The organism is Aeromonas sp. 601027 (genome assembly GCF_049174455.1).
Classification (GTDB): domain Bacteria; phylum Pseudomonadota; class Gammaproteobacteria; order Enterobacterales; family Aeromonadaceae; genus Aeromonas; species Aeromonas veronii_A.
This window is the reverse complement of the sequence record NZ_JAAKTN010000019.1, coordinates 1-56,601: the sequence shown is the minus strand read 5'-3', so window position 1 is coordinate 56,601 and position 56,601 is coordinate 1. Positions and strand designations below refer to the sequence as shown.

The window sequence follows — 56,601 nt, the reverse complement described above, 5'->3', positions numbered from 1 at the left end:
TCACCGCGTAGCCGAATGAGTGCGCAATGGCTGGTTCGCCACGCCTTCTCGTCCCTAAAAAAGCGCACTGGCGCACATCCCCACAGGGCCGGACTGGGCGAAGGCGGGGCCCTTGTGGTTTAATCTTGCCACTTTAGCGGTAGTGGGTGACGGGCCTGCTACCTTGCGTGGGCAAGATGCAGGTGAGCAAGATGCAGATAGCAGCAGAGAGCAAGTTTATCGGACTAGGGGTCGCGGGCAATTTCGCCGGTCATCTGGAGCAGGCGGGCGAAGCATCGGACTTCGTAGCGGTAGTCGTGCGCGACACCACGGCGCCCAAGGCGCTGTTTCCCTTCTTTGTGCCTGGCCATCCGGGTCAGCTCGGGGTATTCCCGTTGAGCGACAAGGCGATCTTCCTGCCGGAAGCGGCGGTCAGCGGTGACGAGAAGGTGCAGATCGAGCCGGAAGTAGCCCTCTGGTGCGAGCTGGAGTATGCCGGCAAGCAGGTGGTGGCGATCCATCCCCGCGCCTTTGGTGCCTATAACGACTGTTCCATCCGCCGTCCCAACGCCAAGAAGATCAGCGAGAAGAAGAACTGGGGCGAAGAGAGCAAGGGGTTGGCGGCCAAGCTGCTGCCGCTTTCCGGTTTTGCCGCCGGTTGCGAGCTCGATGACTCTCGTATCGCCTGCTATCTGGAGCGCGATGGCGAGCTGCACGCCTACGGGGTAGACAGCGCCGCCATCGACTACAGCTACTTCCACGGCAAACTGCTCGACTGGGCCATCGACAAGTTCAACCATCAGCAGGATGAAGGGCCGGCGGAGCACATTCAGGGGCTGCTGGCACAGGCGGGACATCCTCCCCATGCGCTCATCAGTATCGGTGCCACTCGCTATACCCCGTTTGGCGAGACCCACTTCCTCAAACCGGGCGACACTTCCTGCGTGGTGGTCTATCCGGGCAGCCGTTATAGCGAAGCGGATATTCGCGAAGCGATCCGTAGCCGCCACTTTGGCGCTGATATGTCGGTGCTGCTGCAGACGGTGCAGGCGCGCTAATCAGGTTGGCTCGCGGGGAGGCCACAGCCATCCTGCTGGCTGCAACAAAGAGTCATTGATGAAGATTGATACTGCAACGCGGGCCGATTATCCGGCCCTGATCGAGCTGTGGGAGGCCTCGGTGCGGGCGACCCACCACTTTCTGCAGGAGGCCGAGATCCTCGCGCTTAAACCGCTTATTCTGGAGCACTACCTCGATGCGGTGACACTGCACTATGCCCGTACAGAAGAGGGGAACGTTGCGGGTTTTAGCGGAGTGCACGAGGGCAAGCTGGAGATGCTGTTTGTGGCTCCCGAGGCGCGCGGTAGTGGCGTGGGGCGTTTGCTGGTGGCGCATGCCATCGAACAGGGCGGCGCGACGCTGGTTGACGTCAACGAGCAGAATGAGCAGGCGGTGGGCTTCTACCACAAGATGGGGTTCGCCGTGACGGGCCGCTCGCCGCTGGATGGCCAGGGTAAACCCTATCCCTTGCTCCATATGGCGTTGTTGCCGCGATAGTCACTCAAGTGTGATAACAAACGGGGGATGGCCTGCGCCATCCCCCGTTTTTGATCCTGCCGTTACTTGCTGGCGACCTTGCTGACCACCTTGATTAGCTGGTAGCGCAAGGAAGGGGCATCCGCTGGCACGTTGGTGAGCTGCTCCTTGCTGACAGTGAGCTGGTAGCGATAGCCAAGCTCGAACTGGAAACCTTCAATATTCTGGTAGAACAGCGTCCAGGGCTGCTGCTCATCACTGCGAACTTGCATGCACTGCATCGGGCCAACCCCGACGCAATCGACCAACTGGCTGTTGATATAGAGGGTCTCCCCCTGTGACGAGGCGGGGGTGCTCTGGCAGGCGGTCAGCAGCAAGGCTGCACTGATAAACAGTGGTTTCATAATGGACTCCTTAACGCGAAAGGGGGCATTAGAGCGGCAAACAAAAAGGCGGTCAATGACCGCCTTTGTAACAAACCATATCAGCGCAGTGGTTAGCGCTGCTCGAGTGGAGTGAACTCGCGCAGCGGGTGGCCCACGTAGAGCTGGCGCGGGCGGCCGATCTTGCTATCCGGATCGGAGTGGAACTCGTTCCAGTGGGCAATCCAGCCGATGGTACGGGAGATGGCGAAGATCACGGTGAACATGTTCATCGGGATACCGATCGCCTTCATGATGATACCGGAGTAGAAGTCCACGTTCGGGTAGAGTTTCTTCTCGATGAAGTAGGGGTCGGAGAGCGCGATGCGCTCCAGCTCCATGGCCACGTCCAGCAGCGGATCCTTGATCTGCAGCTCGGTCAGTACTTCGTGGCAGGTTTCGCGCATCACGGTGGCACGAGGGTCATGGTTCTTGTAGACACGGTGACCGAAGCCCATCAGACGGAACGGATCGTTCTTGTCCTTGGCCTTGGCGATGTACTCGGGGATGCGATCCACCGAGCCTACTTCCTCCAGCATGCGCAGGCAGGCTTCGTTGGCACCACCATGGGCCGGACCCCACAGGGAGGCGATACCTGCGGCGATACAGGCAAACGGGTTGGCACCGGAGGAGCCAGCCAGACGGACGGTTGAGGTAGAGGCATTCTGCTCGTGATCCGCATGGAGGGTAAAGATGCGGTCCATGGCGCGTTCGACCACCGGATTGACCTTGTACTCCTCGGTCGGTACCGCAAACATCATATGCAGGAAGTTGCCTGCATAGGAGAGGGCGTTGCGCGGATGCATGAACGGCTGGCCGATGGAGTACTTGTAACACATGGCCGCCAGGGTCGGCATCTTGGAGATGAGGCGGAAGGCGCAGATCTCGCGGTGCTGTTCGTTGTTGATGTCCAGGGCGTCGTGATAGAAGGCAGAGAGTGCGCCCACCACACCACACATGATGGCCATGGGGTGGGAATCACGACGGAAGCCGCGGAAGAAGAAGGCAATCTGCTCGTGCACCATGGTATGGCGGGTCACGGTACGCTGGAAATCGGCAAACTGTGCCTTGGTGGGCGCCTCGCCGTAGAGCAGGATATAGCAGACTTCGAGGTAGTTGGACTCTTTGGCCAACTGGGCGATGGGGTAGCCACGGTGCAGCAAGACACCCTGATCCCCGTCAATGTAGGTGATGGCAGATTTGCAAGAACCGGTCGCCATAAAGCCCGGGTCAAAGGTGAAATACCCTTGCCCACCCAGCTTTCTAACATCGACAACATCCGGTCCAACGGTTCCAGAGAGGATCGGCAGTTCAACCGGATCTTTCCCGGGCAGGTGTAGGGTGGCTATCTTATCAGCCATAGCACGTCTCCTTTGCTCTTTATAATTTGGTTCCAGTCCTACTCTATTACGACTTTTATGACGCTGGCAAAGGTTGTTACCCATACCGAGGTGGCTGGAGCGCCCTATTTGAAACAGAGTTCCCTATCAATGTCAATTTTGCTGGGGCGGCATTAAAGGCATTAACGGAATGTTAAATTAAATATGCGATCAAGTTTGCGGTTTTGTGTTTTCTTTGTAGCTGTTTGATTGTCTTCGGTTAAGGCCGTCGATATACTGCGCCACGTGGGTCATGGCTGCTGGTGTTTGAAACGCTTTGGCAAAGCCTGATGTGAAACCAAAAATTCGCGTTTTGGCTTTTTCAGAGTGTTTTGGTAACAAATAGCCAACAATCACCATCCCGTGCCCTCAAGTGTGAGTTAAAACAATAACTAACGTGCTCAATAGAGCTGAGTGGGCAAGCGTGAAAAACAAACAGAGACCGGTCAACCTCGACCTACAAACGATCAGCTTTCCTGTCACTGCCATCGCCTCCATCCTGCACCGTGTTTCAGGGGTTATTACCTTTGTTGCACTGGGCATCTTGCTGTGGATGCTTGGCACTTCACTCGCCTCTCCCGAAGGATTTGAGACCGTGGTGTCCATCATGGACAACTTCCTGGTCAAATTCGTATTGTGGGGGATCCTGACTGCGCTGGCTTACCACATTGTGGGCGGTTTGCGTCATCTGGTCATGGACATGGGCTATTGGGAAGAGCTGGAATCCGGTAATCAGAGTGCCCGTGTGGCCTTCGTGATCACCGCGATCCTGGCTGTATTGGCGGGAGTGCTTGTATGGTAACCAATTCTGCAACTTTCGGGCGCAGCGGCGTTCACGATTACATCCTGATCCGCGCCACCGCCCTCATCATGACCTGCTATGTCCTCTATCTGGTGAGTTTTGTCGCGTTCAACGACATCACCTACGAGGTGTGGACAGGTTTCTTCGCCAATACCTTCACCAAGGTATTCACCCTGTTGGCCCTGCTCTGCGTACTGATCCATGCCTGGATCGGTCTGTGGCAGGTGTTGACCGACTATATCAAGCCGGTAGGGCTGCGCGGGGCGCTGCAATTTGCCCTGGTCGTGGTGCTGTTTGTCTATCTGATGACGGGTTTCGTCGTGCTGTGGGGTGTGTAAGGTGACTATTCCAACTCGTGAATTTGATGCTGTGGTGATTGGTGCCGGTGGTGCCGGTATGCGCGCCGCGCTGCAGATTGCCCAGTCCGGCAAGAGCTGCGCTCTGTTGTCCAAGGTTTTTCCAACCCGTTCTCACACTGTTTCCGCTCAGGGCGGGATCACGGTTGCGCTGGGCAATGCCCACGACGACAACTGGCAGTGGCACATGTATGACACGGTAAAAGGTTCCGATTACATCGGTGATCAGGAAGCCATTGAATACATGTGCAAAACCGGCCCCGAAGCCATCTATGAGCTGGAGAACATGGGCTTGCCCTTCTCCCGTTTCGATAACGGGTCTGTCTACCAGCGTCCGTTTGGTGGTCAGTCCAAGAATTTCGGTGGCGAGCAGGCTGCTCGTACCGCAGCGGCCGCCGACCGTACCGGTCACGCCCTGCTGCACACCCTCTATCAGCAGAACGTCAAGAACAAGACCACCGTCTTCTCCGAGTGGTATGCGCTGGATCTGGTGAAAAACCAGGATGGCCATGTGGTGGGTTGTACTGCCATCGATATGGAGAGCGGTGAAGTGGTCTACTTCAAGGCCAAGGCCACCGTGCTGGCCACTGGCGGCGCCGGTCGTATCTACCAGTCCACCACCAACGCCCACATTAACACAGGTGACGGTGTCGGTATGGCGCTGCGTGCCGGCGTCGGCGTGCAGGATATGGAAATGTGGCAGTTCCACCCGACCGGCATCGCCGGGGCAGGGGTGCTGGTAACCGAAGGCTGCCGTGGTGAAGGCGGCTATCTGCTCAATAAAGATGGCGAGCGCTTCATGGAGCGTTACGCCCCGAACGCCAAGGACTTGGCCGGCCGCGACGTGGTGGCCCGCTCCATCATGATCGAGATCCGTGAAGGCCGTGGCTGCGACGGTCCCTGGGGCCCGCACATCAAGCTCAAGCTGGATCACCTCGGCAAAGAGGTGCTGGAATCCCGTCTGCCGGGGATCTGCGAGCTCTCTCGCACCTTCGCCCACGTGGATCCGGTCAAAGAGCCGATCCCGATCATCCCGACCTGCCACTACATGATGGGTGGCGTGCCGACCAACGTGAATGGCCAGTGCCTGACCCAGGACAAGAACGGCAACGATGTGCCGGTGGTCGGTCTGTTTGCGGTGGGCGAGATTGCCTGCGTCTCGGTGCACGGCGCCAACCGTCTGGGTGGCAACTCCCTGCTGGATCTGGTGGTGTTCGGCCGCGCGGCCGGCATGCATCTGGTCAACACTCTGGGCGAGATGGAACATGGTCGCGATGCCTCTGAGTCGGATCTGGATGCCGCACTGGCCCGCTTCAACCGCTGGGAAAATTGCCGTGACGGGGAAGACCCGGTGCAGATCCGCAAAGACCTGCAGCGCTGCATGCAGAACAACTTCTCCGTGTTCCGCGAAGGGGCTGCGATGGCAGAGGGGCTGGCCGAGCTCAAGGTTATCCGCGAGCGCCTCAAGTCAGCCCGTCTGGATGACACCTCCAAAGAGTTCAACACCCAGCGCATCGAGTGCCTGGAGCTGGACAACCTGATGGAGACGGCGTTTGCCACGGCGGTTGCCGCCAACTTCCGTACCGAGAGTCGCGGTGCTCACTGCCGCTTCGACTTCCCGGATCGCGACGATGAGAACTGGCTGTGCCACAGCCTCTATCATCCGGACACCGAGTCCATGACCCGTCGTGCTGTCAACATGTCACCCAAGACCCGTGAGGCGTTCCCGCCCAAGGTTCGGACTTACTGATTGCGGAGCCAGCCCTATGAACGTCACATTCTCTGTCTACAGATACAATCCGGATGTTGATAACGTCCCCCATATGAAGGATTATCATCTTGATATTCCTGAAGGTTCCGACATGATGGTGCTCGATGCACTGATCCAGTTGAAAGAGCTGGATCCCACGCTTGCCTTCCGCCGCTCCTGCCGCGAAGGGGTCTGTGGATCAGACGGTCTCAACATGAATGGCAAGAACGGTCTTGCCTGTATCACCCCGCTCTCCGACCTGCTGAAGAAGGGCAATAACGTCGTTATCCGCCCCTTGCCCGGCCTGCCGGTGATCCGTGATCTGGTGATCGACATGACCCAGTTCTACGCCCAGTGGGAGAAGGTCAAACCCTTCCTCATCAATGATGACAAGTTGCCGCCGGTGCGTGAGCACCTGCAATCCCCCGAAGAGCGCGCCAAGCTTGACGGCCTGTACGAGTGCATTCTCTGTGCCTGCTGCTCCACTTCGTGCCCCTCCTTCTGGTGGAATCCCGACAAGTTCATCGGTCCGGCCGGGCTGCTCGCCGCCTACCGCTGGCTGGCTGACAGCCGCGACACCGCGACCACCGAACGACTGGGGAATCTGGACGACGCATTCAGCGTGTTCCGCTGTCATGGCATCATGAACTGCGTGAACGTCTGTCCGAAAGGCTTGAACCCGACCAAGGCGATTGGTCAGATCAAGTCGATGTTGCTCAATCGGGCTGTTTAGTATCAGGGCCGGCCACGTGCTGGCCCGACCTCTGGATAGCCATCCCACCCGTGGCAGGATGGCTATTTGACCCCTACAAGCTGCGCAGCAGTAACAAGAAGTACAAGGGATAGAAATGCATAACGGCGTGATGAAGGCCTGGTTGGAGTCATCTCACCTGGCTGGTGCGAATGCAAGCTATATCGAGGATTTGTACGAATCCTTCCTGGAAAATCCTGACTCCGTGTCCGACGAGTGGCGCAGCCTGTTTAGCGAGCTGCCCCAGGTCAATGGCCATGCGGTTGAACAACCCCACTCCCAGGTCCGCGATTATTTCCGTCGTCTGGCCAAGGATCCCTCTCGCTACAGTGCCCCCGTCTCCGATCCGCAAGTGGATGCCAAGCAGGTGCGGGTATTGCAGCTGATCAACGCCTTCCGTTTCCGTGGTCACCAGAATGCCAATCTGGACCCGCTGGGCCTGTGGCAGCGTGAAACCGTTGCCGAACTGGATCCTGCGTTTCACAACCTGCAGGGCGCAGACATGGAGGCCACCTTCAATGTGGGCTCCTACGCCATCGGTCGCGAGACCATGGTGCTCTCCGACCTCTACGCCTCGCTGAAGAAGACCTATTGCGGCTCCATCGGCGCCGACTACATGCACCTCACCTCCACGGAAGAGAAGCGCTGGCTGCAACAGCGTCTCGAATCCATTGAAGGGAAGGGGAGTTACACCCTCGAAGAGAAGACCCGTTTCCTCGAGAGCCTGACCGCCGCCGAAGGGCTGGAGAAATATCTGGGTGCCAAGTTCCCGGGAGCCAAGCGCTTCTCGCTGGAAGGTGGCGACGCCATGATCCCCATGCTCAAGGAGCTGATCCGTCGCGCAGGTGAGCAGGGCTGCAAAGAGGCCGTTATCGGTATGGCCCACCGCGGTCGCCTCAACGTGCTGATCAACGTGCTGGGCAAGCGCGCTCAGGATCTGTTCGACGAGTTTGCCGGCAAGCATGGCGAATCCTGGGGTACCGGTGATGTGAAGTACCACATGGGCTTCTCCTCCGACTTCGCCACCCCGGGTGGCAACGTCCACCTGGCGCTGGCGTTCAACCCCTCTCACCTCGAAATCGTCAACCCTGTGGTCATCGGCTCGGTCCGTGCCCGCATGGATCGTCGCGGTGACAAAGATGGCTCCAGCGTGTTGCCCATCACCATTCACGGTGACTCGGCCATGGCCGGTCAGGGCGTGGTGGCCGAGACCTTCAACATGTCCCAGACCCGTGCCTATGGTGTCGGCGGGACGGTGCGCATCGTCATCAACAACCAGGTTGGTTTCACCACCTCCTATATCCGTGACCTGCGCTCCACCGAATATTGCACCGACATCGCCAAGGCGGTGCAGGCGCCGGTGCTGCACGTCAACGGGGATGATCCGGAAGCCGTGGTGCTGGTGACCCAGATTGCACTGGATTACCGCAATACCTTCAAACGCGACGTGGTGATCGAGCTGGTCTGCTACCGTCGTCACGGTCACAACGAAGCGGACGAGCCGAGCGCCACCCAGCCGCTGATGTACCAGAAGATCAAGCAGCACCCGACCCCGCGCAAGATCTACGCCGATCAGCTGGTGGCCGAGGGGAGCCTCGCCCAGGAGCGGGCGACCGAACTGGTCAACGAGTATCGCGAAGCGCTGGATCGCGGCGAGCGGGTGAGCAAGGAGTGGCGGCCGATGGAGCTGCACTCCGTCGACTGGACGCCGTATCTGGGCCACGACTGGAACATGGCCTATGAGAGTGCCGTGCCGATGGATCACCTCAAGAGCCTCGGTGAGCGGGTGAGCCAGTACCCGGCAACCCACGTGCTGCAGCGTCAGGTTGAGAAGATTTACGAAGACCGCCGTCTGATGGCAGCGGGCGAGAAGCTGGTGGATTGGGGCTTTGCCGAGACCCTGGCCTACGCCACTCTGGTGGACAAGGGTTCCCGCATCCGCTTTACCGGTGAAGACTCCGGCCGTGGCACCTTCTTCCACCGCCACGCCGTGCTGCACAACCAGACCGATGCCAGCACCTACACCCCGCTGTGCAACCTGCACGACGAGCAGGGCCCGTTCGAGGTGTATGACTCTGTGCTGACCGAGAACGCGGTACTGGCCTTTGAATATGGTTACGCCAGCGCCGAGCCGGCCGGCCTCACCATCTGGGAAGCCCAGTTCGGTGACTTCGCCAACTGCGCTCAGGTGGTGGTCGACCAGTTCCTCTCCTCCGGCGAGCAGAAGTGGGGCCGGATGTGCGGCCTGACCATGCTGCTGCCGCACGGTTACGAGGGGCAGGGGCCGGAGCACTCCTCCGCCCGTCTGGAGCGTTATCTGCAGATGTGCGCCCAACACAACATGCAGGTGTGCGTGCCCTCTACCCCGGCTCAGGTATTCCACATGCTGCGCCGTCAGGTCGTGCGCCCGATGCGCCGTCCGCTTATCGTGATGACGCCCAAATCCCTGCTGCGCCATCCGCTGGCGGTAAGCAAGCTCGAAGATCTGGCGGAAGGCACCTTCCAGAACGCCATTGGCGAGATCGACGCGCTGGATCCGAAAGCGGTCAAGCGGGTGGTCTTCTGTTCCGGCAAGGTCTATTACGACCTGCTCGAAGCCCGTCGCAAGGCGGAGCAGAAGGATGTGGCGATCGTGCGGATCGAACAGCTCTATCCCTTCCCGGAAGAGGAAGTGCGCGCCATTCTGGCCGATTACAGCCACGTCACCGATTTTGTCTGGTGTCAGGAAGAGCCGCAAAACCAGGGCGCCTGGTACTGCACCCGTCACAACTACGATGAGGTGCTGCCGACCGGAGCCACCCTGCGTTATGCCGGTCGTCCGGCGTCCGCCTCGCCGGCGGTTGGTTACATGTCCGTCCACGCCAAGCAGCAGAAAGCCTTGGTGGAAGATGCCCTTACTCTGGCCTAAGCCCTGAACAAGAAGTAACAAGGAACTGATTAGATGACTATCGAGATCAAGGTACCGGACCTGCCGGAATCAGTGGCGGATGCCACCATTGCCACCTGGCACAAGAAGCCGGGTGATCTGGTTGCCCGTGATGAAGTGCTGGTCGACATCGAAACCGACAAGGTGGTGCTGGAAGTGCCGGCACCGCAAGCTGGCGTGCTGGGCGACATCCTGCAGGCAGAGGGGGCGACCGTCCTCTCCCGCCAGCTGATTGCCACCATCAAGGCGGCTGCCGTAGCTGGTGAAGAGACCAAGGAGAAGCCGGCCGAAGCGGTGGCCGATGATGGCGCCGATGGCCTGAGTCCCTCGGTGCGTCGTCTGATTGGCGAGCACGACATCGACGTGGCCAAGCTGACCGGCACCGGCAAGGGCGGTCGCATCACCAAGGATGATGTGGAAGTCTACATCAAGGCCCTGAGCAAGCCTGCAGCCGCCGCTCCCGTTGCTGCGGCTCCGGTCGCTCCGGTTGCCGCACTGGCCGGTCGCAGCGAGAAGCGGGTACCGATGACCCGTCTGCGTAAGCGCATCGCCGAGCGTCTGCTGGAAGCGAAAAACACCACCGCCATGCTGACCACCTTCAACGAGGTCAACATGAAGCCCATCATGGATCTGCGCAAGCAGTACGGCGAGATCTTCGAGAAGAAGCACGGCATCAAGCTCGGCTTTATGTCCTTCTACGTGAAGGCGGTGGTGGAGTCCCTCAAGCGCTATCCGGAAGTGAACGCGGCGCTCGATGGTGATGACGTGGTTTATCACAACTACTTCGACGTCAGCATCGCCGTCTCTACCCCCCGTGGTCTGGTGACGCCGGTGCTGCGCGACTGCGACAACATGAGCCTGGCGGACATTGAGAAGGCCATCAAGGATCTGGCGGGCAAGGGCCGTGACGGCAAGCTGACCGTGGATGAACTGACTGGCGGCAACTTCACCATCACCAACGGTGGCGTGTTCGGCTCCCTGATGTCCACCCCGATCATCAACCCGCCCCAGAGCGCCATTCTGGGCATGCACAAGATCCAGGATCGCCCGATGGCCGTTGACGGCAAGGTCGAGATCCTGCCGATGATGTATCTGGCGCTCTCCTACGATCACCGTCTCATCGACGGACGCGAATCGGTAGGCTTCCTGGTCTCCGTCAAGGAGCTGCTGGAAGACCCGACCCGTCTGTTGCTGGACGTCTAAGCCTGTGGCACCCGGGCAAGGGGTTTGCGCCCCGAGCCGGATGTGCTGCTGGACGTTTGAGTAATACCCGAGCGATTGAAAGATAACGAGGGGCCGCCCAGGCCCCCTTCACAGGGGATTGAGAAACACCAGCCCCGGACGGAAATACCTACAACACGGATAGAGCATCTATGAATCTGCATGAATATCAGGCAAAACAGCTGTTTGCCGAGTATGGCCTGCCGGTCTCCGAAGGTTATGCCTGTGCTACCCCACAAGAAGCGGCCGAAGCGGCCGACAAGATTGGCGGCAATACCTGGGTCGTCAAATGCCAGGTACACGCCGGTGGCCGCGGTAAAGCGGGCGGCGTGAAAGTGGCCAAGAGCAAGGACGAGATCCGTGCTTTTGCCCAGAACTGGCTTGGCAAAAATCTGGTGACCTACCAGACCGATGCCAACGGCCAGCCGGTCACCAAGATCCTGGTGGAATCTTGCACCGACATCGCCAAAGAGCTCTACCTGGGCGCCGTGGTTGACCGTGGTTCGCGCCGCGTGGTCTTCATGGCCTCGACTGAAGGTGGCGTGGATATCGAGAAGATTGCCCACGAAACCCCCCATCTGATCCACAAGGCGGCCATCGATCCGCTGGTGGGTCCGCAGGCTTATCAGGCCCGCGAACTGGCCTTCAAACTGGGTCTGGTCGGCGATCAGATCAAACAGTTCACCAAGATCTTCATGGGTCTGGGCCAGATGTTCCTGGATTGCGATTTCGCGCTGCTGGAGATCAACCCGCTGGTGATCACCGCGCAGGGCAACCTGCACTGCCTGGATGGCAAGATCAACATCGACGCCAACGCACTGTATCGTCAGCCCAAGCTGCGCGAGATGCACGACCCGTCACAAGATGACCCCCGCGAAGCGCACGCCGCCCAGTGGGAGCTCAACTATGTGGCCCTCGATGGCAACATCGGCTGCATGGTCAACGGCGCGGGTCTGGCCATGGGCACCATGGACATCGTCAACCTGCACGGCGGCAAGCCGGCCAACTTCCTTGACGTCGGCGGCGGCGCCACCAAGGAACGGGTAACCGAGGCGTTCAAGATCATCCTCTCCGACAGCAACGTCAAAGCGGTGCTGGTCAACATCTTTGGCGGCATCGTGCGCTGCGACATGATCGCGGAAGGCATCATAGGTGCGGTCAAGGAAGTGGGGGTCAAGGTGCCCGTCGTGGTCCGTCTGGAAGGCAACAACGCCGAGCTGGGTGGTATCAAGCTGGCCGAGAGCGGCCTCAACATCATTGCGGCCAAGAGTCTGACCGATGCCGCGCAGCAAGTCGTCAAAGCAGCGGAGGCCAACTGATGAGCGTACTGATCAACAAGGACACCCGAGTCATCTGCCAGGGCTTTACCGGCGGTCAGGGTACTTTCCACTCCGAGCAGGCGCTCTCCTATGGTACCCAGCTGGTGGGCGGCGTCTCTCCGGGTAAGGGCGGCACCACCCATCTGGGCCTGCCGGTGTTCAACACCGTCCGTGACGCGGTCGAAGCGACCGGCGCTACTGCCTCCGTCATCTATGTGCCGGCACCTTTCTGCAAGGACGCGATCCTAGAAGCGATCGACGCGGGCATCAAGCTCATCGTCACCATCACCGAAGGCATCCCGACGCTGGATATGCTGGACGTCAAAGTGAAGCTGCAAGAGACCGGCGTGCGGATGATCGGCCCCAACTGCCCAGGTGTGATCACTCCGGGTGAGTGCAAGATCGGCATCATGCCGGGCCACATTCACAAGCCGGGCAAGGTGGGTATCGTCTCCCGCTCCGGCACCCTGACCTACGAAGCGGTCAAGCAGACCACTGACGAGGGCTTTGGCCAGTCCACCTGCGTCGGTATCGGTGGCGACCCCATCCCGGGTTCCAACTTTATCGACATTCTGGAAATGTTCCAGAACGACCCGCAGACCGAAGCGATCGTGATGATCGGCGAGATCGGCGGCAACGCCGAGGAGGACGCGGCTGCCTATATCAAGGCCCACGTCACCAAGCCGGTGGTCTCCTATATCGCCGGTGTTACTGCCCCTCCCGGCAAGCGGATGGGCCACGCTGGCGCCATCATCTCCGGTGGCAAGGGTACTGCCGCCGAGAAGTTTGCCGCGCTGGAAGATGCTGGCGTGAAAACCGTCCGCTCCTTGGCCGATATCGGCAAGGCCCTGCGCGAAGTGACCGGCTGGTAATTCCTGTTAGCCCGTTATCTCTAATAAAAGTGCCGCCCGATGGGCGGCTTTTTATGCCTAATAATAGGACATCATTATCTATTCTCGCGAATTAAAGAATATGTTTTGCCTTGGGAAAAAGGATATATGGAAATTTCATTGCTTGCAGATCATCCGCATCATATATCGACAATAGTCGGCTGGTATTTCGATGAATGGGCCTCTCATGTGCCCGGCGTTACGAAAGAGATGGTACGTAAAAAGGTTGAAGTCACAGCTTTAAATAGAGATATCCCATTTAGCTTGGTGGCGCATGACGATAGAGAACTGGTTGGAACATTGGAGATTAAAATTCAGGAAAATAAAAATCACCCTGAATATGAGTTCTGGATTGGTGGTATCTATGTTTCAGCAGTACACCGCAGAAAAGGTATCGCTAAAAAATTGATGAATGTTGCCAGGAATATGGCTGTTTCCCGTGGTGTTGCGACACTCTACTTGCAGTGTGAAACACATAATGTTGGCTTCTATCGTGAGCAAGGCTTCAACGCAATACATAAATCAACCCACGGTCACTGGGAAACGACCATTATGGCATGCCATCACATAAATATGCCTATAAATCTGTTTTACGGCTTAACCACATCCTTATTTATTCCGCTTTTGTTGGCGCAATAATGCGCACTTGATATTTGACGTCACAAGTTGAGGCGATGAGGTGCTAACATTTTTATGGCCGCGCTCTCGGTGCTTGGAGGAAACAATGAGGTGGTTTTTTCTGCTGTTTATCATGATGCTTGTTGTGGTTGGCAACGCAGCAATTTTTGATAATTCTTCATCAACCAAAGTATTGGTGACATTGCGTTTAACCTGATCCCGTTATCTTTGCTTATGTTCTGGTTTGGATTTTATTTTTTCTGATGGAGATAAGCGCGCCCAGTTACTTGTGGTTGGTCATGTGCTGCTTGTCTTTTTTGTCGGCGCTGGATTTTTGCTTATCGGCACCAATATTGTTTTGGCTGACACATGTGAAATAGTGACATTTAGTAGGAGAACGGGTGGTCTTCTCTGGAAATTTGCAAACTATATACAGTTGATGGGGTATTGTCAGGAGCTGGTGGGCATTGCCGTGTTCGGAATTATTATCTCTTATTCTAACGCTAGACTTTTTTGGGGTTGGTGCTTTCACGTTAATCATTTAAAAAAATAAGGATGTTGTCATTAATCATAAACCTATTTAACAAGACAATGGCTTTCTGTTATCACTTCACATAACTCCCTAACGATGACACTAACGTATTAACTGTTTTTATTAGGGAGTATATTTTCGTATGTCAGGATTCGTGTCGTTCTTCGACCCTAGAGACTTATGATTAGTTTTTACTTGCTACGGATTGTAAGGGTGGAGTGGACTTATTCAGTTGTTTTGCTTTTCTTTTGTCTCTAACCCAAATAACTGAACCATTTGTTTTTTTCATCTCGAAGAGATCGATGGACTGGAATAGATCGCTCAGCTTTCTAAATCCGTAGTTTCGTTGATCAAATGAAGCATGGTTTGAAATGTGGTTGCCAATCTCACCAAGCATAGCCCAGCCATCATCTTCGCCAATAGCATCTATTGCCTGCCGGAGTAAATTGATGAGTTTTGTGTCACCCTTTATGTTTTTACTTTGTTTTTGAATGGGTAGCTCCAGCACTGGCTCGGCATCCAGATATAGAAATCGAGAACAACTATTAACGAATGGTAATGGTGCTTTCCGTTCTCCAAATCCGATGACAAATTTCCCATCAGCAAGTGTTCTGGTAACTAAAGGTGTAAAATCACAATCCGATGATACAAGGCATATTATGTCAATATCCTTTGTATATATTACGTCCATTACATCAATGACTAATGCCATGTCTGTCGCATTTTTACCCTTTGTTAAATCAAATTGTTGTACTGGTTGTATGGCATAGTCGTGTAGGACATCTTCCCATGGTTTAAGATTAGGGTTTTTCCAGTTACCATATGCTTTTCTAATATTTACAACGCCGTATCTAGCTAATTCTGAAAGAACTATGTCTATTTTACCTGCGGGTGCATTATCAGCATCAATAAATACGGCTATTTTTTCTTTATCTTTCATAAAGGCCTCCGTGCTATTTAATTATTTTATGCGCTGTGACTCCATTACAGCACTTAGCCCTCAATGCGAGCAGTAAAACATATCCAGACGCTTGGGGTCATGTAGTATGCCACAAGTATTTTGGACTGCCAGTGTTGAACCTCTCAATATTAGGAGTCTTCTTAAGAAAAAACTCCGCAATAAAAATACCGACCCTTGGGTCGGTATTATCATTCTGTTCGCAGCTGATGACTTGTCTTACTACCAGAGTCCTACTGGTTAAAGATGGTTTGCCCGCGAAAGACGGTCTGGACTACCTGGGTATCGGCGATCTGCTCCGGCTTGCCGGCGGCGACCAGCTGGTAGAGATCCCGATCCAGCACGATAAAGTCGGCCGATTTGCCCGTTTCGATGGAGCCGCTGATGGCCTGCTGGCGCACCGCGCGCGCGCCATTGATGGTGTAGGCCGCCAGCATTTCGTCCAGGGTAATGCGCTGGCTGGCGCGATAGTCATCGCCGCTTTGGGGAGCCTTGATGATCCCGGTCGCCATATTTTCGAAGGGGCGGGGATCCCGGCTGTCGACCGGGGCATCGCTGCCAGCGACCAGTATGGCGCCCGCCTTGCGTGAACTCTCGACTGGGTAGAGGGCGTCGTGCAGATAACCGAGGGGATCGTAGAGGGCATCGCTCAGGGATTGGCCCACCCGGGTCGGCTGAATAAAGGAGGCGACCAGCATGTCGTAGGCCAGTTGGGGGGAGGTCCAGGCATAGGTGAAGGTGAGGTAGAGCCCAAGCTCGCCGAGCCGTTTTTGATCATCGGGATGGACCACCTGCAGGTGGGCCAGGGTGTGAGGAATGCCGCTATCACCGTTGCTGGCGCGGGCGGCGGTGAGGGCATCCAGCGCCGTGCGGGTGGTGCGATCACCGATGCTGTGCATATGGATGCTGAAGCCTGCCTTGTCCAGCGCCCCTATATAGCGGGTGAGGTCGGCCTCCCGGTAGTTGACGATCCCGTTGCTGCCGGACTCCTCGCTGTCGGCTGTGATGGTCACTTCATCGGTAGCCGGGTCTCTGGCCAGATGGGGGGGGTGGTAGTTTGCCAGCATGCCGGCATTGGGCAGGAAGGGGGGGGTTGTGAAGGGATCCCCTTCCAGCACACCGTCGAGGAAGATCTTGACTGCATCGGCCTTGATCAGCGGGTTGTTGGCAAAGGATTCTCTCACTTGGCTGGCCTTGGCAAGATGCCCCTCTATATCGAGTTTGCCCTGATAATCATCATCGCTAAAGCAGGTGGCGGCCGTGACACGCATATGCAGCAGATCCCGTGACTGCATGGTGAGTAGTCGCTGGCGGATAAAGTCGGTGGCGCAGGCATCCTGAATGCTGGTGATACCGCGAGAGGCCATCAGCTCGGCAATGGCGGGCAGGATCTGGTCGTATTGGCTGGCTGCCTGCTCATCGCTGGCGCTCAGCAGGCCGCTATCGGGCACCGGAATGGCGCTGCGGGCCGTGTCACGCACCACTCCGCTGGTCAGGTCGACATAGGGGATAAAGGGCTCGAAGGCCCCGCCGGGGGCCAGCGTAGTTCCATTGAAGCCGATTGTGTTGCCATCGTTATCTTGCGCCATGGCAAGGGCGCGGGAGTTGTAGGCACTGGCATGGCCATCGACCCCGGCCAGCACCACCGGATTGTCGGGGGCGGCGGCATCGAGGGCTGCCAGCAGGGTGGCATGGCTGGCGGTTGCCGTATTGCCCTCGTAGGGAGACCACTGGTTGACTACCAGCCACTCCCCCGGTTTGGCCGCATAGCGGGGCAGGCATGTGCTGATCTTGGCGGCCAGCTGATCCAGAGTGACGGGTTTGCCATCGAGATCGCACATGTCCAGCGCCACCGTACCGAGCAGATGGATATGGTTGTCATGCAGGCCGGGCAGTACCATTCGGCCTTGCAGATCCACCACTCGGGTGGTGGGGTGCTTGAGCGCTTCGGCCCCCTCCTGGTTGCCCACATAGATAAACTGGTCGTCACTGACCATCATGGCCTCGGCTACCTGACGCTGCCCATCCTGGGTGTGGATCTTGCCGTTGAGATAGAGGGTCGTTGCCCCATTCGTATCATTGGTGTCACTTCGGCAGCCACCGAGCAGGCCTGCGGCCAACAGGAGGGTGATGCCAAATCGGGTTGAGGTCTGTTTGCTATCCATTGCACTGCTCTCCTTGGGTTAAATGCAGTAATTACTGCAGATCTGAGCAGATATGTTTATTGCAGCTATTCTGAAAAAATCCAGTAATTACTGCATTTATTTAACTTTTTGTTTACCTTGTCTCATGGATGTCAATGAGCCACTACCGGTCGTGACCCGGGCAAAGAGGGGACCTCAGTGGTTCGAAGGAGAGAAGATGTCAGAACAACGAGTGCCTGCCGCCCTGCATATGCGGCGTCAGCCCCGGCAGCAGCGCAGTCAGGAGGTGGCGAGTCGCATTGAACAGGCCACCCTGCTGTTGCTGCAGGAGCGAGGTTTTGCCGCCCTCAACACCAATGCCATTGCTGATCGGGCCGGTGTCGGGATCAAATCGCTCTACCACCTCTATCCCAACAAGGAGGCGATCATTTGCCGTCTCGCTATGGGGTGGCTGGCAGCTATCTGTGAGGCGCAAGAGCAGATCCGAACCCAGGCGACCAGTTGGCCGCACGTGCTGGTGCTGCTGGATCTGGCGCTTGAAGAGCTTGATCGTCGCTTTGTCGGCTATGGTGCCTTGTGGCACGCCATGGATCTCATCCCCGAACTGCACGTGGTCGAGCAGGAGCACGAGCGGCGCCAGATTGACTTCTGGTCATCCCTGCTGCGCGACTTTGGCTGCCGCTGGCCGGAGGCCGAGCTCACGAGTCTGGTGCGCTACTTCTATCGCACCGCCGATGTGACCAAGCAGTGCACCCGTGGTGATGGGGAGGCGGGCCAGAGGATGTGGTTGCTGCATCGTCGCTGGAGCGAGCAGCTGATCGCTGCCGCTATTGCCGAGTCCGACCCGGCACGGGTGTGGCAGGCAAGGCCAGCCCTGCTTATGGGCACGGAAGTGCAGGCAAAGGCGGCGCCATAACAGGCGCCGCAAGGTGTGCGGGTCGGCGCTTTGCTTGTTGTAGCCAGACGTGGCTGAACCGTGCAAGAGCGATGTCAGCGCGATTATTTATCCGCCTTGCCCGCCGCATCGGCAAGTTTGGCCAGCTGTTTGTCATACCAGGCCACCGGGCGGTTTTCATCTTCCGCACGCTCCTTGCGCCTGATGGCATTGCGTACCGCCATGGCGCCCAGCCAGCGGAATGGCTCGGGCGGAAAATAGCCGCGCGGGCCACTTACCAGCGCGCAGTCGCGCCACGGCTTGTCCTCCTCCCGCACCTCGTCTCTCACTAGGGCCGCCAGGATCTGGCCGCCAATCCAGCTTTGTGCCACTCCGTTGCCGGAGTAGCCGAGGCCATAGACGATATTGGGCTGCCCTCGCCAGTGGCCGAAGAAGGGGAGGCCATCTACCGAGCGGTCGGAGGCGCCGCACCAGCTGGCGGCGATGGGCACCTCTTTGAGCGCCGGAAAGAAGCGGCGCAGGGTGTGGGTGAGGGGGGCAAGATAACGGCTCGGTGCATCAAACTCGGCCAGATGGCGGTTGGCAAAGGCGAAGGTGTTGCCCCCCTTGCCCAGCATCAGCCGCCCTTGCGGGGTCGAGCGGTAGTAGTGGACAAAGGTGCGGCCATCCACCACGGAGCGGCCGTGCGCAAGCTGCTGGGCGGCCAGTGCATCCGGCGCGGGGTCGGTTATCACCATATCGGAGGAGACCAGCACGATACTGCGGCGAAACTCGCGAAAGTGCTGCACCATGGCGCTGTTGAGGGCCAGCACCACCTTGCTGGCACGCACCTCACCCTGCGGTGTCTGTACCCGTGCAGGCTGACCCGCCTCAAGGCGCTGCATGGGGGAGTGCTCATAGACCTCGACCCCCAGTTCCCGCGCCACCCGCAGCAGGCCGCGCACCAGCAGTGCCGGTTGCACCGAACCCGCGTGGGGGCTGTAGAGCCCCTCCAGATGAACGTGGGAGCCGCTCTGGCTCGCCAGTTTATCCTCTTCAATCACTTGCCACTGGTTAAGGTCTGCGCGTTTGAGTTCCTGCAATACCGGCTCCATCAGGCCGCGCTGGGCCTCGCTGGTGGCGGTGTAGCAGGTGCCCTCGACCCTCAGCTCTGCTTCTATGCTGTACGTTTCGCAGAAGCGGGCGATCTCGTGCACCGCCTGCTCGGATCTTTGTACCAGCCAGGCGGCCTGCTGCTCGCCAAACAGGCGCTTTAACGTCAGGTATTTGGCCGACCAGGTGAGCAGGCAGCCGCCGTTGCGCCCGGAGGCACCGCTGCCGCAGCGATCTTTCTCCAGCACTATGACGTGCAGGTGGGGCTCGGCCTGTTTAAGGGCGATGGCGCTCCACAGCCCGGTAAAGCCGCCACCGACGATGCAGACATCGGCCTCGTGGTGGCCGACTAGGGGCGTGGGCGGTGCGGGTTGTTCGGCGGCGAGCGCTTCGGCCAGCCAGAAGGGGAGAGTGGACATGATGACTCCTCGATAAGGTTATTGGTGGCGCCAGCGCTGGGTGCGATCCAGCAGGGCGCGGCTCAAAAAGAGCTGGAGCAGCTTGACGGTGGCGGCGGCCAGCAGGATCAGGGTGGCCATGGCGGCAGCCGCGGCGGTATCGCCGGAATCCTCCATGTTGAGCACGGCGATGGAGGCGAGCACGCTGTCGCTCGAATAGAGGAAGATCACCGCCGAGGTGGTAGTCATGGCGTTGACGAACAGATAGATAAAGATCTCCAGCAGCGCGGGCAGGGAGGCGGGCAGGGTGACTCGCCAGAACGCCTTCCAGAGCGGAATGCGCAATGAGATGGCCACCAGCTCCAGCTCCTTGGGCAACTGCTTGAGGCTGGTCAGCGCCGTCATATGACCCACGGTGTAGTAGTGGATGACGCAGGAGAGCACCATCAGCGGCAGAGTGCCATAGAGGCTGCCAAAGAGCGGATTGCCGTTGAAAAAGAAGATGTAACCCAGCCCCAGCACCATGCCGGGCACCGCCAGCGACAGCATGGCAAGCAGATGCAACAACTGGCGCAGCGGCGCGAAGTGGCGCCCCTTCTCCTGCGCCCAGGCCAGCACCATCACCAGCACGGTACCGATAAGCGCGCTATAGAGGCCCAGCTGCAAGGTGTTGGTAAAGGGCTGCCAGCCGTAGACGCTGTTGCTGTCAAAGGCGTAGTGATCGAGCGTCAGAGCGAGGTTGTAGGGCCAGAACTGCACCAGGGAGCCGTAAACGGCCATCCCCACCAGTGCCAGAAACAGCAGGGCCCAGAGCGTGCACCAGCCGAGTGCCAGCAGATCCCGCAGCCGATGGGGTTTGGGCTGATAGGGCACCGCCTTGGTGCTGCTCTGCTCCTGCATCTTGCTGCGCACTCTGTGCTCCAGGGCAAAGCTCAACAGTGCCGGCAGCAGCAGGGTGACGCTGGCCACTGCGCCGAGGGAGAAGTTCTGCATTCCGATCACCTGCCGGTAGATATCGGTGGCCAGCACGCTGTACTGGCCGCCAATCACCTTGGCCACCCCGAAGTCGCAGATGGTGAGAGTGAAGACGGCGATGGCGGCGCTGAGCAGGCCATAACGGGCGGTGGGCAGGGTGACGGTGACAAAGGTACGCCAGCCGCTGCTGCCCAGCACCCGGGAGGCTTCATAGAGGCGGGCATCGCTCTGACCGAGCGCCGTGATAAGGATCATCAGGGCGTGGGGGAAGCACCAGAAGCCAAGACCGATGACGATGCCGATGGGGCCGTAGATGCTCTCGCCGCCGAGCAGCCCCTTGGCGATCCCCTGATTGCCAAACCAGTAGACCAGACTGATGGCGGGCAACAGGGAGGGCATCAGGAGCGGGATTAAACCGATGAGGCGAAACAGGGGCTTGCCCGGCATGCAGGTGCGGGTGAGGGCATAGGCATAGCCAAAGGCGATGGTCACCACCAGCGCGGTGATCAGCACCCCGAGCCAGAGGGTGTTGCCTATGGTGCGCCCCAGATGAGGGGAGTCGGAGTAGGCGCTGAAGTTGGCAAGGCCCACCCAGATGCCGTTCTCATCTTGCAGGCTCTTTTGCAACATGGTGAGCAGCGGCAGCAGCAGACCGCCGGTGAGCAGGGCGATGCCGAGCGCAAGCAGGATCAGTTGCAGCAGCTGATCCCGGCTCCAGCCGCGACAGAGCCGCTGCCAGCGGCCTTCTTGGCGGGCTGTCGCTGGCGGCAACAGGGAGGAGGTCGCAAGGGGGGCTGTCATGGGCGCTCTCCCTCAAACAGCTGCATCGCCCCGGCGGGCCAGTGCAGCGAGCTGCGCATGCCGCTGCGCCAGCCACCTTGTTCGTGGTGGGGCAGCTCATGGGTCGGGCGCTCCACCAAAATTTGTTGCGGGCCCAGATAGGTATCGGCGGTGCAGATAAGACGCTGGGCGGCGCCGAGAAACTCCACCTGATCGATGGTTGCTTCAATGCCATGTTGGCCAAGATGCGGTTCGCTCGGCGCACTCAGGGTGATCGCCTCGGGGCGGATCGCCACCTGCAATTTGCTGCCGGCCGCGGCCTGATTGGCGAGTTGCAGCGGTTGTTCGTTGAGGCGCACCTGATTGGGGCTCAGCACCAGGGTCTCGAGGAAGTTCATGGTGCCGACAAAGCTTGCCACGAAACGGCTGGCAGGCTGGTGGTAGATCTCCTGCGGGGTGCCCACCTGCACGATGCGGCCGCTCTCCATCACCACGATGCGATCGGCCATGGTCAGCGCCTCTTCCTGATCGTGGGTCACCATGATGGTGGTGATGCCAAGGCGCTGCTGCAGGGCGCGGATCTCGCTGCGAAGGTGGGTGCGCACCAGCGCATCCAGCGCGCTGAGCGGTTCGTCCAGCAGCAACAGACCGGGGGAGAGGGCGAGCGCCCGGGCCAGTGCCACCCGCTGCTGCTGGCCGCCGGAGATCTGGCTCGGGTATTTGTGGGACTGGGCCGTGAGATCCACCAGCCCCAGCCAGTGATCGACCCGCTCCTTGATGAGATCCCGTGCCAACCCCTGATTTTCAAGGCCGAAGGCGATGTTCTGGGCAACAGTCAGGTTGGGGAAGAGGGCGTAGGACTGAAACACGATGCCAAAATCGCGCTGCTGGGGCGGCAGGCGGGAGATATTGCGCCCCCCTTGCCAGATCTCGCCGCTGTCCGGCAGATCCAGCCCGGCGATGGCTCTGAGCAGGGTGGTTTTACCGCAGCCGGAGGGGCCGAGAAAGCAGATAAACTCCCCCGGCTCAATGGTCAGAGAGATCCCTTTAAGGGCCTGAAAAGCACCGAACTGCTTGTTGAGATGTTGAATGTCCAGATAGGGCTGGGTCATGGTTCGACTCGTTACTGATTTGGTATATACCAGCTTGCGGGTGAAGTGTGACGGTCAGGTGATCGGGGGATGACAGCTTGATGACAGTCAAATGACATCGGGTCGCCAGCAAGTGGCTGGGCACTGTGCGAATGGACTAAGCATCGCTAATTGAAGGCAATGCAAACTCGGGAAGTTAAAACCAAAAAGTGAAGGCCAACAGCTGTTGGCCTTCGACTGGCAGTTTATTGGCAGCGGTGTGTCTGGCGTGAACAAACCGCCGCCCTTCACGCTTACTGTTTGGCTTCGGTCTTGCCGTCGAAGCTGGCGCTCCACTGGGCCAGGATGGCGTTACGCTCGCGGGCTGCCCAGCTAAAGTCGTTGTCGATCATCTGGCCTTTGATATCCGCCGGATAGCCCGCTCTCGGTTGGGCTACATCGGGGATGGCGACCACTGCGAACGACTTGTTGTAGAGGGCGTTGGCCTGTTCGGTGGCGGCAAAGTCGAGCAGCTGTTTGGCGGCTTCCAGCTTGGGAGTGCCCTTGATGATGGCGGCGGCTTCCATATCCCAGCCCGAACCCTCTTTCGGGAACACCACCTCGATGGGGGCACCCTTGGCCTTGAGGCTGGTAGCCGGGAAGTCGAAGGAGATACCGATCACCGTTTCACCGCTGGCGGCCAGCTTGCAGGGGGCGGAGCCCGAGTGGGTGTAACGGTCGATGTTCTGGTGCAGGCCGTTCATGAATTGCCAGCCCTGCTGCTCACCCATTGTCTGCAGCCAGCCCGCAACGCTCAGGTAACCGGTGCCGGAGGAGCTGGGGTTGGGCATGATCACCTTGCCCTTGTAGATGGGCTTGGTGAGGTCGGCCCAGCTGGTGGGCGCCGGGATCCCCTGTTTTTCCGCCTCTACCTTGTTGAAGCAGATGGCGCTGAAGAAGGCGTCCAGACCGATCCAGTGCGGCTCGGCCTTGCTGTCGCGAAAGCGGCTGTCGAGCTTCTCCAGCCCTTTCGGTGCATAGGCATTGAGCATCTGCTGCTGGTCGAGCTGCATCAGGCTGGTGGCGGCCAGTCCCCATACCACATCCGCCTTGGGCTGCGCTTTTTCTGCCAGCAAGCGGGCGGTGACCACGCCGGTGGAGTCACGCACCCACTTGATGTTGATATCCGGATGCTGGCGTTCGAACGCGGTTTTCAGCTCGTTGAGCTGCTCCGGTTCGAAGGCGGTGTAGACGGTGAGATCGGTCGCGGCCAGTGCCGGGGCTGTCGTGGCAGCCAGCACGGCGGCGGCCAGCAGATGGGTTCCCTGTTTCATCCTCTTCTCCAGTTAAATTGGTTTGGTATAAACCAGATTGGTCGAGAGAGAGGCTAGGGGATCTTTATGACGTGACCGTGACAGCCCCGTGACGTTTTGCCGTTCCTGATTTATCCGTGACTAATCCTGGGTATCCACTTCGATCTCCAGACTGTCGTGGCGCCAGTACTCCAGATCGAGGTCGAGCACCCGTCCGTGCTGATCGAAGTTGAGTCGCTCGAGGCGCAGGGCAGGCAGGCCGGCGGTGGCCCCCAGCGCCTTGGCCACCTCGTCCGGCAGGGCGGTCGGGAAGAAGCGCACCTGCATGCGGGCGTAGTGGAGATCGTAATGGGCCTGGTAGATCTCGGTCAGACTGCCGTTGAGATCCAGCTCCAGCAGGCCGGGTACCCGCTCAGGCAGGCAGTGGTTTTCGCAGTAGCAGATGGCGCGCCCGTTGGCGTAGCGCAGCCGCTTGAGCAAAAAGAGGCTGTCGAACGGCTTGAGCTGCAGCTGCGCCATCAAGGCGGGCGGTACCGCCTGGCGGCTTTTCTCCAGCAGCTCGGTGTGCGGCTCACCCCCTTGCTCCCGCACTATCTGGTGAAAGTTGGAGGTGCGTCTGGGGTTCAAGCGAAAGCGCGGCGGGGTGACAAACCAGCCGCGGCGATCCTCCCGATAGATAAGGCCGTTGGCCTCCAGCTGAACCAGTGCCTCGCGGATGGTAACCCGGGTGGTGCCATAGAGTTCCCCCAGCAGCCGCTCGGAGGGAAGCTTGTCGTTGGGGGCCAGCCCCCCCGCCAGGATCTGGTTGGCGAGGGCATCCTTGATCTGCAGATATTGGGGTTTGCTCATGAAAATCCCTAGTTATGCAATGATTTGGGCAATGGGCTGGGCGCAGGGCTGGTCATCAGCCCGACCGTTAAACGACGAAATAAAAACAAGTTGGTAGATACCAGCATCGCCCCTGCTGTTCAGACTTCCTAGATTATCGCGATCCCGGCGCTGAAAATGAATTTTTTGTTGCACGTAGCGCCACCCCTTTGACCTTGGCGGGGCAGTTACCCACAATGCGCTCATTCTGGTATATACCAAAAGGAGCGAAGTCATGACCCATATTCCTGCGGCCCCTGCCGCCGTCGATTACCTGCTGCTGACCCCGGGCCCCCTCTCGACCACCGCCACGGTGCGCGCCGCCATGCTGCAAGACAGCTGTACCTGGGATGCGGACTACAACCAGGGGGTGGTGGAGCCCATCCGCCGCGAGCTGGTGCGCCTCGCCACCGGCCCGGAATATGAAAGTGACTACAGCGCCGTGCTGCTGCAGGGGAGTGGCAGCTATGTGGTGGAGAGCGTGCTGGGCTCGGCGATCGGCGTCGATGAGTGTCTGCTGATCATCAACAACGGCGCCTACGGTGCCCGCATGGGGGAGATGGCCCGCTGCCTTGGCCTGCGCCACCACGAGCTGGACTGCGGCGAGACCACCCGCCCGGAGCCCACCGCCATCGAGGCGATGCTGGCGCGCCACCCCGAGATCACCCATCTGGCCATGGTGCACTGCGAGACCACCACCGGCATGCTCAACCCCCTTGAGGAGGTAGCTGAGCTCTGCCAGCGTCGTGGCATTCGCCTGATCGTCGATGCCATGAGCAGCTTTGGCGGTATCCCCATCGACATGGGACGCCTTGGCATCGAGTTTCTTATCAGCTCGGCCAACAAGTGCATTCAGGGGGTGCCGGGTTTTGGCTTCGTCATCGCTCGCCGCGCCGCGTTGGCGGCCTGTGCCGGGCGCGCCCGCTCGGTCTCCCTCGACCTGCATGCCCAGTGGCAGACCATGGAGCAGCAGGGGGGCAAGTGGCGCTTTACCTCGCCCACCCATACCGTGCTTGCCTTTGCCCAGGCCCTGCGCGAGCTGGACGAGGAGGGGGGCATCGCCGCCCGCTATCGGCGCTACCGCGAAAATCAGCGCACGCTGGTGGCGGGGATGGCGGCGCTTGGCTTTGCGCCGCTGCTGCCCGAGCAGTGGCAATCCCCCATCATCACCGCCTTCTACTCACCGACCCATCCTGATTACCGCTTCGCCGACTTCTACCAGCGGCTCAAGGCGCAGGGCTTTGTCATCTACCCGGGCAAGGTCTCCCAAGCCGACTGCTTCCGTATCGGCAATATCGGCGATGTGACCCCTGAGCGGGTGCGCGATCTGCTCGCCGCCATGGCCAGCGCCTGCTACTGGCAAGGGGACGCGCGATGACCAGCATGCTGGCTCAGGGTCGTGATCTGCGTGGCCGCGATTTGCATGACCATAAGCTACACGGCAGCGGCCGTGCCGATAGCGAAGGGGATATCAACCTCGGCGAGGGGCGGGCGCGCTGGTGGGCCGACCAGAGCAAAGATGTGCAGGCCGGATTGGCGGAGGATAGCCGCTATTTCCTCCATCAGGCGCTCTCCACCCCCTGTCTGGATCTGCTTGAGCGCGCGCAGGGGAGCTGGTTGACCAGTGTATCGGGCAAACAGTATCTCGATTTCCACGGCAACAGCGTCCATCAGCTGGGTCACGGTCACCCCAGGGTGGTGGCCGCGGTGCAGCAGCAACTCGCCGATCTGCCGTTTGCACCCCGCCGCTACACCCATCAGGTTGCCATCGACTGCGCCCGTACCCTGGCCGAGCTGGCTCCCGGCGATCTCAACCGGGTGCTGTTCGCCCCCGGCGGCAGCGAGGTGGTGGGGATTGCCCTGAAGCTCGCCCGTTTCATCACCGGCAACAGCAAGGTGGTGTCGCTCTGGGATGCCTTTCACGGTGCCTCCCTCGATGCCATCTCGGTCGGCGGTGAAGCCTGTTTTCGCGCCGGCATGGGCCCCTTGATAGCCGGAGTGGAGCGCATCCCGCCGCCCACCCGTTATCGCGGTGTCTGGTATCGTGGGGAAGGGGATGACCTGCACTATGCCGATTATCTGGAGTACGTTATCGAGAAGGAGGGGGGAGTAGGAGCCTTTATCGCCGAGCCCATCCGTAACACCGATGTGCAGGTGCCCTCGAAGGCCTACTGGCAGCGGGTGCGCGAGATCTGCGATCGCCACAAGGTGCTGCTGATCGTCGACGAGATCCCCAATGCCCTGGGGCGCACTGGCCACTGGTTCAGCTTTGAAGAGTTTGGCATCGAGCCTGACATCATCTGTCTGGGCAAGGGGTTGGGGGGCGGGGTGGTACCGTTTGCCGCGCTCATTACCCGCGACCGGTTCAATCAGGCCGCAGCTATTTCGCTCGGTCACTACACCCACGAGAAGAGCCCTATCGGCTGCGCGGCGGCGCTCGCTACCATCAGTACCATCCGTGAAGAGGGATTGCTGGCAAAAGCGCAGGAGGATGGCCGCTTTATGGCGGCCGAGCTCGGCAAGTTGGCTGAGCGTCACCCGCTGATCGGGCAGGTGCGGGGTATTGGTATGCTTTGGGCGCTCGATCTGGTGGTCGATCATCAGAGTCGCACCCGCAATAGCCAGGCCGCCGAGCGGCTGCTCTACCGCTGTCTGGAGCTGGGGCTCAGCTTCAAGGTCTCCCAGGGCAACGTTATCCAGCTCTCGCCGCCGCTCAATATCGCCCGCGCCGATCTGGTGCGCGCCATCACCATTCTCGATCGCGCCCTCGGCGAGATCGCACTTTCACCGAAACAGGAATATCACCATGACTGACTTGCAGATTGCTGTAGCTCCGATCACCGACGTAGAGGCGCTGATCCTCGACTGGGCCGGCACCGTCGTCGATTTTGGCTCCTTCGCCCCCACCTCCATCTTCGTCGAGGCCTTCGCCCGCGCCTATGACTTTCCAGTGACCCTGGACGAAGCGCGCCAGCCCATGGGTCTTGGCAAGTGGGATCATATCGCCGCGCTTGGCCGTCTGCCCTCGGTGGATGCGCGCTGGCAGGCTCGCTTCGGCCATCCTATGAGCCACGCCGAGGTGGACCACATTTATCACACCTTTATGCCGCTGCAGATTGCCGCCGTGACCCGCTTTGCCGCCCCCATCCCCGGTGTGCTGCCGGTGTTGGACGCTCTGCGGGGTCAGGGGCTGCGTATCGGCTCCTGCTCCGGTTATCCCCGTCCGGTGATGGAGGCGCTGGTACCTGCTGCGGCCGATCACGGCTACCGCCCGGATCACTGGGTCGCCACCGACGATCTCAAGGCTGGTGGTCGCCCCGGTCCCTGGATGGCGCTGGCCAACGTAATTGAGCTGGGAGTGAGCGCGGTGCATCGCTGCATCAAGGTGGATGACGCCGTGCCGGGTATCAGCGAAGGGCTTAACGCGGGCATGTGGACGGTGGGATTGTCGGTTTCCGGCAACGAATTTGGTGCCACCTGGGACGAGTTTGCCGCCATGAGCGAGGCGGAGATCGCCGCCCGGCGCGCACCGGCCGAGGCCAAACTGCGGGCGGCGGGGGCACACTATGTGATTGATACCCTGGCCGACATCGCCCCGGTTATCGCCGATATCAACCGCCGTCTGGCCGCTGGCGAGCGGCCGTAGGCCATCTGCTTGGGCTAACAAAAGCGCTTGGCTGGCTTGAGATACAACACGCCCCCATCCGGGGGCGTGTTGTATCTATAGGGGGAAGTTGTGCGCGGTCAGCGGATATCGACCCGCATCAGGGGAGAGGGGGTGTTGTCGACAAAGTGGTGCCAGATATGGTCGTAGAGTGCCTTCTGGCCGGGGAAACTCACCAGCGCCTTGGCCTCGGCCAGGGAACACCAGCGATAGTCGGTGTGCTCGTCGTTGAGGATCACCGCCTGATTGGGCGGGCAATAGACCACAAAGACCGGCACTACCTCTATCGTATTCAGGCTTGCCTCGTAAAACTGCTCCAGATACTGGCCGTTGTAGAGCTCGGTGACCCTGATCCCCGTCTCTTCGCCAAACTCCCGAATAATGGTCTGCCAGCCGGTTTCACCCGCCTCCACCGTGCCCGCCACATGGCACCAGAAGCCCCCCTTGACCCGTTTCATCACCAGTAATTTGGTTTCGCCATCGACAGTGGTAAGGGCAACGCCGGATACGGCCTTGCAGCGAATGGGGATCATGATCTTCTCTCCGGGGTTGGGCTCTGTGATAGCCATGAACAGTGTGAAGGCGTGTTAATTGAAATACGCCTCGGCGGGTAGGCCCATGACCTCTATTTCATTCAGGCCATTTTTGGCCAGATAGTTGGCCACCAGATTGAACCCCACCCAGTAACCGGCATATTTGGGAAATGGCCGGTTATCACGGCAGTAGAAAAAGTCTAAATAGTTGAACTGCTTGCTGGATAGATGGGGCGTCATCTCTGCCAGGAGCGATTGCCAGTCATGATGATGAGACTCCTTGAACAGCGAGGGGAGTGTGCCACCATTGAACCTCTGCTCAAAGTAGCAGGCCAGCCCTTCAAAAATCAGGTTTTCGGCTAGTGTTTCTGCTCCCACCTTGTTCTTCTTTTGCACGATATGGTGGACTTCGTGGGCCAGCACGGCAGGCAATTCGGTGATGATCACCTCTTTGATGTCGGGCCGTTCCAGATCAAGCTGGAGTTCTATTCGATACATGTTGATGGCCCAGCCACCGATACCCGAGTCGGGAGCATCCCCCTCGGCAAAAGGGCTGAAGGTGACATCCAGTTGGGAGAGATCGAACAAGGCATTCAATTTGTGCGCCGTCTCGGCAAAAACGTGCCTAATGGTGTCATCGAGCCCATCGAATTTGCCCGAGTCGTTTAACAGGGTGAGTTGCATCCAGACATCCTTGTCTATTGAAAGAGAGTGCTGAGCCACTTGCGTGGTCGCGGCGCCATATCACCACGATTACCCTCCTTTAATCAAGGGGTTACCCGCCCATTATGCTTGCCGTCTGGATCGCCTCAATCAGCGCGGCCCGGTTGATGCGAGGGCGCTCGCCATCGAGCAGTTGCTGCCACAGGGCAATGGCCTGGCTGTAGCGGCCATGCAGGAAGTGATCGGAGGCGAGCAGCATCAGGGCGCTCACTTCCCCCGCGTCCTGCTTGAGGGCACTCTCCAGCAGGCGGGTTGCCTCGGGAGTCAGCTGCTGGCCCGCCTGATAGTAGAGCACAGTGGCTTGGGCGGCCTGGGTCGCTGCACTGGCTCCCCCTTCCAGCAGAGCGAGACGCTGGTAGGCGAGCAGGGCGTTGTCGTACTCGTCCCGATAGAGATAGAGCTGACCGAGCGCCGCCCAGCTGTCGAGATCGGCAGGATTGCGCTGAAGCTTCTGATGCAGACTCCCCAGCTCCTTGTCCTGCAGATCCCGCGGACTCAATCCCGCCAGCGGATCGGGACGGGATGCATAATCCTGCCATGCCTGATAGCGGCCGCTGCTGAAATACACAGCGGCAACGGCCGCGATGGCCATGATGCCAAGCAGCAACAAGGCCCGCCCGTGCTGGTTATTGCGGCCGCGATTGTCACGCTGGCTGGCCAGTTGCGCGCGCAGGGCCAGCTCAGCCGCCGGGATGGCGTTGGCCAGGCGGGCGGCGCTCAGCTCCCTGTAGAGTGGTTGGTCGGGGGAGAGGCCTGCCTGCTCCCCGTGCATGATCAGCAAATTCAATTCGCTACGCGGATCGGCGGCGGGTTGAGGGGTGGCCTCATCGATGGCCTTAACGGCAGGGATGGGTTGCGCCTTTGTGCGTGTCAGGCGGCGAAACAGGGTCAACAGTGCCAGCCCCAACAGCAGCAGGGGGCCGCCCCACAGCAGCGCCGTGCTGCTCTTGAAGGGGGGATCGTAGCGGACGAAATCGCCGAAGCGCTCCGTCATGCGGGCGATCACCTGCTCATCGCTCTGTCCCTCGTCCACCCAGCGGTAGACCTCTAGCCGCAGATCCCGGGCGATGGGGGAATTGGACTCCACCAGATTCTGGTTCTGGCACTGGGGGCAGCGCAGGGCGCGGGCCAGCTCTTGCGCCCGATTTTGCAGCTCGGGGTGGCGAAACTGATAGGTATCGACCCCGCTGGAATATGCAGTTGCACTCAGCAGCATGCCGAGGGCCAGCAAGACGCAGGCAAGAGAACGGCACATCATGGCTGTGTCTCCCGAGCTGATGTTGCAATAGACGGCGCAATAGATGGCGCAATCGCGGGTGCCGTTGTGGCGGCCTTTATCTGCGCATCAGCTCGCGCCTTGTCGAGCAGGGGGGCAAACTGACGTTGCCAGATCCCTTTGGTAAGCTCGCCGGTATGGCGGGCGAGCTGGGCACCATCGGCATCAAACAGATAGGTTTCCGGCGTGCCGTAGACGCCGAGCTCAAGGGCCAGTTTGCCGTCAGGGTCGGCCAGCACAGCGCGATAGGGGTTGCCCGCCTGGATAAGCCAGGCGCGGGCGGCATCCCCCTTGTCCCGGTAGTTGAGACCGTAGAGGGGCACTGTGCCCGCGAGCTGGCTGAGCAACGGATGCTCGGCGCGGCAGTTGGCGCACCAGCTGGCCCAGACGTTAAGCACAAAGGGCTCCCCCTTGAGGCTGGCGGTCTGGATCGGACGCCCATCCAGCAGATTGTCGCTCTGCCACGCAGGCAGGGTACGTCCGAGCGTTGCCTCATCCTGGCTGTAGGGGTTGTTGCCAAGGCCGAGCCAGAGCAAAGTGCCGAGCCCCAGAGTAAGGAACAGGGGAAGAAAGAGGCGCAGGCGGGATCTCATAACGCCTCCTGTTCGAGCCGTTGATGGGAGGTGCCAACCGCAACGGAACGAGAGGCAAGCAAGGGGCGACGGGCGAGCAGACGCAGGGTGCCGCCCGCCATCATCAACAGGCCGCCGAGCCAGATCCAGCGCACCAGCGGCTTGTAGTGCAGCCGCATGGCATAGGCATCTGGCCCCATCTTCTCACCCAGCACCACGTAGAGATCGCCGAGCATTCCCCACGCGATGCCGGGTTCATTCATGTTCATGGTGCGCACGCTGTAGTGACGTCGCTCCGGCGTCAGCCGCGCCACCTCTTTACCGTCCTTATGCACGCTGAGCGTGATGCGCTCGGCGGTGTAGTTGGGGCCGATCACCGGCTCGCGCCCCTCATAGCGAAATTCGAAGGCGCCGAGCTGGTAGGGCTGGTTGGCACTTAGCACAGTGCCCCCTTCCTGACTGTGGTGACTCACCTGCGCGATGCCAAGGGCGCACACCGCCACCCCGAGGTGGGCCAGCAGGCTGCCGAACCGATTGAGGGTGAGCTCACGCCGCGACGTCAGTTGCAAGAGCGGGAGCAACAGGCTGGCCATCAGCCAGAGGCTCACCATATTGGCGAGGATACCGCTCCAGCTAGCGGAAAACGATCCCTGTTCCAGATAGGCAAGGCTAAGCAGCCCGCCACCAAGCAGCCCAAACAGTGGCGGCAACAAAGTGTTGAGTCGGGAACCTGCCGCAAGCTGCTGCCAGCGCAGGCGCGGCAGTTGGGTCATCAGCGCCATTAAGCAGAGGGCCAGCGGCACGAAGATGGTATTGAAATAGGGTGCGCCCACCGAGAGCGAGCCTAGATGAAGCGACTGGAACACCATGGGGTAGAAGGTGCCGAGCAGCACGCTGGCGCAGGCCACGCAGAGCAGCAGGATGGCGGTGCCGAGCAGTCCCTCCTTTGACAGCAAGGCAAAGCGGGCATAGGGTGCGCGAATGTCCGCCCGCAGGGCAAACAGGGTGAGGGCGCAGGTTAACAGCAGCCCGAGCAGCAACAAGAGGGTGAGCCCCCGGTTGGGATCCACCGCAAAGGCGTGCACCGAGGTGAGTACCCCGGAGCGCACCACGAAGGTGCCGAGCAGGCTCAAGGCGAAGGTGAAGATGGAGAGCAACAGCACGGCGTGGCCGTAAGCGCCGCGCTTCTCGCAGACAATCAGAGCGTGCAGCAGGGCAGTGCCCAGCAGCCAGGGCAAGAGGGAGGCATTTTCCACCGGATCCCAGAACCACCAGCCGCCCCAGCCGAGCTCGTAATAGGCCCACCAGGAACCTAGCACGATGCCGGCGGTGAGAAACACCCAAGAGCCGAGCGCCCAGGGGCGGCTCCAGTGGGCCACGGCGCCATCGAGCCTGCCCGAATGCAGCGCCGCCATGGCGAAGGCAAAGTTGACGGCAAAACCGACGTAGCCGAGATAGAGCAGGGGGGGGTGGATGATAAGGCCGATATCCTGCAGCATGGGGTTGAGATCGCGCCCCTCCAGCGGCCCCGGGAACTGGCGGTCAAACGGGCTGGAGAATATCAGGGTATATAGGCCGAACAGCCCGACGATCAACCCCATAATGGCCAATACCCGGGTGCGGATCAGCGGATCGACCCGTTTTGAACAAATCGCCACCAGAGCGCCCCACAGCCCCAACGCAAAGACGAAAAAGAGCATGGAGCCTTCATGGCCGCCCCACACGGCCGCCAGCTTGAAGCCCAGCGGCAGGGCGCTGTTGGCGTGCTGGGCCACATAGATCAGGGTAAAGTCATCGAGGCCAAAACAGCTGGCGAGCAGCAGCAGGGCGGCCAACAGCAGGAGCGCGACCAAGAGGGCCAGCGATGTTGCGCAGCCTAGCAGCGGGCGTGAGGCGAGCCGCAGCCCCAGCCAGGGCACGGTGCCTTGCATCAGGGCGAGCCCGGTCGCCAGCAACAGTGAGAGATAGCCGAGCTCCGCCAGCACATAACCTCCAGTCAATCTTTGATGTCATTCATGTCATGACACACACGCTGCGTCGTCTCCCTTTGGCGGAGAACATTGCCAAGCAACGGGTGTGGCATCACCAGAAATTCATTGGGCCAGCAACAAACCAGCGCCAGTCACCCGAAGGTGGCTGGCGCCGGTGAGTATACCGTTACACGACCGTCATCTGGCCGGCATAAAGCACGAAGTAGCGCAGCAGCAGGATCCCCACCAGGGTCAGGCTGCAGACCAGCACCAGATGGCCGTTTCGCTCCCGCAGCGGCGCCGGGGTCAGCAGGGCCAGCAGCTGGGGCAGCAGCATGCCGAGCCCCACCACCCCGAGCCAGAACACCTGAGCCCAGAAGCCGCTGCCGATGGCGGCCCACATCGCCACCTCTTTCTGGCCACCACCGAAGTAGAGGCCGGTAAAGAAGCAGACCAGCAGCAACACCTCCACCGCCAGCACCGGCCGCTCGAAGCGATGCACGAAGCTCACCCCCTGGCTGTGATGGTTCTCCTTGAAGAGCGTCACCGCCAGCAAGATGGTGGAGGCGATACCTGAGCTGATGCCCGAGACCAGAAACAGCACTGGCAGCACCGGGTTGTTCAAGAGCGGATAGGTCTTGAGCGCCGAGAGCAGAAAGCCGGTGTAGGCCCCCAGCAGCACGGCAAGCAGCAGCAAGAGCGGCGCCAGCAGCCGCTCGATGCGGGCAAGCCAGCCAATCAGCCCATCCACAAAAGCGAACTTCTCTTTCAGCAACCGGCTGCGCAGGGTCTCGATCTCGGAGCGAAACACCACCGCCAGCCAGGCGAACAGCACCGCCATATAGAGCTGAAACAGCATGACCCCCATCGACATCACTGAGTCGAACTGGTAGTGGAACATCAGCTTCCAGAAGGTCCAGGGGCGGGCGAGATGGAAGATAAGGATCAGCAGCCCCAATATCACGCTCGCTGGCGCCAGAATGGCGGTCGCCTTGATGATGCCACTCTCGCTGCCTGCCCCCTTGCGGCGCAGCAGCACCGAGAGGGTGGTGGCCCCCGCGGAGATGCCGAGCAGAAAGAGATAGATGGCTATGGGCCAGTCCCAGACAAGGGAAGGGAAGTGAAATGCGTCATGCAACATGATCCATTCCTCCCTCTGTCACAGCAGTAGATGGCGATCGGGCAAATCCCCAGACAAGAGAGGGGAAGTGAAATGCCGCTTGCATGGTCATGACGTTATCTCCCCTTTGGGCACGCGGTACATCTTGGGCGAGGTGCCGAGTGCCTGCTTGTAGCGATAGGTGGTCTCTTTCACCAGCCGTTGGGCAATGGGGCTGTCCGGATCATCCAGATTACCGAACACCAGCGCCTTGGTGGGGCAGGATTCCACGCACGCTGGCTCCTTGCCCGCCGCCAGGTTGGTCTTGCGGCAAAAGTCGCACTTGTCTGCCACTCGGGTCACAGGGTTGATAAAGCGTACCTGATAGGGGCAGGCGGCGAGGCAATACATGCAACCGACGCAGAGATCCGCGTCGACATCGACGATGCCATCCTCCTTGCGGATATGGGAAGCGCCGGTCGGGCAGACATGCACGCAGGGGGCGTTGTCGCAGTGCTGGCAGGACTTGCGAAAGAAGCGGTACTCGGCGTCGGGATATTCACCGACCGGGCCTGAGCGGATGATCTCGAGGCGCGAGACCCCTTGTGGCACCTGATTCACCTCCCGGCAGGCATCCATGCAGGCGGTGCAGCCGATGCAGGCCGTCTCATCGTAGATCATGCCATAGCGGATCCCGTCGATGGTCTGGCTGTGGGCGAGGGGGGTAGCAAGGGCGCGAGTCGGCCCCGTCATCATGATAAGGGCCCCCGCGCCCATGCCCGCCATAAAGTCACGGCGAGAGCAGCTCATGAGGCCTCCTTGCCGGTAGCCGGTTTGGGCTGCTCCTGCCGGGCCTTGCTGGCCTCATGCTGCTTGCTGTGGCAGTCGACGCAGAGCTTGATGCGGGATTTTTCCGGGATCGCCACCATGGGCTCCTTGGCCGGATGCAACTGGTGACAGCTGGTGCAGGTGAGCTTGGTGGCGTGCACGTCGTGGGCCCAGAGCGCCTCGCGCAGCTCTTTAGGCTCGTGGCAGCTCATGCAGACTCCATTCTGCTCGCTGATGGGATAAAGCTTGATGCTCTCTTTATCCTTCAGGCTGTGGCTGAAGCGCATCACATCCTTGACCCCTTCCCGATGCTGAGGGGAGGGCTGACCGTGGCAGTTGGTGCAGGTGACAGGTGCCAGGTTGTTGGGATTGGTCGCCTGACCATGCTTGCCGTGCATTCCCTCGCTCTGCTCCTTGTGACAGTCGGTGCAGGCCTTGTCGGGATTGCGTAAAAATTCCACCTCATGTGTAGCTGGTACAGGGGCTGCTGCCGACTCGGCCGCCTGACCCTGCAGGCTGGTGAGCAGCATGGCTGCCATCAGCATCAGTCGTAAAAAATCCATCGTTAAATCACCCATAGGAAGCCTCCATCCGCTGCGGGCCTGGTCTGGCCGGGCCCGCAGGCGCCGTTACTGTGCCAGCCGTCCGGCCGCTTTGGCCTCGGCATCCCAGGCGGGGACCGTGGTCTTGAGGAACTGGGCCTTGTCGCTGTTGAACTGCTTCATATCCATGCCAAGGGCGGCTTGCGCTTTCTCCTTGGTGGAGATGTCGGGGATGGCGATCTCATGGCTGATCCCCTTGCTGGCCAACAGGCGTGCCAGCTTGGTGCGGGCGTCAGCGGCTTTATCCAGCGCGCTGCCAAGTACCTTGAGGGCCACTTCGGGGGCGTGCATCTGCACCCCGTGGGAGGCGATGGCGTAGTCCCAGCGCCACTGGGCGTGACGGATGTCCTGCAGAATATACTTCATCTCTGCCTCGGTGGCGCCGGCATCCCAGGCCGCCTTGGCTTCAAAGTGGGCGTGTACCAGCTGCTTCTCGACCTTCAGCTTGGTCTCGATCACCGCCTCTTTGCGCTGCTTGACGATCCCTTGCAGCATCTCCTTGCTCTGGGTGTGGCAGTTGCGGCAGGTCTGCTCGAAACGATCGAAGGGGTTGCCCACCTTGTGATCGGTGTAGACCTTGCCCTGCTCGTTCTGCACCTTGGGCATGTGGCAGTCGACGCAGGCGACGTTGTTCTGGCCGTGAATGCCGGCGCGCCAGGTTTCGTACTCGGGGTGCTGGGCTTTCAGCATGGGGGTTTTGGAGAGGGCATGAGTCCAGTCGGCAAAGCCGATTTCATCGTAATAGGCCTCCATCTGCTCCACAGTGGTGCCCTTGTCCCAGGGGAATTTGACCGCCTTAGTGGGGCCGCTGAAGTAGTACTCCACGTGGCACTGGCCGCACACCTGGGACTGCTGATCAAAGCGCCCCTGATCCTTGAACGGCTTGCCGATGGCGGTCATGGCCCGATCGGCATAGGGACGGGAGAGGTGCAGGGCAGGTTTGCCCTCCTTGAACTCCTTCGAGGCGGTGTCGTGGCAGTCGGCGCAGCCGATGGTGTTGACTACTTCCGGCCCGCCCTTGGCCCACATCCCCTTGAAGTAGCCATCCTCACCCTTCTCGTCGATGACGCGGGCCACATCCGGGCCTTTGCAGCTCCAGCAGGCCATCGGCAGCGGGCCATCTTCGGCTGTCTTGGGGGCGCCGGTGCGCAGGGTTTCCCGCACGTCGGTCAGGGCATAGAAGTGACCGCGTGGCTTGTTGTAATCCTTGGCGAAGGGGTAACCGCCCCACAGCACCACCATGTTGGGATCTTCCGCCAGCGCATCGGTGCGTTCCTTGCTTTCGCTGGTGGCTTGCCAGCTGGTGAACTGATCGGCGTGATCCTTGGCGAACAGCTCGCTGCGCGCCTCGATCTTGCCTTTGGGTTGCGTGTCATCGGCTGCCTGTGCCCAGCCGCTGGTGCCAAGGCTGGTAGTCAGCAGCAGGGCGGCGAGGCCCAGCTTGATCTGTCTGTTGCGTGAACTCACGATCATCACTCCCTAATCGATCTCATTGCCAGACCTGACAGTTCCATCCTGGATGTGGGCATTGGTTCGCCCCCGCCAAGCAGGAGCAGGCAGGCCGCTTCATTGTTATTAGTGAATAAAACCCATGTTTTTATGCGATTGCTCGAGTTGGATATTACCAAATGGGTAAAAAGAATGATGATTTATCAGAGGGGGGCTTGCGCTAGATCAATTACCGAGAGCACCAACAGACAGAAATGAGATCCCGGTTAAATTATTAAGAAAGTCAGAATATTGGAAGTGTAATGAGTCTCTGTGGCGGGACGGAGCGACACCTGAGGTATGCCTGTGTTATTTGGCAAGGCATGCAGGGTTATCTGTCATATCAATTATCTATTTATGGGTATAAAAATAATAAATGAATAAATATTCTTTTTTTGAGAGGGCTGTCGGTTACAGTCTGTACGGGCCGGGCGTTCCGCCGATGGGCGAGATGGTCGGCAACATCAATGAGAGAAGCCGGCAATGCCGGCTCCTCTCAGGTCTTATCGTGATCAGATACTGTTTGGGTTGCAGCCCCAAAGGCATGGTGGTGAACCAACGAATACCCCGGCTTCGGGGTTTACACCAGCGGATATGGTCACGCTCATCTTATGCCAGAGCCCGGGCCAGCAGATGAATGGGATGCTCGCAGCGGAAGCTGGTGCTCATCTCGATCTGCCATTTGCAGGTCTCGCAATCGGTGATCACCAGATCGGGGGAGAGGCGGTTGATTTGATCAAATAGCCCCTCGCCGATGGTCTGGCTGGTCTGGTAGTTCTCCGACTTGAAGCCGTAGGTGCCGGCGATACCACAACACTGGGACTCCAGCACCGTCACCTTGACCCCGGGAATGGCGCGCAGCAATTCGAGGGTGTAGATGACGCCCCCCATCTTCTCCATGTGGCAGGGGGTGTGGTAGGCGATGTGCAGATTGAGCGGCTTCATCGCTGGTTTGTTGCCCTTGTAGAACTCGTTCCACAGGAAGCGGGTCACCAGCGAGATGCGATCCCGTACCTTGTGGTTGTCCTGCTCCAGCAGGTGGGGGTATTCATCGCGCAGGGTAAAGCCGCAGGTGGAGGAGGTGGCCAGCAGCGGCATCTCGTTGCCCAGCAGGGAGTTCTCCATCTGCTTGATATTGAAGGCCGCCTGCTGCTTGGCCTTGTCCATGAAGCCGTTGGCAATGAGCGGCACGCCACAGCACTTCTCCCGCTCCAGCAACTGCACACCGATGTTCATGGCGTTGAACACCTGTACCAGCTCCTTGCCAAGCTGCGGGTGGTTGTAGTTGACATAGCAGCCGTGGAAATAGGCTATTTGGCGCTCATAACGGGCCTGCGCTTCTTTTTGCTTCTTGTACCAGCCGCGGAAGGTGCCCTGGGAGTATTTGGGCAGATCGCGGTGGGATGAGACCCCCAGCGCCTTGTCCAGCACCAGTTTCATCGGCTTGAGGCCGGTGGTGAAGTTGACCACCGGCGCCATCAGGGTAGACATGCTGCCCATCAGATCGGTGTGGGAGAGCACGAACTCGCGGATCCCCGGTGTGAAACCGCTGTACTGATGCTTGGCCTTGGCGATGATGTCGCCGATGCGCACTCCGCTCGGGCAGGCTACTTCGCAGCGTTTGCAGTTGGTGCAGTGCTTGAGGGCGCTATCGAACAGCTCGGGGCTCTTGATGCGCAGCCGCTCGCCATCCGGGCCCGCCTGTTTCGGGCCGGGGTAGGCGGGGTTGGCCTTGGCCACCGGGCAGTAGGCGGTACAGACGGTGCATTTGATGCACTGATCGAAAGTTTGGTTGGCGTGATCCAGTAGCATGTCAGTTCTCCTCCCGTAGGGTGTGAAGGCACGGGATATGGGACAAATAAATCATTGGGCGGCGCCCAGAATATGGCCGGCGGCCTGCCAGCCGGTGGCAACGGCGACACCTGAACCTGACCCCTCCTTGATGGGGTCATAGTGAGCCAGCACGCTGCCGGCGCCGTAGAGGTTGGCGAGCGGCTTGCCGCCACGCAGCACACGCAGCTTGTCGTCGGTCTTGACTCCGAAACCCATAAAGGGGTGGTGGTCGAACAGGCGACGACCGGCCCAGGCGTCGCGCTCCTCCAGACTCAGCACATCGGCATCGAAGATGGGTTCGCGAATGCCGCGCAGACGGGACTCCAGACCGCGGCTAAAGAAGCTGCCGGAGGCGAGCACGAAGTTGTCCGCTTCAAACAGCTGATCATCGCCATTCTGGGTGTGTACGCCGACCACCCGATCCCCCTCGTAACGGGCGCCCAGCACCCGCTCGCTGGTGAGGAAAGTGCCGCCAAGGGCCATGAAGCGGCGCTTGAGCGCCTCCTGCATCCGCATCCCGATCAGCGACGGCGGCATGGTCGCCACCTCCTTGATGGTGCAGCCGGTACGTTGCTCCAGCTCCGCCAGACGCGGGCCAACCAGCCCCAGCGACAGGCAGGCGGGCAGCACGATATGGCGGCAGTCGGGCACGCCACTCTCCTGCACCATGCGGCTGATCTCGCTGGCCAAATCGGCCACCAGATGGTGCTTGTCACACAGGCGCGCGATGTCGGCAGAGCGAAACTCATGGGGATTGCGGCTGAATTCGGCCAGCTGGGGCAGGCGGATCTCGCCAGTCAGAATGCGGCAGTGGGCGAAGCGCGGATGGGTCGCCAGATTGGCCGCCGCCAGTGCCGGATGAAAGTCGCGAAAGCCTTCGAGAGTGGCCAGCAGCAGTACGTCCGGGATCGGCGCATCGGTGACGCAGGCACAGGTATCGGGGGAGAGCCAGGTGCGCTTGAGGGTACCGATGGGAGTCAGGCGCTGGTGATTGGTGTCGTGGCGAACCAGCGGCAATCCCTGCTCGGCGCAGTGGCGCTGCAGATCGGCCAGACTCGCTTCGATATTTTGCATCCCCACCTTGCTGTAGGGGTGATCCGGATGGGCTGCCATAAAGGCAGGCAGCGCAGCGCGGGGATCCCCCTCGCTTTCGAGCAGATCGACCGAGCCGGAGGAGAAGTGCAGGGCACTCTGGCCGGAGGCCATCAGCAGGGTCTTCTGGCCCGCCTCCACCAGCCGCAGGGCAGCCGAGAGTCCCGCCATGCCACCGCCGATAACGATATTGTCAAACTTCATGACGGCTCTCCTTGTGAGTGGTCTCGCTGGTTGGGTCGCGTGGGGTATCGGCGACCAGCTGTGGCGCCGTCCATTCCCCCAGGCCAAACAGCCCTTCGTAGATCCAGTAGGTGAATTCGGCCTCGCGCAAGGCATCGCCCCACAGGACGGGGCGGGTTCCCTTGTAACGCTCCTCGAGGAACTGGCGCAGCATGACGCAGGCCTGGCGACCGTCGGCCTTGCCGTACTCCTGCATCAGTCCGGCGGCGCGGTAGGCGCAGAGCTCCCCCTGACAGGGGCCCATGCCCAGACGGGTGCGGCGGCGCAGATCGATGAGGTTGTCCACATCGAGCTCGCGCAGGGCGTATTCGATTTCGCCCGCGGTGACCATTTCGCACTCGCAGATAAGGGCGTTGGCCTTGGGATTGTCACGGAAGAAGGCGATGACCCGCTCGCCGTGGCGGTATTGGGCGGAGCCTTCGACCGGCACCGAGAGACCGGGGGCGGAGACCTTCTCCGGATCCCGCGAGCCGGGCAGGCTCAGTTCGGCGGTCTGGCAGGGTTTGCTGTTACCGAGTTTCTTGGCCAGCAGATCGGTGGCCCACTCCGCCATCAGGCGGTAGGTCATCAGCTTGCCGCCGGTGATGGTGTTGAACCCCTTGAGACCATCGCGCTCGGCGTGATCCAGCAGCACGATACCGCGACTGATGTTGCGGCCGGTGTCGTCACCGTCCACCGCTACCAGCGGGCGCACCCCGGCGTAGGCGCGCAGCAGGCGGGTGCGGGCCATGATGGGAGCAAGCTTGATACCTTCGCGCAGCAACACTTCGACCTCTTCGGGTTCGACGGTGAGCTGGTCAATCTTGTTGTAATCGATGCGACTGGAGGTGGTGCCGATGAGGGAGATGGTGTCGCCCGGCACCAGAATGTCCGCATCCGCCGGTTTGCGGGCGCGGTTGAGCACCAACTGGTTGATGCGGTAATCCATGATGAGCAGGGAGCCCTTGGCCGGGAACATGCGGATGCCGAGATCGGCATATTCGCAAATTTGCTGGCCCCAGATGCCAGCGGCGTTGATCACCTCCTGACACTCCACCTCGAACGCTTCGCCGGTGCGGGTGTTGATCGCCTTGACCCCGTGTACCCGATCCTGCGTGCGCAAGAGCCCCAGCACCTTGCTGTGGGTGAAGATGCGGGCGCCGTGCTCTTTAGCGTCCAACACGTTGGCAGCGGCGAGGCGGAACGGGTCGACCGTGCCGTCCGGCACATGGATGGCGCCGATCATCGCCGGGTTGGCGTTGGGCTCCATGCGCAGGGCTTCACCGGGATCGAGCTGGCGGGTTTCGATACCGGCCAGGGCGCAGGCATCCATAAAGGTGGTTTGGAAATTGATGTCATCTTCCGGCAGGGTGAGGAAGAGGCCGCCCGTGTCTTCGACACAGTGGCTGGCAATCCGCTTGAGGATGCGGTTTTCCTGGATGCATTCGCGGGCGGACTCCTGATCCGTCACCGCGTAGCGGGCACCGGAGTGGAGCAGGCCGTGGTTGCGGCCGGTGGTGCCGGCGGCGATATCATCGCGCTCGAGCAGGATGCAGTCGATGCCGCGCAGTGCGCAATCGCGCATGATACCGGCCCCTGTGGCACCGCCGCCTATGATGACGACTTGTGTAGTTATTCTTTTCATTGTTGCCCGTCTCATCTCTTCCAGATGAGGCCAGTGTGGCCTACTTCTGAGTGGAAATGTTTGATATGGGCCAAATTTGCGCTCGCAAACGCTCATTTGCTCGCGCGTTAATGAGCATTATGTGACATTTGTCACGCTTGTTATCGCATCGGTTTGTGGGCTGCTGGCGAATAACAGACACAAAAAAGGGGCATCGGATGCCCCTTGTCACTGTTTGACGAGTCTGGTGGGTGTGTTATGGGTCAGCCGCAGCACTTCTTGTGTTTTTTTCCGCTGCCACAGGGGCAGGGATCGTTGCGTCCCGCCTTGAGGGGCGCCGGATCCAGCTCTCCCTCGGTGTAGACCCAGCGCCCCTGATAACGCACGAAGCGGGAGCGCTCATGGAGGCAGTGGCGCTCATCCCCCTCCAGAAACCAGGCTTTGAACTCCACCATTCCGGTTTCATCCTCCGGGCCGCCCTGGCTGGCGATGATCTCGAGACCGTCCCAGCGGGTGTCGATGCGAGAGAGCTCTTTGGCGGTGAGGCCGCCAAGGTGGGCCGGGTGCCAGCTATAGACCAGATACTCCCCCAGACCAAGCACAAAAGCACTGTAGCGCGAGCGCATCAGCTGCTCCGGAGTGTCAGCCACCGCGCCACTGTGACGTAAGCCACAGCACAATTCGAGTGAAAGGGTTGAGCCGCAAGGACAAAGATTCATGATTTTCAGGTTCTGGCCGATTTGTTTAAGGGAATTGTAACGAAAGCTGGGCTCGCCCTGCCAGCACCTATACTGATGGGTAAGCAAGGAATTCCAATAAAAACAGCTGCAAGGATGTGAAAGATGACGCTAAAACAGAAAATCCTGTTATTGGGTGCAGTACCCGTGCTGCTGATGGCCCTGGTGGTCAATCTCAGTAACTACATGGTCTCCAAGAGCGACCTGGAGTCTGAGCTGGTGGTGGCGAGGGAGAATGCCATCAAGGAGCGTAAAGCGCTGCTCAGCAGTTACATCATGATGGCCAAAACCGCCGTCGATGCCGTTTATGCACAGCCGGATTCTCCGGAAAATCGTCAGAAGGTCAAAGAGCTGCTCAGGCCGTTGCGTTACGGCAGCGATGGCTATTTCTTTGTCTATGACTTCGAGGGCAACACTATATTGCTGCCTACCCGTGCCGAGCTGGAGGGAAAAAATCGCTGGAACGACAAGGATGCCAAGGGCAAGTTGCTGATCCAGGACATTATCAAGGTGGCCCGTCAGGGGGATGGCTTTGCCGAGTACTGGACGGCCAAACCTTCCATTGGTCGTGATGCTCCCAAGCTCGCCTACAACATTGCGCTCGACAAATACCAGTGGGTTATCGGTACCGGTTTCTATATCGATGACATCGACAACGAGCTGGCGGCCCTGCGCGCCGAGCGCGAAAGCAATATGCACGAGTCGCTGCAGAGCAGTGTGCTGGTGATCTTGCTGATCCTGGGTGTCACCCTGGCGGCGACCGTGATCGTGGGGAATCGGGTTACCAAGCCGCTGGCTGATGCCGTGCTGGCATTGAACGATATTGCCAATGGTGACGGGGATCTCACCCAGCGCCTCAAGGTGCAGAGCGACGATGAGATTGGCCAGCTGGCCAGCGCCTTCAACCGCTTTGTCGAGCGGATCCAGTCGGTGGTGAGTCAGGTTGGCGAGACCAGTAACCATCTCTTCACCGCTGTTGACAAGCTGCACCATCTGAGCGAGCACTATGACCAGCAGATGCATGGCCATAGCCGGGAAACCGATCAGGTGGTGACTGCGGTGACCGAGATGAGCTCCACTGCCCAGGAGGTGGCGGCCAGTGCTTCCAATGCCGCGACGGCAACCAGCGATGCGGCCCGTGAATCGGACGCCGCCCGGGGGGTGGTGAGCGGGGCCATCAACAGTATCAACCGGCTGGTGGGGGAGGTGCATACCGCCTCCGGCGTCATCGCACAGTTGGCCCAAGAGACCGCCAAGATTGGCTCGGTGGTGGAGGTCATTCGCGGCATTGCCGAGCAGACTAACCTGTTGGCGCTGAATGCCGCTATCGAGGCGGCCCGTGCCGGTGAGCAGGGTCGCGGCTTTGCGGTGGTGGCGGATGAAGTGCGTTCGCTGGCCGGTCGTACCCAACAGAGCACCAAAGAGATCAATGAGATGCTCCAGCGCTTGCAAGGGGGGGTGAAGCAGGCGGTGGATGTGATGCAGGCGAGCGAGGATCGCAGTCAGGAGACGGTGCAGGAGGCAAGCCATATTGCCAGCTCCCTCGACAGCATGGTGATGGCGGTCAGTACCATCAACGATATGAATATCCAGATCGCTACCGCCGCCGAAGAGCAGCATGCGGTGTCGGAGGAGATCAACAAGAACCTGGTAGCGATCCAGCAGATCGTCAGCGAGCTGACCGACGCAGCCATGGAGTCCAACAGCACCACCCGCGATCTGGCCAATACCGGTGACAAATTGCGCAAACTGGTCTCCCAGTTCCGTTATTGAGCCCGACCATCTCGGTGATATTCACTCAACAATGCGGTCTGAACCTCGGTTCAGACCGCGCTTTATTTGGGGATCGAGCAATAATGTGTGAAAATCGGTGGCCCCAGTTTCAGCCCTTAATCCATACCCTATGAATGAGATCGTGAAAGGCAGTATCGATTTGATCCGTCAGCTCAACTATGGCCTGGTCTATGCCAGTCTGGAGGAGCACAAGGAGCTGTCGCGCACCGATCTCTCCCGCCTGACCGGCCTCTCGCCTGCCAGCATCACCAAGATCACTCGTGAACTGCTCGATGGTGGTCTGGTGGTGACCTGTGGCGAAAGTTCGGTGGGGCGCGGTCGTCGTCAGACCCTGCTGCGCATCAACGAGCGCCGCTTCCAGTTTCTCTCCATGCGTCTTGGTCGTGGTTACGTGGATATGGCGCTGTTCGACTTTTCAGGCCGCTCCCTGGCCCGCCATCGCCATCTCTTTACCGAGCTTGAGCGTAACGACCTGCTGGGCAGCTTAGTACATGCGATCCAGGGGTTCTTGCCGAGAAAGTCCCTCAATCTGGCCTGTATCGCTCTCTGTCTACCCGGACAGGTAGAGCGTCACTCCGGTATGGTCAAACATTTCCCCTTCTATGATCTGCGCAACTGGCCGCTTGGGCCGACCTTGCAGGAGGTGTTCTCGGTACCTGTGCTGGTGAGTGGTGATGTGCGCACCTGGATCCAGGCAGAGCGGGAGTGGGGGGCCGCCAAAAATTGCGCCGATGCGGTGCTGGTGTTTGTCCACAACGACATCGGGGTTGGCATGGTGGTCAATGGCCAGCTCATCGAGAGCGAGAATGCGCTGCTCGGGGATCTCAGCCACCTGCAGCTCGAGCCCTATGGCCAGCGCTGCTACTGCGGCGGCTTTGGTTGTGCCTGCACCCTGGTGACCAATCAGGCGCTGGAGGCGCAATACCGGGATCTGCGCGAACGGATGCAGGAGCACGACTTGCCCGAGAGCGTCACCATCCGCGAGCTGTGCGAGCTGGCGCTGGCGGGCAACGGCCTCTGTCAGGATATTCTCCATCAGGCGGCGGGCCGCCTCTCCAAGGTACTCTCCAATCTCATCTGCCTGCTCAATCCGGGCAAGCTGCTGCTGGGGGGCGAGATCACTCGTGCCGATCGGCTGCTGTTCCCCATGCTGCACCAGTCGCTGGCCAGCCAGTTACCCGCCGAATATCTGGTGCGGCTGCAGATTGAATCGACCCACTTCTACGAAGATCCCACCAAGCCCACTTCGGTGCAGGTTCACAAGGCACTGCGCGATGGCAGCCTGTTGCTGGAGCTGCTGCGCAGCTGTCAGGAGTCGTAAGGCAATGAAGGCAATAGGAGTTGGCACTGTGTCTGGCGAAAGGGGCAGGGATTGCTGTTCCGCCAGCGCGTAACTCGGTACAATATTGCGCTTTTCCGGCAGACCCCCCTGTTTTCGGGCGCTTATAGCGCCGAGACATGTTGGCACCGTCGCCGTTCCTGTTTTGACTCCAGTTGTGAACCTAGATGAAGCCTGTTCCTGATCACGCCGTCAACCGCCTGCGGGCCTGGCGCAAGAGTATCTCTACCCGACCGTTTCTTGCCCGTGGCGGCACCCTGGTTCGCTGTCCGGCCTGTCAGCTGCGCGAGGATTGGTGTGCCTGCGAGTGGCGCCCCGAGCTCAAAGCAGAGGCCGGTTTCTGCCTGCTGATGTATGACAGCGAGCCGATGAAGCCCTCCAACACCGGTCGCCTGATCGCCGATGTGTTGCCGGATACCACTTGGGCGTTTCTCTGGTCACGTACCCAGCCCCATCCCGAGTTGCTGGCCCTGCTGGCCGATCCTGCCTGGCAGCCCTATGTGGTCTTTCCCGCTTGCGAGAAGGAGCCTGCCCGCCTGACCGGCGAGGTGACGCTGGCACCGGGCAAGAAGCCGCTATTTATCCTGCTCGACGGCACCTGGCCGGAGGCGCGCAAGATGTTCAACAAGAGCCCCTATCTGGACGGTTTTCCGGTGCTGGCCATCAAACCCGATACGCTCTCCACCTACGGTATGCGGGTGGCCAACTGCGATGAGCACCTCTGCACCGCCGAGGTAGCGGCCTGCGTGCTGGAAGTGGCCGGGGAGCTCAGGGCCGGGCAGGCACTGCAGTACTGGTTCAACTTGTTCAGCAGCCGCTACATGGCCGGTCGGGTCAGCCGCTTCCCCGGTGATGACGAGGCGCCGCTGCTGGCGGCCCTGACCGCCATCAAGGGATCGGAAGCGGAGTCACCGGCGCCACAAAGCGCCGCCTGAGCCGAGGGCAGGGGCGCGAGAGCCTAAATTAGTGAAAATCAGGAATCAATTGGCTGCCACTGTTTCGTTAGATTCATGGACTTTGGCCCGTTAGGATAACCGGCAGTCAGTGTAGCCCCTCTGCCCGGCGTGTTTATTCTCCCCCCGGTTGCCCCTGTGTCGGGCAACCCACTCTCGTGAGGTCTATGGATGGAATTGGAACTGGTTACCCTGTTTGCCCTGTTCGGTGTAGCGCTTGTCGCTGGCTTTATCGATGCCATCGCCGGTGGCGGCGGCCTGTTGACGGTGCCTGCTCTGCTGGCCACCGGCATGCCGCCGGCGCTGGTACTCGGCACCAACAAGCTGCAGAGCAGTTTTGGCTCCTTCTCCGCCACCTGGTTCTATGCCCGCAAGGGGCTGCTGGAGTGGGCGATGATCTGGCCTGCGGTGATCTGCACCTTTATCGGTGCGGCTATCGGCACGCTGGCGGTGCAGACCATAGATGCCGCCATTCTCGAGCGCCTGCTCCCTTTCCTGCTGATGGCTTTTGCCTGCTACTTCTACTTCTCGCCGCGGGTAAGCGATGCCGAGAGCTCTCGCCGTCTGACTCCCATGCTGTTTGCGTTGCTGGTGGGTGGCGGTGTCGGCTTTTATGACGGCTTCTTCGGGCCGGGCACAGGTTCGTTTTTTGCCATCGGTTTCGTGGCGCTGGCGGGCTTTGGCATGGCGCGCGCCACCGCCCATACCAAGCTGCTCAACTTCACCTCGAATATCGCCTCCCTGCTGTTCTTTGCGCTCGGTGGCAAGGTGGTGTGGAGTGTCGGTTTTTGCATGGCGCTGGGGCAGTTCATCGGCGCCCGCTTTGGCTCCAAGATGGTGCTGAAAAAAGGGGTGAAGCTGATCAAGCCGCTGTTGGTGACCGTCTCCTTGCTGATGTCTGCCAAGCTGGTGTGGAGCCAGTATCCCGAGCTGTTTGCCTGGATCTGATGTGCGCCTTGCTTGCCGCATCGAAATTGTTAACGGGGCCCTTGGGCCCCGTTGTCATATCTGTTGTTTTACAGCGCTAGCGCGGTATGTCGCTGCAGTGGCGAAAGTGTTGGTGCAGGGCGCTCACCAGCCTGGCGATCCGCTCTCGTTTTAGGCTGTTTGGTCGGTAGACCAGATGCAGGGGGCGGCCCAGCCCGGGCAGTGGGCGGGCCATCTCCCCCTGCTCTCCCACCAGCCCCAGAAGGCCTGCGGGGAGCAGCACAGGGCCAATACCTGCCTTGGCGAGTTCGATGAGCGCAAGATAGGAGTCGAGCTCCATGGCGGGCTCCAGCCCCAAATCAGCCAACGGTTCGCGCAGGTAGCGATTGGAGGGGTTCTCCAGATCCATGGTGAGGATTTTGCGCCTGCTTTCTGAGCTGGCTGGCGGCAGGCTCTGCTGCGTCTCGTCCACCAGATAGAAGGGCTCCTCAAGCAGCAGATCGGCGCCGAGGCCATGGCCGGGAGGGAGCCGACCGGCGCAGATGCCGAGCAGGGCATCACCGCTGCGCACCCGCGCCAGAATGACCGGCGTGTGGTGGGTGGAGAGGGCAAGGTGGGGATCGCGCTCCAGATAGTCGCGCATAAAGTGGGCGAGATAACCCGCCAGCAGGGTTTCGGAGCAGGCGATGGGGAGGGGGCTGTGATCCGCCAGATCCTGACTATCGGCCAGCACCCCCTTCATCTCTGCCAGACTCGGGGCCACTCGCTCAAGCAGCTCCTTGGCCTGCGGGGTGAGCCGGATCTGGCGCCCCTCCGGCTCGATCAGCGTCTTGCCAAGGCGCAGCTCCAGCTGGGCAATCCGCTTGCTCACTGCCGACTGGCTGATATAGAGGCGACTGGCCACCTTGGCCATGGTCCCTTCACTTGCCAGCAGGCTCAGCGTCTCCAGCCCTTCCAGTAACATCTCGCCCCCTTGTTTATCGCCATCAGGATCGTCACAGATTGATCCGCGCTACCTTAGGGGCTGACTGGCTCAGGAGCAAGGGTCGTTTGCTGCCTTGGCCGGTCGAATGCGCCATTCGCTGAGGGGCGGCGCGAAGATCACCAGATTGCCGATGAGGCTCACCACCACTCCGGCTACCGAGACCGGCAGCCAGACAAAGCCTTCGTAGAAGGTGGAGAGGGTAAGCGCCACCAGCGGAAAGAGCACGGTGGCGTAGGAGGCCTTGCTGGCACCGATGCGACCAACCAGGGTCAGGTAGGCGGTAAAAGCGATCACCGAGCCAAACAGGGCGAGATAGACCATGGCCGCCAGATAGTGGCCATCGGTCGGCACCACCAGTTGCTGTCCGAGCAATGTGACCCAGCCCAGCAACAGCACCACGCCGTAAACCATGCCCCAGGGCACCAGTTGCAGTACGTGGTAGCCGTGGCGCTGCCCCCGTGCCGAGACCAGATTGCCTAGCGAAAAGCAGAGGGTGCCGCCGCAGGCGAGCAGCAGCCCCTTCCAGCCGTTTGTACCCAGTTGCGCATTTGCCAGCACCGGCCAGAACAGTAACAGGGTGCCAAAGAGCCCCAGCAAGGAGCCTTGCAGCCAGCGCAGGGTGGGGCGCTTGCGCTCGAACAGCCAGAGGTTGAGGCCGTTGAAGATGCTGGCACTGGCGAAGATCACCGCCGACATGCCGCTCGGGATGTAACGGGTGGCGTGGTAGAAGCAGAGAAAGTTGGTGGAAAAGATCAGGGCTCCGAGCAACGCGGCGTAACGCTGGCCGTGCAAGGGGAGGCGTGGAAAGCGGCCGCTGGCGGTGAGCAGGGCAAACAGTGCCACCGCAGCCAGCAGGAAGCGGTAGAGCACCGACACCTCGATGGGGATGGGGCCAAGTTGCCAGGCGATGGCAATCCAGGTGCTGCCCCAGATAAGCACGGTGGCAAGATAGAGCATCAGGTTCATCACTGTTCCGGTGAGTCAGGGAGAGATGACCCACTATGGGGCAAGCCCTGATGGCTGGATTGCACCATCTTGCGGTTTTTCATCGCCCTGCGCTGTCATCTGCGGGCGCGGTCGGTAAGATGGGTGGCAGCGACATAACACTTACACCGGAACAGGCGGCAGGGGCGAATGAAAACAGCAGGGGTATTTGATGCTCTGGTCAGCACCGGCGCCCGGCTGGACGACGCTTGCTGGCTCGAACCCGGGCTTGGCGTCGCCAGTTGGCGCAACTGCTATGACCAGACCCGCTATCACAAGCCGGGCCACCACACCCTGAGCGTCTATCTGCAAGGAGGCGAGCAGACCGAGCGACTCGATGGGCCGGGTGGCCACGGCGGCACCGGCAAGGTGTGCATCATGCCGGATCACCACAGATCCGAGTGGCTGGTGCGCGAAGAGTTTCGCTTCTTTCATCTCTACTTCACCCCGACTCACCTCACCCGTATCGCCGAGGAGGTGTGTGACAAGGAGGGGCGCCACCTGCAACTGGTGGACAAGACTTTCATCGATGATCCGCAGGCGGCCGGACTGGTGCAGCGCCAGTTGATGCAGCTTCAGTGGCAGCAAGGGGTCGATCGGTTGGCACTCTCCCACGGCGCCTGGATGTTGATCCTCCACGCCTATCGCCACCACACCGAGGAGGCTCCCGGTCTGCCGCCTCTGCGCGGCGGGCTGGCGCCCGTGGTGATCAAGCGGGTGCAGGAGTATCTGCAGGCCCATCTGGCCGATTCGGTCACGCTGGCAGAGCTGGCCCAGCAGGCGGGGCTGAGCGAGTATCACTTTGCCCGCATGTTCGGCCAGAGTCTCGGCTGCCCGCCCCACCGTTACCTGCTGGGGCTGCGGCTCAAACGGGCCAAGCAGCTGTTGACTGGCCCCGAGCCGCTGGCCAGCATCGCCAGTCAGTGTGGCTTCTCTTCGCAGGCCCATTTCGGTAATCGTTTTCGCGAGGCGTTTGGTTTGACGCCGGGGCAGTGGCGGGCGCAATTGTCATCTTCCCGTCACAGATAAGCCTGAGACTTTGGGCAAAAGAGGTGTACTCTCTACCACTTATCCATTGAAAGGAATGCCCATTGAATTATCGCAAACGTCAAATCCGTACCCGTCACCTTTGGTTCAGCCACTGGAATGCCCCGCAAGATCGCACCGCTGTCGTCACCCCTCCCGAACCTGCAGTGCCTCACAGTTCACGTTGAAAAAGCCCGGCTGCCGATAGGATTTTCCAGTTAACTTTGCCACTATTGCTCAATCTGAGTGACGTGGACATTGCAGGATGTTTCTGGAACGTATTGAAGTAAAAGGTTTTCGCGGTATAAATCGTCTTTCGCTCGGGTTGGATCACACCACAGTGCTGATTGGCGAGAATACCTGGGGCAAGTCGAGCCTGTTGCGCGCGCTCTGGTGTCTGCTGGGGCAAAATGCCGAGCCCTATCAGTTCACCGCCGATGATTTTCACCAACCGGAAGATCCCGAGCTGGCCCCTTCGCGTCATCTGCAACTGGTGCTCACCTTCAGTGAGCACAGGCCACAAATGTGCCAGCATTCTCGCCGTCTGGCTCGTCTTGGCGCCTCCTGGGTGCTGCACAAGGACAAGTTTCATCGCATCCACTATCGTGCCAGTGCCGAGCTGCAAGCTGATGGCTCTGTGCTCACCATTCACGACTTTCTCGACGGGGTGGGCAAGAGCCTGCCTATTGCCAATACTAACGAACTGGTTAGCCTGCTGATCACCATGAACCCGGTGTTCCGGCTGCGGGACGCTCGCAGTGCCCGCAACGGGGTGGAAACCCTGCAGTGGGGAGATCTCTCGGAGCACAGACTCAGTGAACTGGCGGACAAGCTGATCGATGAGCCCCAGCGCATCGGGGAGCCGGAGTTGAAGGAGGCGCTGCAAGCAGTGCGCCAGCTGATGGATCACTATTTCAACGCTCTGGCCCCCATCAAGAACAAACCGCGCAGCCAGCGTGACATCATCAATCGTCCCATGACGTTGCGCAATCCTGGCAACCTGCACACCCTGCTGCGCCATGCCGATAACCGCACCCTGCAACTGGCGATGGCCGGGATGGCGGCGACCCTGCTGCAGGCGCGAGGCAATCGCGAGCTGGAGGAGGGGGCCCGTCCCATCATGATCCTAGAGGATCCTGAGAGCCGGCTGCACCCGACCATGCTGGCGCTGGCGTGGGGGCTGCTGGAACAACTGCCGGGCCAGAAGCTGCTCACCACCAACTCGGGAGATCTGCTCTCTTCCCTGCCGCTCAACCAGGTGCGACGACTGGTGCGCCGTCAGCAGGATATCCTCTGTCACCAGCTGGGGGGCGAGCGTTACAGCAGCGACGATCTGCGCAAGATCGCCTTCCACGTGCGGATCAACCGCCCCATGTCGCTGTTTGCCCGTTGCTGGCTGCTGGTGGAGGGGGAGACCGAGATCTGGCTGCTCTCCGAGCTGGCCCAGATCTGTGGTTACAGTTTGCGGGCCGAAGGGGTGCGGATTATCGAGTTTGCCCAGTGCGGCCAGTCACCGCTGATCAAGGTGGCGCGGGATTTTGGTATCGAGTGGCACCTGTTGACCGATGGCGACGAGGCGGGGCTCAAGTATGCTGCTTCGGCCCGGGGCCAACTCAAAGGGGAGCGGGAACGGGATCGGTTGACTCAGTTGCCAGCCTCTGACATTGAACATTACCTCTATCACAATGGTTTTGAAGCCGTGTTCCGGCGGGAAGCAGGGGTGGGCGGACGAGCCATGTGGAGTGCCAGTCATATCATCAATAAGGCGATTCATCACCGCAGCAAGCCGGGGATGGCACTGGCGGTGGTGGAAGAAGCCGAGCGGCTTGGTGCCGAGCATATTCCTCCCGTGCTGCGTCAGATGTTTGCGCGGGTAGTGGCACTGGCTCGCGGTCAGGTGTGAAGTCGGTGTGATAATGGGCCTGTCGGCTGCATCATGACCTTCGGGGCATCTGCTCATTTTTTGCCGGTCTGTTTGTCGTGATTGGGGATAGCCGCAGGTTTGGGTATACTCGCCCACTCTTCTCTGGCGCCCCGGTGGCGCTCCCGAATTCTTGCTGCTGGAGGCGTAATGTTCGTCCAACTCCCACTTTGGCTCTTTCCCCTTACCGGCTTGATGGCACTTGGTGCCCTCATTGCCCTCGGTATCGTGTTATGGCGCGGTGATATCTGCCCCGGCCAGCGCTCACGCATCACTCAGCAGCTCTTCTCCATCTGGGTCATTACCGCGCTCTCCTTGATGCTGGCGGTAGAGGCCAAGGCGGCCAGTTGGCTGATCTGGAGTGGTGGTGCCGCACTGGTGCTCGGGGTCGGCTTGTCGCTGGCCCAGTCACGGCTGGAGGGCAAGCGTGCAGTCCCCTCAACGCTGCTCTGGCTACCGGCGTTGCCACTCGCTGTTTATGGCTTCGGGCTGCTGCAGCTGCAGGGCTGGGTGAGCGGTTTATTGCAGATGGTGATGCTGGGAGCGGCCTTTGCTCACCTGATGCTGTTGCGAGCCCGTCACCGCCTCAAGGCGTTTAATACTCTTCTGCCGCTGGCTGCGCTGGCGGGCGCCATGGCCAGCCTTATCTGGCTGGCCGTGCTGGTGGGCTGGCAAGGGGCTGAAGCCAATCTCGATGATCTGATCCCGGCGGTGGTGACACAGGCTGCCTTGTTGGTGGCTTCCCTGCTGCTCTGGTTCAGCCCGCTCTACTTGCAGCGTGATACCGCGCCTGTGGTGGTTTCCACTTCCCTGTGTGGCCTGCTTATCGCCCAGATCGCCGCTACCAGCGTGCTGTACCAGCTGATCTGACACTGGTACTGAAAAGAGCAAGCCCCGAGCCAAGGCCCGGGGCTTTTTCATATCTGACTCTCGAGAATCAATAGAAGTCATCGGCCCCGCAGATAAACAGGCAACTGCTGCGTGGCTGGGCCAGATACTCTCTGGTCAACCCTTCCAGTGGCATGCCGAAAGTGCAGATATCTTGCGGTGAGGGGAGGGCGGTATCGAGGATCCGCCGCCAGTAGCCGCCAACTCCCTTGGGGGGGCTCGGCAGGTTGAAGGTGAGGGGCTCCCAGTAGGCGTTAAACAGTACGTAAAGGGCCAGTCGGGTTTCGCTTGACAGGGCCGACATGGCGATGGCATGGGAGTGGGGACTGAAGTCTGGCTGCATGGCATTGACTCCGTGCCAGCAGATCTCGCTGTGCCGCAGGATTTCGGTGAGCGACAGTGGCATGCTCTCCTGCTCCGGGCGCTGGAACAGATGTTTGCGATATTGGATCAGCTCCTTCATGAAGCGGAACATCTCCTGGCTGCGGGGAGTTGGTTGCCAATCCATCCAGCAGGTCGCGTTGTCCTGACAGTAACCGTTGTTGTTGCCGTGCTGGGTGCGCAGCAGTTCATCCCCCATCAACAGCATCGGGGATCCCACCGATAACAGGGTTGCCACCATCATGTTCTTGGCTTGGCGCGTGCGCAGGGCATTGATCTGGGGATCGTCCGTTACCCCTTCATGGCCGTGGTTCCAGCTGAAGTTGTGATCACAGCCATCACGGTTCTGCTCGCCATTGGCCTCGTTATGCTTGTTGTTGTAGCTGGCCCAGTCCCACAGGGTAAAGCCGTCGTGGCAGGTGACGAAATTGATGCTCTTCTCGGGATCTGCATGGTGATAGTGATAGATATCGGGGCTACCGCACAACCGTTCGACAAAGGCGGTGACGCTGTTGTCATCCCCGCGCAGAAACCGGCGTACGTCGTCCCTGAACTGGCCGTTCCACTCACGCCAGCGGGCGCCGGCCAGTGATCCCACCTGATAGAGCCCCCCTGCATCCCAGGCCTCGGCGATCAGCTTGATATCGGCGATCTTGGGATCGGTATCTATGGTGCGCAGGGTCGGGGCATTGGCCTGTGGCTGGCCCGATTCATCCCGCGACAAAATGGCAGCCAGATCAAACCGGAAGCCATCGACGTGCATCTCCTGGCGCCAGAAGTGCAGGCTGTCCATGATCATCCGCAGTACCACCGGGTGTGCGCCGTTGAAGGTGTTGCCACAGCCCGAGTAGTTAGTGTCCTTCTGGTTGTTGTCGAGGATGTAGTAGGCCTCGTTGTCGATGCCGCGAAACGAGAAGGTGGGGCCATCATCTCCCCCCTCGGCGGTGTGGTTGTAGACCACATCCAGGATCACCTCGATATTGGCCCTGTGCAACGCCTTGACCATATCGCGAAATTCGGTCAGCGGATCATCGCCACAGGCGTACTGGGCATGGGGGGCGAAAAAGGACATGGGGCTGTATCCCCAGTAGTTGGATAGCCCCCTGGGAGCATCCTGAGGGTCGAACTGAAACACCGGCAGCAGTTCAACGGCGGTGACCCCGAGAGATTGCAGATAGGGGATCTTCTCAATCAATCCAAGATAGGTGCCCCGCAATGCAGGATCAACCCCGGAGCTCGGGGAGTTGGTAAACCCCCCCAGATGGAGTTCGTAAATCACCGAGCGGGAGAGAGAGTGAGCAGGCAGTTTGTCTCCTTCCCAGTTGTAGTGGCGGGTATCGACTACCCGATTTTTGGCGCAGCAAGCCATATTGCTGCCGGGGCGTGCAGCCGCCCATCGGTCATAGTTGGGGCCCAGTTCAATACTGCGCCCATAGGGATCGAGCAGAACCTTGTCACCATCAAAGCGGGTGCCACAATAGGGACGCCATGGTCCCTGGATACGGTAGGCGTAGCGTTGCCCGATGGGGAGTCCTTCAATATGGATATGCCAGTAGTAGGCAGTTCGGTTGAAACGGGGGGAGAGGGGAATTACCTCGGGACTATCATCTTCGGCACTGGAGAAAAGCAGCAGCTCTACCCGGCTGGCCAAGCGGGCCCAGATGGCGAAGTTGACGCCGCGGTTGTCGGGTGTCGCCCCCAACTGACGGCAGTGACCGGCGGAGATGCGCATATCATACCTACCCAAAATGAGGAGTGTTCATCTCACTGAGTGTAGTGCCTGGTATGTGGCTTTGACTCTATTGCCTGAAAAAACAGCATGATGCTGCTAATGTCCTCACTCTCTGTCTGATTAATCTACGAATAAACTTTTTTTGAGATATTTACTTGCAATCTGTGCGCTGGCGCCTATTATTGGCGACCTCAGACGCGGGGTGGAGCAGCTCGGTAGCTCGTCGGGCTCATAACCCGAAGGTCGTCGGTTCAAATCCGGCCCCCGCAACCAACTTTTCGTCAGCCTGCGATTGTGTAAACAGTCGAAAGCAGACAAACGCCATCAAGCTACTGCTCGGCTTGAGGGTGACAATTCGGACGCGGGGTGGAGCAGCTCGGTAGCTCGTCGGGCTCATAACCCGAAGGTCGTCGGTTCAAATCCGGCCCCCGCAAC

At 60.0% G+C, this 56,601-nt stretch carries 49 protein-coding genes and 2 tRNA genes; 25 read left to right on the top strand and 26 right to left on the bottom strand.

Annotated features, from left to right (window positions below):
• The first annotated feature begins 191 nt into the window (after positions 1-191).
• The gene (locus G5193_RS20440) at positions 192-1,037 is read left to right on the top strand and encodes a DUF5718 family protein (protein ID WP_421207151.1); all 846 of its coding nucleotides are present in this window, start codon (positions 192-194) and stop codon (positions 1,035-1,037) included.
• A gap of 58 nt (positions 1,038-1,095) precedes the next feature.
• Positions 1,096-1,536, top strand: coding sequence for an acetyltransferase (locus G5193_RS20435; RefSeq protein WP_421207149.1), 441 nt, complete (start codon positions 1,096-1,098; stop codon positions 1,534-1,536).
• A gap of 62 nt (positions 1,537-1,598) precedes the next feature.
• Here the strand turns inward: G5193_RS20435 and G5193_RS20430 are convergent, their stop codons facing one another.
• The 3 genes from G5193_RS20430 to G5193_RS20420 form a co-directional block, all read right to left on the bottom strand.
• Entirely contained in the window at positions 1,599-1,919 is a 321-nt protein-coding gene (locus G5193_RS20430) for a DUF4377 domain-containing protein (RefSeq protein WP_421207147.1), read from the bottom strand.
• A gap of 92 nt (positions 1,920-2,011) precedes the next feature.
• Positions 2,012-3,298, bottom strand: a complete 1,287-nt coding sequence (locus tag G5193_RS20425) for a citrate synthase (protein ID WP_421207145.1) — start codon at positions 3,296-3,298, stop codon at positions 2,012-2,014.
• Positions 3,299-3,487: 189 nt separating this feature from the next.
• Positions 3,488-3,676: a hypothetical protein gene (locus tag G5193_RS20420; RefSeq protein WP_216953465.1), complete on the bottom strand. Its 189-nt coding sequence runs from the start codon at positions 3,674-3,676 to the stop codon at positions 3,488-3,490.
• A gap of 64 nt (positions 3,677-3,740) precedes the next feature.
• On the opposite strand from G5193_RS20420, the gene sdhC reads away from it, so the two are divergent.
• The 10 genes from sdhC (at position 3,741) to G5193_RS20370 (ending at position 14,502) form a co-directional block, all read left to right on the top strand.
• A complete protein-coding gene (gene sdhC, locus G5193_RS20415; RefSeq protein ID WP_005346101.1) occupies positions 3,741-4,118 on the top strand; it encodes a succinate dehydrogenase cytochrome b556 subunit in 378 nt (125 codons plus the stop codon).
• Positions 4,112-4,456 (top strand): succinate dehydrogenase, hydrophobic membrane anchor protein, encoded by a 345-nt coding sequence (sdhD, locus tag G5193_RS20410; RefSeq protein WP_216953466.1) that lies wholly within the window; start codon positions 4,112-4,114, stop codon positions 4,454-4,456. Before sdhC ends, sdhD begins: the two co-directional genes overlap by 7 nt.
• 1 nt (position 4,457) lies before the next feature.
• Positions 4,458-6,224: a succinate dehydrogenase flavoprotein subunit gene (gene sdhA / locus G5193_RS20405; RefSeq protein WP_013723668.1), complete on the top strand. Its 1,767-nt coding sequence runs from the start codon at positions 4,458-4,460 to the stop codon at positions 6,222-6,224.
• Between the two features lie 16 nt (positions 6,225-6,240).
• Positions 6,241-6,957, top strand: coding sequence for a succinate dehydrogenase iron-sulfur subunit (locus G5193_RS20400; protein WP_421207143.1), 717 nt, complete (start codon positions 6,241-6,243; stop codon positions 6,955-6,957).
• 115 nt (positions 6,958-7,072) lie between these two features.
• The gene (gene sucA, locus G5193_RS20395; RefSeq protein ID WP_421207141.1) at positions 7,073-9,883 is read left to right on the top strand and encodes a 2-oxoglutarate dehydrogenase E1 component; all 2,811 of its coding nucleotides are present in this window, start codon (positions 7,073-7,075) and stop codon (positions 9,881-9,883) included.
• Between the two features lie 33 nt (positions 9,884-9,916).
• The gene (gene odhB, locus G5193_RS20390) at positions 9,917-11,104 is read left to right on the top strand and encodes a 2-oxoglutarate dehydrogenase complex dihydrolipoyllysine-residue succinyltransferase (protein WP_421207139.1); all 1,188 of its coding nucleotides are present in this window, start codon (positions 9,917-9,919) and stop codon (positions 11,102-11,104) included.
• A 170-nt stretch (positions 11,105-11,274) separates the two neighbouring features.
• Positions 11,275-12,441: an ADP-forming succinate--CoA ligase subunit beta gene (sucC, locus tag G5193_RS20385; protein ID WP_005361097.1), complete on the top strand. Its 1,167-nt coding sequence runs from the start codon at positions 11,275-11,277 to the stop codon at positions 12,439-12,441.
• Positions 12,441-13,313 (top strand): succinate--CoA ligase subunit alpha, encoded by an 873-nt coding sequence (sucD, locus tag G5193_RS20380; RefSeq protein WP_005333542.1) that lies wholly within the window; start codon positions 12,441-12,443, stop codon positions 13,311-13,313. The genes sucC and sucD overlap by 1 nt, the downstream gene beginning before the upstream one ends.
• 39 nt (positions 13,314-13,352) lie before the next feature.
• Positions 13,353-13,970 (top strand): GNAT family N-acetyltransferase, encoded by a 618-nt coding sequence (locus tag G5193_RS20375; RefSeq protein ID WP_421207137.1) that lies wholly within the window; start codon positions 13,353-13,355, stop codon positions 13,968-13,970.
• Between the two features lie 223 nt (positions 13,971-14,193).
• A complete protein-coding gene (locus G5193_RS20370) occupies positions 14,194-14,502 on the top strand; it encodes a hypothetical protein (protein WP_216953470.1) in 309 nt (102 codons plus the stop codon).
• Between the two features lie 163 nt (positions 14,503-14,665).
• Here the strand turns inward: G5193_RS20370 and G5193_RS20365 are convergent, their stop codons facing one another.
• Entirely contained in the window at positions 14,666-15,421 is a 756-nt protein-coding gene (locus G5193_RS20365) for an NYN domain-containing protein (RefSeq protein ID WP_216953471.1), read from the bottom strand.
• A gap of 251 nt (positions 15,422-15,672) precedes the next feature.
• A complete protein-coding gene (locus tag G5193_RS20360) occupies positions 15,673-17,604 on the bottom strand; it encodes an amidohydrolase (protein ID WP_421207134.1) in 1,932 nt (643 codons plus the stop codon).
• Positions 17,605-17,800: 196 nt separating this feature from the next.
• Here G5193_RS20360 and G5193_RS20355 point away from each other — a divergent pair, with 196 nt between their 5' ends.
• Entirely contained in the window at positions 17,801-18,499 is a 699-nt protein-coding gene (locus tag G5193_RS20355; protein WP_266134848.1) for a TetR/AcrR family transcriptional regulator, read from the top strand.
• A gap of 83 nt (positions 18,500-18,582) precedes the next feature.
• On the opposite strand, the gene G5193_RS20350 is transcribed toward G5193_RS20355, so the two are convergent.
• From G5193_RS20350 to phnR, 5 genes are all read right to left on the bottom strand, one after another.
• Complete coding sequence (locus tag G5193_RS20350; RefSeq protein WP_421207132.1) at positions 18,583-19,989, bottom strand: FAD-dependent oxidoreductase; 1,407 nt, start codon at positions 19,987-19,989, stop codon at positions 18,583-18,585.
• Positions 19,990-20,007: 18 nt separating this feature from the next.
• A complete protein-coding gene (locus tag G5193_RS20345; RefSeq protein WP_421207131.1) occupies positions 20,008-21,744 on the bottom strand; it encodes a putative 2-aminoethylphosphonate ABC transporter permease subunit in 1,737 nt (578 codons plus the stop codon).
• Positions 21,741-22,835: a putative 2-aminoethylphosphonate ABC transporter ATP-binding protein gene (locus G5193_RS20340; RefSeq protein ID WP_421207129.1), complete on the bottom strand. Its 1,095-nt coding sequence runs from the start codon at positions 22,833-22,835 to the stop codon at positions 21,741-21,743. The genes G5193_RS20345 and G5193_RS20340 overlap by 4 nt, the downstream gene beginning before the upstream one ends.
• Before the next feature lie 272 nt (positions 22,836-23,107).
• Positions 23,108-24,127: a putative 2-aminoethylphosphonate ABC transporter substrate-binding protein gene (locus G5193_RS20335; RefSeq protein WP_421207127.1), complete on the bottom strand. Its 1,020-nt coding sequence runs from the start codon at positions 24,125-24,127 to the stop codon at positions 23,108-23,110.
• 120 nt (positions 24,128-24,247) lie between these two features.
• A complete protein-coding gene (gene phnR / locus G5193_RS20330; RefSeq protein WP_421207126.1) occupies positions 24,248-24,955 on the bottom strand; it encodes a phosphonate utilization transcriptional regulator PhnR in 708 nt (235 codons plus the stop codon).
• A 253-nt stretch (positions 24,956-25,208) separates the two neighbouring features.
• On the opposite strand from phnR, the gene phnW reads away from it, so the two are divergent.
• The 3 genes from phnW to phnX are packed head-to-tail and all read left to right on the top strand — an operon-like array spanning position 25,209 to position 28,619.
• Entirely contained in the window at positions 25,209-26,351 is a 1,143-nt protein-coding gene (gene phnW, locus G5193_RS20325) for a 2-aminoethylphosphonate--pyruvate transaminase (RefSeq protein ID WP_421207124.1), read from the top strand.
• Positions 26,348-27,787 carry an aspartate aminotransferase family protein gene (locus G5193_RS20320; RefSeq protein WP_421207122.1) on the top strand — a complete coding sequence of 480 codons (1,440 nt, stop codon included), beginning with the start codon at positions 26,348-26,350 and terminating at the stop codon, positions 27,785-27,787. Before phnW ends, G5193_RS20320 begins: the two co-directional genes overlap by 4 nt.
• Positions 27,780-28,619: a phosphonoacetaldehyde hydrolase gene (gene phnX, locus G5193_RS20315; protein WP_421207120.1), complete on the top strand. Its 840-nt coding sequence runs from the start codon at positions 27,780-27,782 to the stop codon at positions 28,617-28,619. Before G5193_RS20320 ends, phnX begins: the two co-directional genes overlap by 8 nt.
• 98 nt (positions 28,620-28,717) lie before the next feature.
• Here the strand turns inward: phnX and G5193_RS20310 are convergent, their stop codons facing one another.
• From G5193_RS20310 to G5193_RS20250, 13 genes are all read right to left on the bottom strand, one after another.
• Positions 28,718-29,170 carry an NUDIX hydrolase gene (locus G5193_RS20310; RefSeq protein WP_139463306.1) on the bottom strand — a complete coding sequence of 151 codons (453 nt, stop codon included), beginning with the start codon at positions 29,168-29,170 and terminating at the stop codon, positions 28,718-28,720.
• 54 nt (positions 29,171-29,224) lie between these two features.
• Entirely contained in the window at positions 29,225-29,854 is a 630-nt protein-coding gene (locus tag G5193_RS20305) for a DUF2268 domain-containing putative Zn-dependent protease (RefSeq protein ID WP_421207118.1), read from the bottom strand.
• A gap of 91 nt (positions 29,855-29,945) precedes the next feature.
• Entirely contained in the window at positions 29,946-31,151 is a 1,206-nt protein-coding gene (gene nrfF / locus G5193_RS20300; RefSeq protein WP_421207116.1) for a heme lyase NrfEFG subunit NrfF, read from the bottom strand.
• Positions 31,148-31,762, bottom strand: coding sequence for a DsbE family thiol:disulfide interchange protein (locus tag G5193_RS20295; protein WP_158112490.1), 615 nt, complete (start codon positions 31,760-31,762; stop codon positions 31,148-31,150). Before G5193_RS20295 ends, nrfF begins: the two co-directional genes overlap by 4 nt.
• Positions 31,759-33,726 carry a heme lyase NrfEFG subunit NrfE gene (gene nrfE, locus G5193_RS20290; RefSeq protein ID WP_421207165.1) on the bottom strand — a complete coding sequence of 656 codons (1,968 nt, stop codon included), beginning with the start codon at positions 33,724-33,726 and terminating at the stop codon, positions 31,759-31,761. Before nrfE ends, G5193_RS20295 begins: the two co-directional genes overlap by 4 nt.
• Before the next feature lie 172 nt (positions 33,727-33,898).
• Entirely contained in the window at positions 33,899-34,852 is a 954-nt protein-coding gene (gene nrfD, locus G5193_RS20285) for a cytochrome c nitrite reductase subunit NrfD (RefSeq protein ID WP_421207114.1), read from the bottom strand.
• An 87-nt stretch (positions 34,853-34,939) separates the two neighbouring features.
• Positions 34,940-35,620, bottom strand: coding sequence for a cytochrome c nitrite reductase Fe-S protein (nrfC, locus tag G5193_RS20280; RefSeq protein WP_421207112.1), 681 nt, complete (start codon positions 35,618-35,620; stop codon positions 34,940-34,942).
• Positions 35,617-36,216, bottom strand: coding sequence for a cytochrome c nitrite reductase pentaheme subunit (nrfB, locus tag G5193_RS20275; protein ID WP_144713442.1), 600 nt, complete (start codon positions 36,214-36,216; stop codon positions 35,617-35,619). Before nrfB ends, nrfC begins: the two co-directional genes overlap by 4 nt.
• Positions 36,217-36,267: 51 nt before the next feature.
• Positions 36,268-37,713 carry an ammonia-forming nitrite reductase cytochrome c552 subunit gene (gene nrfA / locus G5193_RS20270; protein ID WP_421207110.1) on the bottom strand — a complete coding sequence of 482 codons (1,446 nt, stop codon included), beginning with the start codon at positions 37,711-37,713 and terminating at the stop codon, positions 36,268-36,270.
• Between the two features lie 624 nt (positions 37,714-38,337).
• Complete coding sequence (gene glpC, locus G5193_RS20265) at positions 38,338-39,540, bottom strand: anaerobic glycerol-3-phosphate dehydrogenase subunit GlpC (protein WP_421207108.1); 1,203 nt, start codon at positions 39,538-39,540, stop codon at positions 38,338-38,340.
• 51 nt (positions 39,541-39,591) lie between these two features.
• Positions 39,592-40,857 carry a glycerol-3-phosphate dehydrogenase subunit GlpB gene (gene glpB, locus G5193_RS20260; RefSeq protein WP_159143803.1) on the bottom strand — a complete coding sequence of 422 codons (1,266 nt, stop codon included), beginning with the start codon at positions 40,855-40,857 and terminating at the stop codon, positions 39,592-39,594.
• On the bottom strand, positions 40,847-42,520 hold the full coding sequence (gene glpA, locus G5193_RS20255; protein ID WP_150389008.1) for an anaerobic glycerol-3-phosphate dehydrogenase subunit A: 1,674 nt from the start codon (positions 42,518-42,520) through the stop codon (positions 40,847-40,849). The genes glpB and glpA overlap by 11 nt, the downstream gene beginning before the upstream one ends.
• Positions 42,521-42,762: 242 nt before the next feature.
• Positions 42,763-43,218, bottom strand: coding sequence for a YchJ family protein (locus G5193_RS20250; protein WP_421207105.1), 456 nt, complete (start codon positions 43,216-43,218; stop codon positions 42,763-42,765).
• Positions 43,219-43,341: 123 nt separating this feature from the next.
• Between G5193_RS20250 and G5193_RS20245 the strand changes: the two genes are divergently transcribed.
• From G5193_RS20245 to G5193_RS20230, 4 genes are all read left to right on the top strand, one after another.
• A complete protein-coding gene (locus G5193_RS20245) occupies positions 43,342-45,009 on the top strand; it encodes a methyl-accepting chemotaxis protein (protein WP_421173108.1) in 1,668 nt (555 codons plus the stop codon).
• 130 nt (positions 45,010-45,139) lie between these two features.
• Entirely contained in the window at positions 45,140-46,351 is a 1,212-nt protein-coding gene (locus G5193_RS20240) for an ROK family transcriptional regulator (protein ID WP_164536668.1), read from the top strand.
• A gap of 185 nt (positions 46,352-46,536) precedes the next feature.
• The gene (locus G5193_RS20235; RefSeq protein ID WP_164536669.1) at positions 46,537-47,304 is read left to right on the top strand and encodes a tRNA-uridine aminocarboxypropyltransferase; all 768 of its coding nucleotides are present in this window, start codon (positions 46,537-46,539) and stop codon (positions 47,302-47,304) included.
• 189 nt (positions 47,305-47,493) lie between these two features.
• Positions 47,494-48,270, top strand: coding sequence for a TSUP family transporter (locus tag G5193_RS20230; RefSeq protein ID WP_005333472.1), 777 nt, complete (start codon positions 47,494-47,496; stop codon positions 48,268-48,270).
• A 76-nt stretch (positions 48,271-48,346) separates the two neighbouring features.
• On the opposite strand, the gene G5193_RS20225 is transcribed toward G5193_RS20230, so the two are convergent.
• Complete coding sequence (locus G5193_RS20225) at positions 48,347-49,213, bottom strand: LysR family transcriptional regulator (RefSeq protein ID WP_421207103.1); 867 nt, start codon at positions 49,211-49,213, stop codon at positions 48,347-48,349.
• A gap of 69 nt (positions 49,214-49,282) precedes the next feature.
• Positions 49,283-50,200: a DMT family transporter gene (locus G5193_RS20220; protein ID WP_421207101.1), complete on the bottom strand. Its 918-nt coding sequence runs from the start codon at positions 50,198-50,200 to the stop codon at positions 49,283-49,285.
• Positions 50,201-50,368: 168 nt separating this feature from the next.
• Here G5193_RS20220 and G5193_RS20215 point away from each other — a divergent pair, with 168 nt between their 5' ends.
• From G5193_RS20215 to G5193_RS20205, 3 genes are all read left to right on the top strand, one after another.
• Positions 50,369-51,247, top strand: a complete 879-nt coding sequence (locus G5193_RS20215) for a helix-turn-helix domain-containing protein (RefSeq protein ID WP_421207099.1) — start codon at positions 50,369-50,371, stop codon at positions 51,245-51,247.
• A 262-nt stretch (positions 51,248-51,509) separates the two neighbouring features.
• Positions 51,510-53,147, top strand: coding sequence for an ATP-dependent endonuclease (locus G5193_RS20210; RefSeq protein ID WP_216953487.1), 1,638 nt, complete (start codon positions 51,510-51,512; stop codon positions 53,145-53,147).
• Between the two features lie 168 nt (positions 53,148-53,315).
• Positions 53,316-54,035 (top strand): hypothetical protein, encoded by a 720-nt coding sequence (locus tag G5193_RS20205; protein WP_151285685.1) that lies wholly within the window; start codon positions 53,316-53,318, stop codon positions 54,033-54,035.
• Between the two features lie 67 nt (positions 54,036-54,102).
• On the opposite strand, the gene glgX is transcribed toward G5193_RS20205, so the two are convergent.
• Positions 54,103-56,166, bottom strand: a complete 2,064-nt coding sequence (gene glgX, locus G5193_RS20200; protein WP_151285686.1) for a glycogen debranching protein GlgX — start codon at positions 56,164-56,166, stop codon at positions 54,103-54,105.
• A gap of 196 nt (positions 56,167-56,362) precedes the next feature.
• On the opposite strand from glgX, the gene G5193_RS20195 reads away from it, so the two are divergent.
• Together G5193_RS20195 and G5193_RS20190 are read left to right on the top strand one after the other, a co-directional pair.
• Positions 56,363-56,439 (top strand) — tRNA-Met (locus G5193_RS20195).
• Between the two features lie 87 nt (positions 56,440-56,526).
• Positions 56,527-56,600 (top strand) — tRNA-Met (locus tag G5193_RS20190).
• The last annotated feature ends 1 nt before the right edge of the window (position 56,601 follow it).

What these genes read in the sequence shown, in the direction of transcription:
- G5193_RS20430 (WP_421207147.1), bottom strand. Translation starts at nt 1,919, where the DNA reads ATGAAACCACTGTTTATCAGTGCAGCCTTGCTGCTGACCGCCTGCCAG.
- sucA (WP_421207141.1), top strand. Translation starts at nt 7,073, where the DNA reads ATGCATAACGGCGTGATGAAGGCCTGGTTGGAGTCATCTCACCTGGCT.
- G5193_RS20305 (WP_421207118.1), bottom strand. Translation starts at nt 29,854, where the DNA reads ATGCAACTCACCCTGTTAAACGACTCGGGCAAATTCGATGGGCTCGAT.
- G5193_RS20320 (WP_421207122.1), top strand. Translation starts at nt 26,348, where the DNA reads ATGACCAGCATGCTGGCTCAGGGTCGTGATCTGCGTGGCCGCGATTTG.
- phnX (WP_421207120.1), top strand. Translation starts at nt 27,780, where the DNA reads ATGACTGACTTGCAGATTGCTGTAGCTCCGATCACCGACGTAGAGGCG.
- G5193_RS20355 (WP_266134848.1), top strand. Translation starts at nt 17,801, where the DNA reads ATGTCAGAACAACGAGTGCCTGCCGCCCTGCATATGCGGCGTCAGCCC.
- G5193_RS20295 (WP_158112490.1), bottom strand. Translation starts at nt 31,762, where the DNA reads ATGAGATCCCGCCTGCGCCTCTTTCTTCCCCTGTTCCTTACTCTGGGG.
- G5193_RS20365 (WP_216953471.1), bottom strand. Translation starts at nt 15,421, where the DNA reads ATGAAAGATAAAGAAAAAATAGCCGTATTTATTGATGCTGATAATGCA.
- nrfC (WP_421207112.1), bottom strand. Translation starts at nt 35,620, where the DNA reads ATGAGCTGCTCTCGCCGTGACTTTATGGCGGGCATGGGCGCGGGGGCC.
- phnR (WP_421207126.1), bottom strand. Translation starts at nt 24,955, where the DNA reads ATGAGCAAACCCCAATATCTGCAGATCAAGGATGCCCTCGCCAACCAG.
- nrfD (WP_421207114.1), bottom strand. Translation starts at nt 34,852, where the DNA reads ATGTTGCATGACGCATTTCACTTCCCTTCCCTTGTCTGGGACTGGCCC.
- G5193_RS20205 (WP_151285685.1), top strand. Translation starts at nt 53,316, where the DNA reads ATGTTCGTCCAACTCCCACTTTGGCTCTTTCCCCTTACCGGCTTGATG.
- G5193_RS20240 (WP_164536668.1), top strand. Translation starts at nt 45,140, where the DNA reads ATGAATGAGATCGTGAAAGGCAGTATCGATTTGATCCGTCAGCTCAAC.
- G5193_RS20340 (WP_421207129.1), bottom strand. Translation starts at nt 22,835, where the DNA reads ATGACCCAGCCCTATCTGGACATTCAACATCTCAACAAGCAGTTCGGT.
- sucD (WP_005333542.1), top strand. Translation starts at nt 12,441, where the DNA reads ATGAGCGTACTGATCAACAAGGACACCCGAGTCATCTGCCAGGGCTTT.
- glpB (WP_159143803.1), bottom strand. Translation starts at nt 40,857, where the DNA reads ATGAAGTTTGACAATATCGTTATCGGCGGTGGCATGGCGGGACTCTCG.
- G5193_RS20310 (WP_139463306.1), bottom strand. Translation starts at nt 29,170, where the DNA reads ATGATCCCCATTCGCTGCAAGGCCGTATCCGGCGTTGCCCTTACCACT.
- nrfB (WP_144713442.1), bottom strand. Translation starts at nt 36,216, where the DNA reads ATGGGTGATTTAACGATGGATTTTTTACGACTGATGCTGATGGCAGCC.
- G5193_RS20245 (WP_421173108.1), top strand. Translation starts at nt 43,342, where the DNA reads ATGACGCTAAAACAGAAAATCCTGTTATTGGGTGCAGTACCCGTGCTG.
- sucC (WP_005361097.1), top strand. Translation starts at nt 11,275, where the DNA reads ATGAATCTGCATGAATATCAGGCAAAACAGCTGTTTGCCGAGTATGGC.
- G5193_RS20360 (WP_421207134.1), bottom strand. Translation starts at nt 17,604, where the DNA reads ATGGATAGCAAACAGACCTCAACCCGATTTGGCATCACCCTCCTGTTG.
- odhB (WP_421207139.1), top strand. Translation starts at nt 9,917, where the DNA reads ATGACTATCGAGATCAAGGTACCGGACCTGCCGGAATCAGTGGCGGAT.
- nrfA (WP_421207110.1), bottom strand. Translation starts at nt 37,713, where the DNA reads ATGATCGTGAGTTCACGCAACAGACAGATCAAGCTGGGCCTCGCCGCC.
- G5193_RS20235 (WP_164536669.1), top strand. Translation starts at nt 46,537, where the DNA reads ATGAAGCCTGTTCCTGATCACGCCGTCAACCGCCTGCGGGCCTGGCGC.
- G5193_RS20425 (WP_421207145.1), bottom strand. Translation starts at nt 3,298, where the DNA reads ATGGCTGATAAGATAGCCACCCTACACCTGCCCGGGAAAGATCCGGTT.
- G5193_RS20435 (WP_421207149.1), top strand. Translation starts at nt 1,096, where the DNA reads ATGAAGATTGATACTGCAACGCGGGCCGATTATCCGGCCCTGATCGAG.
- G5193_RS20250 (WP_421207105.1), bottom strand. Translation starts at nt 43,218, where the DNA reads ATGAATCTTTGTCCTTGCGGCTCAACCCTTTCACTCGAATTGTGCTGT.
- G5193_RS20400 (WP_421207143.1), top strand. Translation starts at nt 6,241, where the DNA reads ATGAACGTCACATTCTCTGTCTACAGATACAATCCGGATGTTGATAAC.
- G5193_RS20215 (WP_421207099.1), top strand. Translation starts at nt 50,369, where the DNA reads ATGAAAACAGCAGGGGTATTTGATGCTCTGGTCAGCACCGGCGCCCGG.
- G5193_RS20420 (WP_216953465.1), bottom strand. Translation starts at nt 3,676, where the DNA reads ATGGTGATTGTTGGCTATTTGTTACCAAAACACTCTGAAAAAGCCAAA.
- sdhD (WP_216953466.1), top strand. Translation starts at nt 4,112, where the DNA reads ATGGTAACCAATTCTGCAACTTTCGGGCGCAGCGGCGTTCACGATTAC.
- G5193_RS20345 (WP_421207131.1), bottom strand. Translation starts at nt 21,744, where the DNA reads ATGACAGCCCCCCTTGCGACCTCCTCCCTGTTGCCGCCAGCGACAGCC.
- G5193_RS20220 (WP_421207101.1), bottom strand. Translation starts at nt 50,200, where the DNA reads ATGAACCTGATGCTCTATCTTGCCACCGTGCTTATCTGGGGCAGCACC.
- G5193_RS20350 (WP_421207132.1), bottom strand. Translation starts at nt 19,989, where the DNA reads ATGTCCACTCTCCCCTTCTGGCTGGCCGAAGCGCTCGCCGCCGAACAA.
- nrfF (WP_421207116.1), bottom strand. Translation starts at nt 31,151, where the DNA reads ATGATGTGCCGTTCTCTTGCCTGCGTCTTGCTGGCCCTCGGCATGCTG.
- phnW (WP_421207124.1), top strand. Translation starts at nt 25,209, where the DNA reads ATGACCCATATTCCTGCGGCCCCTGCCGCCGTCGATTACCTGCTGCTG.
- G5193_RS20230 (WP_005333472.1), top strand. Translation starts at nt 47,494, where the DNA reads ATGGAATTGGAACTGGTTACCCTGTTTGCCCTGTTCGGTGTAGCGCTT.
- G5193_RS20335 (WP_421207127.1), bottom strand. Translation starts at nt 24,127, where the DNA reads ATGAAACAGGGAACCCATCTGCTGGCCGCCGCCGTGCTGGCTGCCACG.
- G5193_RS20225 (WP_421207103.1), bottom strand. Translation starts at nt 49,213, where the DNA reads ATGTTACTGGAAGGGCTGGAGACGCTGAGCCTGCTGGCAAGTGAAGGG.
- G5193_RS20210 (WP_216953487.1), top strand. Translation starts at nt 51,510, where the DNA reads ATGTTTCTGGAACGTATTGAAGTAAAAGGTTTTCGCGGTATAAATCGT.
- G5193_RS20375 (WP_421207137.1), top strand. Translation starts at nt 13,353, where the DNA reads ATGGGCGGCTTTTTATGCCTAATAATAGGACATCATTATCTATTCTCG.
- glgX (WP_151285686.1), bottom strand. Translation starts at nt 56,166, where the DNA reads ATGCGCATCTCCGCCGGTCACTGCCGTCAGTTGGGGGCGACACCCGAC.
- G5193_RS20440 (WP_421207151.1), top strand. Translation starts at nt 192, where the DNA reads ATGCAGATAGCAGCAGAGAGCAAGTTTATCGGACTAGGGGTCGCGGGC.
- glpC (WP_421207108.1), bottom strand. Translation starts at nt 39,540, where the DNA reads ATGCTACTGGATCACGCCAACCAAACTTTCGATCAGTGCATCAAATGC.
- glpA (WP_150389008.1), bottom strand. Translation starts at nt 42,520, where the DNA reads ATGAAAAGAATAACTACACAAGTCGTCATCATAGGCGGCGGTGCCACA.